The following is a 57,671-nucleotide window of genomic DNA, read 5'->3' as shown; positions in this document are numbered from 1 at the left end:
CCGCCCACGCAGACTGGGAATAATACAAAAGCAACAATGATGATCGCAGCCCTCGGCAATTTTAATATACGCATAATGCGGCGGGGTTAATTTTACTCCCTGTGGCGGTAATACTTGTGCAAATGGTGGACGCTCGGGTGGAATTAAATGCTGATGTACTGCGGCAATGACCTCATCATACGCATGAGCGCTAGTGATTGCTAATACTTCAGGATAGTGTGCCCGAATGAAATCAGCCCGTGCCCCGAGACAGCCAGTAATAATTACCTGCCCGTTTTCTTCTAATGCTTCGGCAATGGTTGCTAACGATTCCTCAATTGCTTCATCAATAAAACCGCAGGTATTAATAATCACTAAATCGGCGCTGGCATAATTTGGCGCGATGATGTAGCCCTCGGCGCGTAATCGGGTGAGAATACGTTCTGAATCTACGGTTGCTTTCGGGCAACCTAAACTAATAAAACCGATATGTGGTGAATAAGGTGCAATCTGTTGTGTCATTGTTTTTTATCCTCAACGCTAAAATCTTTGGTGGTATTGAATGATTTTTAATGTGTAATGAAGAACGTGCAATTGACGATGATATCAACTGCCACCGCAATTATAAATCGGCTGTTGTTGTGGATGAATTCGAAGCGGTCGCTGCCGCTTTTATTTTTGATTCAGATTGCGCAGCTGTGTCCGTTTTATTAGCAGCAGGTGGCGGGGCGGTCTTATTATCACCATCACCTGATAACTTATTATTTGCACTCCCACTATCGCCACCATTGTTATTTTTATCCGTCGCATGAACATTGCGTTTATCGCCCTGTTTGAAGTCAGTTTCATACCACCCCGTCCCTTTCAAGCGAAAGGCTGGTGCGGATAACTTCTTTTTCAACGCTGCAACACCACACGCTGGGCAATCAATTAACGGTGCATCGGCAATCTTTTGCAGCGCATCAAACTCGTGTCCGCATTGTTCACAACGATATTCATAAATAGGCATTGTCATCACTCCGATTATTTGTTAAAGTTCATGGCGTTGTTCAATGGTCACGTTCAATACAATCCTAATCGAATTGAATGACGTTTACCATTGCACTATTTTAACCACTTACGCCACGATACGATACAGTTATCTACTTAATCGTCGCCGCGGCGCTTCTTTTGTTAATCACTAACCCACTAGACTATTATGACTGACAGCATCAAATACCTGCTCGATGAGCAACATTTGCCGACTAATTGGTACAACATCAGCGCCGATTTGCCCACGCCATTAGCACCCGTGCTACATCCGGCCACCTGTCAACCAATTACTACTGATGATCTTGCGCCCATTTTTCCCCGCGCTATTATTGAACAAGAAATGAGTTTAGAGCGGGAAATTGAAATACCCAAACCTGTGCGTGACGTGTATCGTCAATGGCGTCCATCACCATTATACCGAGCGCGGCGATTAGAAAAAGCATTAGATACGCCTGCCCGTATCTATTATAAATATGAAGGAGTTAGTCCATCTGGCAGTCATAAAACCAATACCGCAATTGCCCAAGCGTTTTATAACCAGCAGGAAGGTGTTAAACGCATGACGACCGAAACTGGTGCTGGTCAATGGGGATCGTCATTAGCGATGGCGGGCGCGCTATTTGGATTAGAAATAGTGGTATTCATGGTGCGCGTCAGTTTCGATCATAAACCCTATCGCCGTGCATTAATGGAAACCTTTGGCGCACAATGTATTGCCAGCCCAAGCTCACTCACCGAATCCGGACGCGCTGTATTGGCTACTAATCCCAATAGCAGCGGCAGTTTGGGGATTGCAATTAGTGAAGCAGTTGAATTAGCTGTGCAGCGTGATGACACGCGCTATGGATTAGGTAGTGTATTAAATCATGTGCTATTACATCAAACCGTAATTGGATTAGAAGCAATAGAACAAATGGCAATGGCACAGGATTATCCTGATATGATTATTGCTTGCACGGGTGGCGGCAGTAATTTTGCTGGGCTGGCATTTCCATTCATGCGCGAGTGTTTTCAACGGCAATTAAACACGCAATTTATTGCGGTCGAACCTTCGGCTTGTCCGACCTTAACTAAAGGCGCTTTTGCCTATGATTTTGGTGATACCGCGCATTTAACACCATTAGTCAAGATGTACACGTTGGGATCAGGATTTGTGCCACCGGGATTCCATGCCGGCGGGTTGCGTTATCACGGCATGGCGCCTCAAATTAGCCATTTAGCTAAACTAGGGTTTATTCAACCACGCATCTATAATCAATTAGAATGCTTCGCCGCTGGAATACAATTTGCCAAAGCTGAAGGAATTGTGCCAGCGCCCGAGGCGAATCATGCTGTGTGTGCGGCTATTGATGAAGCAAATAAATGTCGCATTAACGGTGAATCGAAAGCGATTCTATTTAATTTATCCGGACACGGACATTTTGATATGCAGGCGTATATGGATTATCAAGCTGGTAAATTGAAAGATTTGGAATACGATCATAATGAAGTCGCGCTTGCGTTGTCCGGATTGCCGGCAATTGATGCCGCGCTGCGTACCTAATTAACCCGAGGTGCATTATTCGCTGGGCGCCAGTTTTGGTCAATGAATTGCACCAATCTAGTGCGTTGTTAATTAGCAACGCACTTTTTTAGTTCACTTAGAGTATGCTCGGACAACGGCAACGCGCATTCTAGTTAGCCCGGCGGTGTCTGGCACACATGATGCTTACGCTGCCGCAGTCGGTCGTCACCCGCTGTCACAACGCATTGACTAGCGCCCAGCAAGTACGACTGCTTCACGCTGTTTTAATCAGTCTACCGTATTGTTTTTGGAGAACCCTCGATGTCTGCAACTGTCCTGAATATGATTAAAGATGAAGAAGTAAAGTTTGTTGATCTTCGTTTCACTGATACTCGTGGTAAAGAACAGCATGTTTCTTTACCAGCACATTCAATTAATGAAGCATTTTTTCAAGATGGCAAGATGTTTGATGGTTCATCTATTGCCGGTTGGAAAGGTATTCAAGAATCCGATATGGTGTTAATGCCAGAAGCCAGCACCGCCGTCATGGATCCATTTGCAGATGAAAAAACCTTAATCATTCGCTGCGATATTCTTGAACCGACCACCATGCAAGGGTATGAACGCGATCCACGTTCATTAGCAAAACGTGCTGAAGCCTATTTGAAATCCACTGGTATTGCTGATGTCGCTTATTTTGGTCCTGAATTAGAGTTCTTTATTCTTGATGATGTTCGCTGGGGTGCCAGCATGAGCGGCGCCTTTTATAAAGTGGATTCCGAAGAAGCCGGTTGGAATTCCGAACGAGTTTATGAAGATGGCAATATCGGCCATCGCCCCGGCGTCAAGGGTGGCTATTTCCCCGTTCCACCGGTTGATTCATTAAATGATTTACGCGCCGCCATGTGTTTAGCACTTGAAGAAATGGGCGTTCCCGTTGAAGTGCATCATCACGAGGTCGCTACTGCCGGTCAATGCGAAATTGGTACTCGTTATGACAGTTTAGTCCGCCGGGCAGATATGAACCAGATTCAAAAATACTGTGTTCAAAACGTCGCCCATGCCTATGGAAAAACCGTGACCTTCATGCCAAAACCATTGGTTGGAGATAATGGCAGTGGTATGCACGTTCATCAATCTTTAGCTAAAGATGGTAAAAATATTTTTGGCGGTGATAAATACGCTGGACTGTCAGAAGTTGCGCTGTATTATATTGGCGGCATTATTAAACATGCACGGGCGCTCAATGCGATTACAAATGCGTCCACCAATTCGTACAAGCGATTGGTACCCGGTTTTGAAGCACCCGTGATGCTGGCTTATTCAGCCCGCAATCGCTCCGCATCTATTCGTATTCCCTATGATCCAAATCCAAAAGCACGACGGATTGAAGTGCGCTTCCCTGATTCAACCGGCAATCCTTATTTATCATTTGCCGCCATGTTAATGGCTGGCTTGGATGGCATTCAAAATAAAATTCATCCGGGCGATGCAATGGATAAAGACCTGTATGATTTGCCTCCCGAAGAAGAAAAACAGATTCCACAAGTCTGTTATGCACTCGATCAAGCCCTCGAAGCCTTAGATAAAGATCGTGGCTTTTTAACTGCTGGTGGGGTGTTTTCAAATGATTTAATTGACGCTTATATCGAATTGAAAATGACTGAAGTCACACGGCTGCGTATGACCACGCACCCCGTCGAATTTGATATGTACTATAGTCTTTAACCGTCATATCTAAATAAAACGACACAGGGAAGTGTCGTATTCGTACGGTTAATAAAAACACCTTTTTTACAGCGTAGCACCACTAAAGATCATTCAACATGGAGCCTTGTATAGAGCAAACGATTCTCGATAATCTCAATACCGCTGTTTTGTTGTTTGATTCTCATCTTCACCTCAATTATATTAACCCCGCTGGTGAAGCATTATTATCCGTTAGTGCTAACTTAGTGCTTGGGCAATCCGCCAACGATTTGATTCCATTTCCTACCGAACCTATCACAACACGACTTCAATCCACTTTAATCACCCGTCACCCATTGACTGAACGCGAAATTGAATTGCAGCGTCCCGATGGGCAAATACTACATGTCAATTATACTGTATTACCACTACAACCGGCGGCACATCCGGCGGCATTGTTAATGGAATTACATCAAGTAGATCGCCAAATTCGTATTAACCGTGAAGAGCAGTTATTAACACAGCATCAAGCAACACAAGCATTGTTACGCGGCTTGGCACATGAAATAAAAAATCCTCTTGGTGGATTGCGTGGGGCGGCTCAATTATTAGAACGTGAATTACCCAATCGAGAGCTGCATGAATACACGCGCATTATTATTGATGAAGCTGACCGATTGCAAAATTTGCTTAACCGAATGATCGGGCCTAAACAACTGCCGCAATTACAACTAACCAATATTCATCAAGTTGTTGAGCATGTGCGCGGTTTGATTGTTGCTGAGTTTCCACATGGCCCGCGTATTATTCGGGCGTATGATCCCAGTATTCCAGAGTTAATTGCCGATCCTGAACATTTAATTCAAGCATTATTAAACATTGCACGGAATGGTGCTGAAGCCGCCGGCGTGAATGGCAGTTTGGTATTGCGCACTCGCATATTAAGGCAGTTCACCATTGGACATGTGCGTCACCGTTTAGTCATTCAAATTGAAATTGAAGATGACGGACCCGGGGTTGCTGATGAGATGCGTGATTATATTTTTTTACCAATGGTGTCCGGACGAGTTGGCGGCACTGGCTTAGGGCTTTCTATTGCACAAGAATTGATTAGTCAGCATCATGGTTTAGTTGAATACAATCGTCACGCATACAAAACACAGCTCCTCGTTTATTTACCATTACGCCATTTTGATGAATAGAATACCACGCATTTGGGTCATTGATGATGACCGATCTATTCGCTGGGTTTTAGAACGTGCATTACGCCAGGCGCACATGGATGTGACTAGTTTTTCTAATGGTATTGGCGTCATGGATGCACTGCAACGTGAACAACCCGATGTGATTTTATCGGATATACGGATGCCGGGGATTGATGGTTTAGAATTATTACGTCAAATAAAAACGCAATATCCAATATTGCCAGTCATTATTATGACAGCACATTCTGATTTAGATAGCGCCGTCTCTGCTTTTCATGGTGGCGCATTTGAATATTTACCCAAACCATTTGATATTGATGACGCAGTTGACCAAGTCCAGCGGGCGTGTCGCTGTCAAACCAATACGCCCAATCATGCAGAAGACTCTTTTACTCATACGCCGGATATCATTGGTGAAGCACCTACCATGCAGGAAGTATTCCGTGCCATTGGGCGATTAGCAAAATCGCATATTACCGTGTTAATTAACGGCGAATCTGGCACTGGGAAAGAATTAGTTGCACGCGCATTGCATCGTCATAGCCCGCGTTCTCATGCGCCCTTTATTGCATTAAATATGGCAGCAATTCCGCGTGATTTAATGGAATCTGAATTATTTGGCCATGAACGCGGTGCATTTACTGGCGCACAAGCGCGGCGTCAAGGTCGGTTTGAACAAGCCGATGGCGGGACATTATTTTTAGATGAAATTGGTGATATGCCTGCTGAATTACAAACACGCTTATTGCGCGTCTTGGCGGACGGCGAATTTTATCGTGTCGGGGGGTTAACTTCAATTAAAGTGGACGTCCGCATCATTGCTGCAACACATCAAAACTTACAAGAATTAGTACGGCGCGGATTATTTCGTGAGGATTTATTTCATCGAATTAATGTCATTCGTATTCATTTACCACCATTACGCGAACGGCGCGAAGACATTGCATTGTTAATGCGTTATTTTTTAACCCAAGCCGCTAAAGAATTGAATTGCGAAACCAAAGTATTAGCAACCGATGCGATTGAAAAACTCAAGCAATTAGATTGGCCGGGTAACGTGCGTCAATTAGAAAATACCGCCCGTTGGTTGACAGTGATGGCGTCGAGTAAAGAAATTCACGCTGAAGATTTACCGCCAGATTTGAATACATTAGACAATCAAGTTCCGGATGAACAGGAACAATGGGAGACGTTATTGCGCAGTTGGGCGCGGCGCATGTTGCGTATCGGTCAGCAATCATTATTGGCAACGGCAATGCCGACTTTTGAACGGGTGTTAATTGATTGTGCATTGGAACACACCGGCGGGCGGCGGCAAGAAGCAGCAAAGTTATTAGGCTGGGGGCGCAATACTTTGACCCGCAAAATTAAAGAATTAAAACTATAAATATTCGTTCACCAACAATTGATTTTTACGCACCTTAAATAAAATTAAATTGGCATTGCACCATTGGTTGACACATGTTTAATCAAGCACTCAGCACTTGGTATGCTGTCCTAAAGAATGATTTAAATCGCGCGGCGCACTTGCCAAATACACCGCCAGAACGCCGTTTTTTGTTAATGATTACAGCGGCGTTGGTTTTAATCACATTGGCCTTGTGGAGCATTGGTGATTATCATAGTGGGTTTATTGCACTCAATGCGTGGGCGCATCAATACCCGAATAAATATTGGGCAGCGTTAACCCTGCTTGGCGATGAACGTCTGCTATTGGTTATTACGTTAATAATTGCCCGGCGCTCGCCGCATGTATTCTGGAGTTTAATAATCTCGGCGTTGATTGCGGCGCTGTATGCACGCGGATTAAAACCACTTTTTGATGCAGCCCGCCCGCCCGCCGTATTAACGTCAGATGCGTTTTATTTGATTGGAAATGAATTAAAACGCCACAGTTTTCCGTCAGGACATAGCGTCACCGCCGGCGTTTTTTTTGCCGTGTTAATGTGTCATTACCGCTGGATTGAATGGCGGTTATTATTTGGGTTATTAGCAATACTGGTGGGGTTTAGTCGTATTGCAATAGGGGTGCATTGGCCAATTGATGTGACGGCCGGATTGGCGGGCGGCGTATTCGCCGCGTGGCTAGGTATTGGATTAGCGCAGCATTATCAATGGGGAATCACCAGCGGTTGGTTACACACTCTATTTATTATCATTGCCATCAGCGCCGCCCTATCACTGATAATTAGCGGCAGCGGTTATCCGCACGTTGATTTAATGGTGCGGGGGGTTGCCGCTGTGGCACTGGGTATGATGATTTATTTGTACAAATTGCCGACTTTATTCCGCCGTTCTGAATTAAACTAAAGCAAATATGTCGTATGGTTAATTCACCTGTGCCGTTGCAGGTTTAAGATACCAGTCTGTATTCTTAAATGATTGCTGCATTTCCAACCAATGCAACACTTCAAGCTGTCCATCGTGATGTTCAACTAATGCGGTGCAATTCTCCACCCAATCACCACAATTGCAATAGGTGACACCGTCAATTGCGCGTAATTCGGCATGGTGAATATGACCACACACGATGCCATCAACTTCTAATCGCCGCGCTGCATGAGCAACGGCGTATTCATACCGCCCAATGTAATTTACCGCATTTTTAACATGACGTTTGAGAAATGCGGCGAGTGACCAATAGCGCAGTCCGAAATGTCGCCGCAAACCATTAAATCGTTGGTTAATAGCGAGTAATAAATCATACAAATTGGAACCAATGAACGCCAGCCAGCGCCCGTGTTGCACAACCTGATCAAATACATCGCCGTGCATCACTAATAATCGCTCGCCTGCCAAAGTGGTATGAATGACTTCATCCCGCACGGCAATCTGACCAAAATGCGTTCCAATGTAGTTACGCATCATGTCATCGTGATTACCAGGAATATAAATTATCTCTGTTCCTTGCCGCGCTTTTTCCAGCAGACATTGCACAATGTGATTATGCTTTTCCGGCCAATACACGCCCTTTTTCATTGCCCAGAAGTCAATAATATCGCCGACCAGGTAGAGTTGTTTGCTGGCAGTTTTTTGCAAAAATTCTAAAATTAAATCGGCTTGACACCCGCGTGACCCCAGATGTAAATCCGATAGCCAAATGGTGCGGTAACGCAATGGGCGCAGCGGTTCAATATGACTCATATTCATTCCCCTTTTAATAGCAAAAATAGCAATAGACGGATGGTTTTTAATCACCACCGATACGTCATGCTCGCATGGCTATATTGCGGGGGAATAAAGAAGTGATGAAATTCTGATTAAACCAGCGGCGGGGCGGGAGTTGGAATGATGTGCCGGTGGTTGGGATAGGATTGGGGTGGCATGATGTCCACCCCAAAAAGCAAGTCAAATCAACGCATTAAACGCTATGCGCTCCGGCCATTTGAATGCCCTTGCCAGCGCGGATGTCGAGAATGCGTTTGAATACCACCATTAAGCCCGTCACTAAAAACCCGCCCGGTGGCAAGATCATCATTAAAATTGCCATGTCTGGTTCCATCAGTTTAATTTCCATGAACTTGAATGCGGGGCCGAATAATAATGACGCATCGGCAAATAAAGTACCGGCGCCGATAATTTCACGCACTGAACCAATCATGGTTAATGCGAGTGTAAAACCCAGCCCCATAAATAAACCATCGAGAAATGACGGCAATACCGGTTCTTTAGCGGCAAAGGCTTCTAATCGCGCTAATGGTAAGCAATTTGACACAATGAGTGGAATGAATAATCCCAGCACCTTGTATAATTCGTGCATCCACGCATTCATCACCAAATCAACAAAGGTGACATTCGCGGCAATAATGAGAATGTACACGGGAATACGCACTTCTCGGGTAATGTAATTGCGAAAGGCGGCAACCATTAAACTCGATGCGGCCATCACCACAGCGGTTGCTAATCCCATGCCCAACGCATTCGTGGCGCTGGTGGTCATTGCCATTGTCGGACACATGCCCAATAGCATGGATAAGACGCCATTGTTTTCCCATAAACCGTCACGAATGATGCGGCTATAACTCGTTGCCATTATTGATTCTCCAATAACTGTGCGCGATGTTCGGCAAAGAATTCTAAGCCTTTACGAATTGCGTCAATGGTGCCACGCGGGGTAATGGTGGCGCCGGTGAATTGATCGAATTGCCCGCCATCCTTTTTCACTGCCCATTTTTCTATTGGCGGATTGCCTAATGATAAGCCGTCAAATTGCAGCATCCAATCGGCGCGTTTCACGTCGATTTTATCACCCAACCCGGGCGTTTCTTTATGACTTAATACCCGCACGCCGAGGATTTTACCGTCCGCATCAATGCCGAGCATAAAGCGCATTTGCCCGGCATAGCCTGAGCCATAAGTTTCATACGCAACGCCCGTGACGGTATTGCCTTGACGCGCCCGATAAATGGTTAAGTCATTGCCATCAGCGTCGGGTATGACAATGGTATCAATTGCCGGATTATTATCATGCAATTGCTCAGGAATGACTTGCGCTAATGAGTTTTGGCGATCTTCCAATGCCCGCGCTAGAATGGCATCATGCGCGGCCAATTCAGTTAATGCCAAATAAACTCCGTAACCTAAGCAGAAGACGGCGAGAATGACGCCGTGCATAAAAATGGGTTGGTCTGCTTTCATTACTTGCCCTCCACTGGCAATGGATCACCTTTACGGGTGCGCCCAAATAATCGCGGCCGCGTGTATTGGTCAATAATGGGTGTGACGGAGTTCATTAATAACACGGCAAAGGCCATGCCTTCGGGATAACCGGCAAAGGTGCGAATGACCCAGGTTAATGCGCCCACGCCAAAGCCAAAGATTAATTGCCCGGTTTTTGATACGGGCGAGGTGACGTAATCGGTGGCAATGAAAAATGCACCGAGGAAGGTGGCGCCGGAGATTAAATGAAACCAGGCGGGTGAGAAGCGGTCGGGATTCACCAAATTGAATACGGTAGCGAATACGAAAATGGTGCCTAATACCATGCCCGGGATGTGCCAAGTAATAATTCGCCGCCGAATTAAAAACAGTCCGCCGAGCAGAATTAAAAATGCCGACGTTTCGCCTAAACTGCCCGATTTATACCCAACCGCTGAATTGACCGCGTATGGTGTATAACTGGTCATGTTAATGGTGCGCCCGTATTCATACACCGATTGCGACGCCGGAATGCCGCGTGACAATTCCGTTTTTACATACCCCAATGCCGTTGCGGCGGTAATCCCATCCGGCATGTCGCTATGAAAAGTAATGCTAATGGCTTGATTAAAACTGGGCGCGTTGTCGGTAAATAACGGATGCGGCGCAACCCACGCAGTCATGGCGACGGGGAATGACACTAATAATGCCACCCGCGCCACCATTGCGGGATTGAATAGGTTTTGACCTAATCCACCGAAGGGTTGTTTGGCTAATAAGATGGCGAATACCGCACCTAATAAACCAATCCACCACGGCGCCCAGGGCGGTAAGGTCATGGCTAATAACCAGCCAGTTAAAACCGCCGAGCCGTCGCTAATGGTGGCAATCACGCGGCGCTGCGCCAGCACCATGCTGAATGCCTCAACGAATACGCATGAACCGACGGTGACGCCGAATAGAAAAATTGCCGGCCAACCAAATAGATACAGGTCAAGGACGGTGGCGGGGACTAGCGCCAAAAGCACCGTGAACATGGTACGTTGCACGGTGTTTTCGGTGTGCGCGAACGGCCCGCTGCGGTCAGAAACGTCTTGAATATTGGGAAATTTCATGCGCCAGCCTCATCAGTCGCTGCCGCCGCCGCTTTGGGTTTGCGTGATGCCGCCCGCTGCGCCGCCAATCTTTCCAGCCGCGCATTGTGTGCCTCAGCCAACGTCTTGGTGCGCTCAGTTTTTTGATCCACCCGCGCTTTGGCATTGACCGCCCCTTTGGCGTAATTGAAATAATGCACCAGCGGGATGTGCGATGGGCAGACCCACGAGCAACTGCCGCAGGAGACGCAGTCCATCACGCCGAGTTTGACGGCACCGTCGAGGTCGTCATGGCGAATGCGGGCGGCGATTTCCACTGGTGTCAAGCCGCAGGCGCAGATGGCGACGCACGAGCCGCAGCGGATGCACGGATCAGACGGGCGGTCGTTAATTTCCAGCGCCGTCAACGCCAAAATGCCCGACGTGCCTTTGACGACTGGCACGTCCAGTCCCGGTAACGGCGATCCCATCATCGGCCCGCCCTGCACCATGCGCTCCGGTGGCTGGCTAAATCCGCCGCAGAATTCAATCAAATCACTCACCCGCGCCCCAATTGGTGCTTCAATATTCTTCGGCTGCGCAATGGCTTGACCACTCACCGTCACCACCCGCGACACCAGCGGTCGCCCAAATCGCACCGCCTGATGCACCGCCCGCGCTGTCGCTACGTTATGCACCACGACGCCGATGTCCGCCGTCAATTTGCGCGCCGGCGTTTCGCGGCCGGTGATCGCAAAGGTCAAATGCCGCTCCGATCCCATCGGATATTTCACCGGCACCGGCGTTACCGTGATTTCTGGAAACGCGGCGGCAGCGGCGGTGATTTTCTCCAACGCCTGCGGTTTATTGTCCTCAATCGCAATCACGATGCGCGCCGCACCGAGCGCGTGCGCCATAATGCGCGCACCATCAACGACTTCGTCGGTGTACTCGCGCATCACCCGATCATCACAGGTCAAGTACGGCTCGCACTCCGCCCCGTTAAGCAACAGCGTTTCAATGCGATACTGAATACCCAAGTTCAATTTCACCGCCGCCGGGAAGGTCGCGCCGCCCATGCCAACGATGCCCGATTCCGCCACGCGCTCGGCAATCGCCTGTGGACTGGCGGCGAACGGATCGGCGATGGGAGCGGGCAACACGCCCCACACATCCTGCCCGTCGGGGGCGATCACCACCGTCGCCTGCGGCAGCCCAGTCGGGTGCGGCGCGGGAATTTCGGTCACTTCCACCACCTGCCCCGAGGTCGAGGCGTGATGATGTACGGAAATGTTGCCCTGCCGCCGCGCAATCACCTGCCCTTTGGCGACCAGATCACCGGCTTGCACCAACACCTCGGCTGGCGCGCCGATATGCTGTTGCAGCGGAATGTATAACCGCTCGGGTAATGGCAAGCGTTCAATTGCCAATTCACCGGTTAATTCTTTGCGGTATTCGGGATGGATACCGCCCCGCACTGGAAAAGTTTTCATTTAATGACTCTCCAAACAATTGCCGCGTTGTGAATAATTAAACAACGCGGCGTGGGGCTTGTTATTTTCAATTCGAGGTGTGCAATTAGTGCAGCGTTTCTGATTGCGGTTTCGGCCAATGCCAGGTCGCCAATGTTTTCGGAATCTTGACCATTTTAATGGCATTCGTCGGGCAGACTTCAACACATTTGCCGCAACCGTGACAATTATCAGCCATTACCGTGTGCATTTGTTTATTTGCCCCGATAATACCGTCCACCGAACACTCTTTAATACACCGCGTGCAACCCACGCACAGGTCTTCATTAATAAACGCATAGGTCGGCACTGGCGCAACATGATCGGATAAATCCACCGAAACACCCAAGCGTTTTGCTAATTGTTCCGCCACTGCTTTACCGCCTGGGGTGCACAGCGTCACGGGCGCTTCACCGCGAGCTAATGCCCCCGCATATTGTGAGCAACCGACATAACCGCATTGCCCGCATTGAGAACCGGGTAATAACCCTTGCAATTCTAATTCAAGCGGATCCTCTTCTACCGCTAATAAGCGAGCGGCCACGCCCAATACGCCACCTAATGCCAATCCCATTGCGGTTAAACTGCCAATTGCCGTCAACATATACATCGTGTGTCACCTCGGTTATGAATGGGTGCTAATCCCAGAAAAGCCTAAAAACGCCAATGCCAATAAACTCGCGGTAATAAATCCAATCGGCGGGCCGGCAAATAAACGTGGCACTTCAGAAAAGGCCAACCGCTCGCGCAAGCCGGCAAACATCACCATCACCAGGGTGAATCCCAATGATGAAGAGAAGCCAAATAAGGTCGCTTCAATAAAGTTCATCTTGTGTTCAACCAAGATTAACGCCACGCCCAATACCGCACAATTCGTGGTAATCAGCGGCAAATAAATCCCCAACATTTTGAATAACGGCGGTGACACCTTGCGCACCGTCAATTCAGTAAATTGCACCGCCGCGGCAATGACCAAAATAAAGGTCACGGTGCGCAGGTACCATAGATCATAGGGGCCGAGGAGGTAATTCCCAACCGCCCAGTCCACCATTGATGAAACGGTAATAACAAAGGTGGTCGCCAATCCCATGCCAATTGCCGTATCAAGGCGGGTTGTCACGCCCATAAATGAGCATAACCCTAAAAAGCGGGCGAGAATGACATTGTTCACTAACGCCGCGCCAATCATTAAAAGCACATAGTCCTGCATGACAGTTTCCCAATAATTTCCTGATGATTTCCCAATAATTGATTAACCAGTTTTTAATCAGTGGTTATGCGGCAGTGATTTGACAAGTCGTGGCACTGCGATTAGCACGGCGTAAAAAATACGGCGCTAATTGCCCGGTTGCGCTGAGAATATAGGCCACCCCGCGTGCCGCTAATAACCCAATGCCCAAGCCAATGGCGGTGGCAATCATGGTAATGACATCATCACCGGCAAGTGATTGGGCTACAATACCAACTAATAGCATTATCAATAATGGCAATACATAAGCCGTCATTGAAGCGCGTAATAGAGCGCGGTGACTAACGCCAATGACTAATCGCTCGCCAACGCGAAATTCATCGGTATTGACTAATGTAAAACGCCGCCCGATGAGGCGATTGGCCGCCGATCCCCACTCCCTGCTGCCACAATGACCCGCCGCCACGCAACTGCCGCAACTGGTGGACTGCTCCGGTTCCAGCAGCGCGTACTTTCCTTCCAACGCCACGACGCGGGCGATTGCTTCGACCAATTCTGGTTGATTGGCGGCGGCAATCCAATCTGGATCATCCGTCGCCTGCCCCCGTGAGTGTTCCATAATTACCTCCTGTGTCGTGTGACAAAACAGACATCACCCATGCGATTGCACTGTGGCGACGGTTAATTTTGATGTCAATTCAATGGTTAAACACAATTCACGCACACCAGTGTGACCGTTTCCACCACACAAGCAAAAATCTAACCATCCTGCAAACAACATTAGACAGAACACGGACAGCAAAACTGCCGTGAGCGGGTGAACTGATGCGGGTTGATGTCAGGACGGTCGGTTTGGCGAGGCAGGGAGGGTGCGTGAGCGGCGCACAAGCCTACTGTACTGCCAAGTCACGGCAAGATGCAATGCCAATCATCAATGATGCCTAAGTCGTTGATTTGACAATAGATAGCATCAATCCAACAAATTAGGTTACTCTAAATACACGCCCCCAGCGGCGCTATCCAGCGTGAATCGTGAATGATTAATTTTATTCACCGCCGCGCTAGTTTTATTTCCAATTCCATTGCGGAGATTGATTAACATTATGACCACAACCCGACCCTTTAATTTCAGTGCCGGCCCCGCGATCTTACCCGAAGTGGTATTAGAACAGGCGCGAGATGAATTATTAAATTGGCATGAGAGCGGCATGTGCGTTGCCGAAATGAGCCATCGCGGTAAAGAGTTCATGCACATTGCCTCCCAAGCCGAAAGCGATTTGCGCGAATTATTAGGCATTCCTGATAATTATAAAGTGTTATTTTTACAGGGCGGCGCCTCCAGTCAATTCGCGTTAATTCCAATGAACTTATTACCCCCCGGCGGCTGCGCGGATTATATTAACACCGGCACCTGGTCACAAAAAGCCATTGGCGAAGCCCGCCGCATTGGTGCAATTAACATTGCCACGACCACTGAAGAATCACGCTTTACCCGCGCACCAGCTGCGAATGAATTAACGCTCACGCCCAATGCCGCGTATGTGCATTACACGCCAAATGAAACGATTGAAGGTGTTGAGTTTCCATACGTTCCCGCCACCGGTAATGTGCCATTAATTGCCGACATGTCCTCCACCTTATTATCACGCCCAATTGACGTGAAACAATTCGGTTTTATTTATGCCGGCGCGCAAAAAAACATTGGTCCGGCCGGTTTAACCATTGTGATTGTGCGTGATGATTTAATTGGCAAGGCGCCCGCCAATACGCCCGCGATGTTTGATTACAAAGTTCACGCCGATAATGGCTCGATGTATAACACGCCGCCAACCTATGCGTGGTATTTAGCCGGGTTGGTATTTAAATGGTTAAAAGATCAGGGCGGCTTGACGGCAATGGCTACCATTAATCAACGTAAAGCGGCGTTATTATACGATGCGATTGATCGGTCGGATTTTTATCATAGCCCAGTTGATCCGGCAGCGCGCTCTTGGATGAATGTGCCATTCACATTAACCAATCCCGCATTAGATAAACCGTTTTTAACCCAAGCTAAAGCCGCCGGGTTATTAGCGTTGCAAGGTCATCGCTCAGTCGGTGGAATGCGTGCCAGCATTTATAACGCCATGCCCGAAGCCGGCGTTAACGCATTAGTGCAATTCATGGCCGAGTTTGAACGTACCCAGGGTTAAGTCAAATTGATTGAATTAACTTGACTGAACTAACCCAACGCACTGCACCAATGATCGTTAGTTAAAATTGCCAATTGGTCATGCGTTCAAACAATCAACATGTGTTGCTAATATGAGCGCCAACTGCCTCAATTAGCAACACCACACACGGATTTAATTTTTCATTATGGCACAATACATTTACACGATGAATCGCGTGGGCAAGGTTGTCCCACCTAAGCGCGTCATTTTGCGCGATATTTCATTATCGTTTTTCCCCGGGGCGAAAATTGGCGTCCTCGGACTCAATGGGTCGGGTAAATCAACGCTATTAAAAATCATGGCAGGATTGGATACCGATATTGAAGGTGAAGCGCGGCCGCAGCCGGGGATTCATATTGGTTTTTTATCGCAAGAACCGCAATTAGATCCGGCAAAAGATGTGCGCGGCAATGTTGAAGAAGCGGTTGCGCCAATTAAAAACGCACTCGAACGATTGGATCAGGTGTATGCGGCTTATGCCGAAGAAGATGCCGATTTTGATGCGTTAGCAAAGACGCAGGCTGAATTAGAAGACTTTATTCAAGCAACCGATGGTCATCAATTAGATCGGACATTAGAAGTCGCCGCAGACGCATTACGTTTGCCGCCCTGGGATGCCGATGTCACGCGCTTATCCGGCGGTGAACGGCGGCGCGTGGCGCTGTGCCGATTATTATTATCTAAACCCGATATGCTGCTATTAGATGAGCCAACCAATCATTTAGACGCTGAATCAGTGGCGTGGCTGGAACATTTTTTACATGATTATAGCGGGACGGTGGTGGCTGTCACCCATGATCGCTATTTCTTAGATAATGTCGCCGGTTGGATTTTAGAATTAGATCGCGGTTACGGTATTCCCTGGGAGGGTAATTATTCATCGTGGTTAGAACAAAAAGAGGCGCGGTTGGCAATTGAACAAAAGCAAGAACAGGCGCGCATTAAAACCATGCAGCACGAATTGGAATGGGTGCGAGCAAATCCCAAAGGGCGTCATGCCAAGAGTAAAGCCCGGTTGGCGCGCTTTGATGAATTGCAATCACAAGAGTTTCAATCCCGCAATGAAACCAATGAGATTTACATTCCACCTGGGCCAAGATTAGGTGATTTGGTGATTGAAGCAACGGGATTAAAAAAGGCGTATGGCGATAATCTATTGTATGATAATTTGTCATTCAATTTGCCGAAAGGCGGTATTGTTGGCGTGATTGGGCCGAATGGCGCAGGTAAAACGACGTTATTCCGCATTTTAACCAGTCAAGAACAGGCCGACGCGGGTGATTTGCGCATTGGTGAGACGGTGCAAATGGCCTGTGTGGATCAAAGCCGCGATGCGTTGGATGATAATAAAACGGTGTGGGAAGAGATTAGCGACGGTCAAGATATTTTAATTGTCGGGCGCTATGAAATGCCGTCGCGGGCGTATGTTAGCCGCTTTAATTTCAAAGGCACCGATCAACAAAAACGGATTGGGGATTTATCCGGCGGTGAACGTAATCGTGTTCATTTAGCCAAATTATTAAAAAGCGGCGGTAATGTTTTATTACTTGACGAACCCACGAATGATTTGGATGTTGAAACGCTGCGGGCATTAGAAGAAGCGTTATTAGCATTCCCGGGCTGCGCGGTTGTCATTAGCCATGATCGTTGGTTTTTAGATCGCATTGCAACGCACATTTTAGCGTTTGAGGGTGATTCACAAGTCACATGGTTTGAAGGCAATTATGCCGATTATGAAGCGGATCGGCATCGGCGATTAGGCACAGATGCCGATCAACCGCATCGTATTCGTTATCGCCCATTGCATTAACCGACCATAAACAGGCAATAGGATGCGGCGTGTTGATAAACCGCATCCTAATTGTCATTAAAATAACAACGGCTTATGATTAACCAACTGTTTGAACACTTCGATTTTGCTCAATTAGACTCACCTGATTTCAAAGAAGACAGTGTGCGGGAAGTGTTAATTCTGCCATTGTTAAAGCAGCTTGGCTATGAACAACCGCACATCGTCCGCAGCAAAAGTTTAATCCATCCATTTTTGAAAATTGGCAGTCAAAAACGGCCGATTAAATTAATTCCTGATTACTTATTAAAGGTCAGCAATAATTATGCGTGGGTATTAGATGCCAAAGCGCCAAATGAAAATATCCAATCAGGCGACAACGTTGAACAGGTTTATTCGTATAGCATTCATCCCGAAGTGCGCAGTACTTTCTTTGCATTATGCAACGGCCGCGCCTTTGCATTATTTCGGCAAGATGTGACCAAGCCAATTTTATATTTTCAATTAAAAGACATTGCGCAATATTGGGATGATTTATATGCACATCTGGCGCCCAGTGCATTTCAAATGGGCAAGCGGTTTGTTTATTCGCCGCCGAAAAGTGCGATCAACACTGCGCCGTTTGATTATTTAAGTCAGCCGTTATTGGAAGAAATCACGGTTAAAAAACGAGCGGCAAAACGGCATTTCGGTGTGCATGGGTATTTTACTAAACAGGCGTGGAATGTTGTAAATCAATACATTGCGCATTTTTCACAACCGGGCGATTTGGTATTAGACTCCTTCGGTGGCAGTGGCATCACAGCAATTGAAGCAATGATGTTAGATAGACGAGCGATTCATTTAGATTTAAATCCCATGTCCGCTTTTTTGGTGGATAGTTTAACCCATCCTGTTGATTTAGATGAATTAAAAATCAATTTTGAACAAATTAAATTTGCATATTTACGGCATGAACCAATCAGCGAAGATGCAATTGAAAAAGCGTTAAAAAAATACCCGTATCCAAAAGATTTTGTTTTGCCAAAAGGTTCGGATGTTCAGCTAATACAAGATTTGTTTAGCAAAAAACAGTTAGCACAACTCGGATTTTTAAAGCATTTAATCTTAAAAAAATCAAATAAAAATACACAAAAACCACTGTTGTTGGCATTTTCAAGTACGCTGAATAAACTAAATCTTACTTATCACCACTCAACTTATGCTACTAAAAACGCGGGTGACAGTAGTCCAATGCGGTATTATCGCTATAGGATTGCGCCAGCTTGTGTTGATTTAGATTTGTTAAAAACTTATGAAAAGAAATTTTCGGCAGTCGTTAATGCCAAACTTGAAATAGCAGACAAAATTAATCAAGACACCATTGCCAATTTGCAAGTGATGCAAGGCACGGCAACCGATTTATCATTCCTGAAAAAAGAAAGTGTTGATTACATTTACACCGACCCGCCCTATGGTAAAAAAATCCCCTATCTTGATTTATCAGTGATGTGGAATGCGTGGTTAGAGTTGCCAGTAACGGAACAGGATTATGCGTTAGAAGCAATTGAAGGCGGCGAGCATGAAAAAAGCAAAGCTGACTATAATGCACTCATTGCAAAAAGCATTGCGGAAATGTACCGTGTATTAAAATTCGACCGCTGGATGTCATTCGTTTTTGCGCATAAGGACCCGGAGTTTTGGCATTTAATTATTGAAACAGCCGAGCGGTGTGGATTTGAATATGTCGGGGCAGTGGCGCAAAAGAATGGACAAACCAGTTTTAAGAAACGACAAAATCCATTCACCGTTTTATCAGGTCAATTAATTATTAACTTTAGAAAGGTGCGGCGTCCCAAATATATTATGAAAGCCAGTTTGGGTATGGATATTGGCGATATTGTGATTCAGACCGTTGAAGGCGTGATTGCCAAATATCAGGGCGCGACTCTGGAACAAATCAACGACGAGTTAATTATTAAAGGGCTGGAACTAGGTTTTTTAGATTTATTAAAAAAGCAGTATTCAGATTTAACGCCATTATTATTAGAATTATTTGATTTTGACAAGTCAAGCGAATGCTTTACAATCAAAGCGAATAAATCTTTTACCACGCAAATTGATTTGCATCTGCGGGTGCGTTATTACCTGATTTCTTATCTACGCCGCATGGAGCGTGAAAACAAATCCGCAATCTTTGATGACATCGTTTTTGCCATCATGCCGCTATTAAAAAATGGTGTCACGCCTGAATCACAAACCATCCTCAGTGTATTAGAAGACATTGCCTATTGCGTCGGTGATGGGTGGCGCTTAAAAGCAGATGGGCAAGCAACGTTATTGTTAATCAGTACGAATTAGTGTTGTGCGACAATGATAATTTTCGGTGCTGCTTCGCCGAGATTTCTTTATTACTCACTCATCCTACAGCATGATTAAAGCTGCCTAATTTATGATTAACCAACTGTTTGAATACTTCGATTTTTCTCAATTAGAATCACCAGATTTTAAAGAAGACAGTGTGCGGGAAGTGTTAATTTTGCCATTATTAACGCAGCTTGGCTATGAACAACCGCACATCGTCCGCAGTAAAAGTTTAATCCATCCATTTTTGAAAATTGGCAGTCAAAAACGCCCAATTAAGTTGATTCCTGATTACTTGTTAAAGGTCGGCAATAATTATGCGTGGGTATTAGATGCTAAAGCGCCAAATGAAAATATCCAATCAGGCGATAATGTTGAACAGGTTTTTTCGTATAGCATTCATCCCGAAGTACGCAGTACCTTTTTTGCATTATGCAATGGTTGGGCATTTGCATTATTTCGGCAAGATATGACCAAGCCAATTTTATATTTTCAATTAAAAGACATTGCGCAATATTGGGATCAGTTATATGCACATCTGGCGCCCAGTGCATTTCAAATGGGCAAGCGGTTTGTTTATTCGCCGCCGAAAAGTGCGATCAACACTGCGCCGTTTGATTATTTAAGTCAGCCGTTATTGGAAGAAATCACGGTTAAAAAACGAGCGGCAAAACGGCATTTCGGTGTGCATGGGTATTTTACTAAACAGGCGTGGAATGTTGTAAATCAATACATTGCGCATTTTTCACAACCGGGCGATTTGGTATTAGACTCCTTCGGTGGCAGTGGCATCACAGCAATTGAAGCAATGATGTTAGATAGACGAGCGATTCATTTAGATTTAAATCCCATGTCCGCTTTTTTGGTGGATAGTTTAACCCATCCTGTTGATTTAGATGAATTAAAAATCAATTTTGAACAAATTAAATTTGCATATTTACGGCATGAACCAATCAGCGAAAATACAATTGAAAAAGCGTTAAAAAAATACCCGTATCCAAAAGATTTTGTTTTGCCAAAAGGTTCGGATGTTCAGCTAATACAAGATTTGTTTAGCAAAAAACAGTTAGCACAACTCGGATTTTTAAAGCATTTAATCTTAAAAAAATCAAATAAAAATACACAAAAACCACTGTTGTTGGCATTTTCAAGCACTTTAAATTTGATTAATTTAACCTGCCATCCGTCTGGACAGAGTGACATTACTGTAGATAGCGCCCCTATGCGTTATTATAGATACAGGTTAGCGCCAAAGCATAAAGATTTAGATGTGATTAAAACATTTGAAAATAAAGTTAAGGGTGTTATCAATGCCAAATTTGAAATAGCAGACAAAATTAATCAAGACACCATTGCCAATTTGCAAGTGATGCAAGGCACCGCCACCGATTTATCATTCCTGAAAAAAGAAACGGTGGATTATATTTACACTGATCCGCCCTATGGTAAAAAAATCCCCTATCTTGATTTATCGGTGATGTGGAATGCGTGGTTAGAGTTGACGGTAACGGAACAGGATTATGCGTTAGAAGCAATTGAAGGCGGTGAGCATGAAAAGAGTAAAGCCGATTATAATGCGCTAATTGCAAAAAGCATTGCGGAAATGTACCGTGTATTAAAATTCGACCGCTGGATGTCATTCGTTTTTGCGCATAAGGACCCGGAGTTTTGGCATTTAATTATTGAAACAGCCGAGCGGTGCGGATTTGAATATGCCGGTGCGGTGGCGCAAAAGAATGGCCAAACCAGTTTTAAGAAACGACAAAACCCGTTCACCGTCTTGTCAGGTCAATTGATTATTAACTTTAGAAAGGTGCGCCATCCCAAATATATTATGAAAGCCAGTTTGGGTATGGATATAGGTGAAGTCGTGATTCAAACGATTGAAGGCGTGATTGCCAAATATCAGGGCGCGACTCTGGAACAAATTAACGACGAGTTAATTATTAAAGGGCTGGAACTGGGTTTTTTAGATTTATTAAAAAAGCAGTATTCAGATTTAACGCCATTATTGTTAGAATTATTTGATTTTGACAAGCCAACGGAACGCTTTACGATCAAAGCGAATAAATCCTTTACCACGCAAATTGATTTGCATCTGCGGGTGCGTTATTACCTAATTTCTTATTTACGCCGACTGGAACGTGAAAATAAAATTGCGATCTTTGATGACATCGTATTGGCCATCATCCCATTATTAAAAAATGGTGTCACGCCTGAATCACAAACTATTCTCAGTGTATTAGAAGACATTGCCTATTGCGTCGGTGATGGGTGGCGCTTAAAAGCGGATGGGCAAGCAACACTCTTATTAACCGGTGTTTAATTCAATTAAACTAGCGCCGCAATGTCCATCACGTTTGGTAAATAATTATTTGGCAACAGTGTTAATTGCACTGCATCACAGTTATACTGGGTTCAATCACCCACAATTCCCGCAACAACTTCACTGGTATTTCTGACTATGGAAGATTCAAAACTCAAATCTCACCGGCGGCGTGGTATTTATCTATTGCCCAATTTATTCACCACCGCCGCGTTATTTGCTGGTTTTTATGCCATTCTTGCCGCCGATCAAAACCGCTTTGAAGCCGCCGCACTCGCTATTTTTGCCGCAATGATTTTAGATGGAATTGACGGCCGCATTGCGCGCTTAACTCGCACTCAAAGTGCATTCGGCGCTGAATACGACAGCCTATCAGATATGGTGGCATTCGGCGTCGCACCCGCATTAGTGATGTATGACTGGGCATTAGCCGGATTGGGTAAGGTTGGTTGGTTAGCCGCATTCGTTTATACCGCCGGCGCCGCATTGCGATTAGCCCGATTTAATACGCAATTGGGCAATAGTGATAAACGCTATTTTCAAGGCTTACCCAGCCCATCTGCTGCCGCTATTCCCACTGCCGCCATTTGGATTGGTGCAGATAATCACCTCAACGGCGCCGATTTTGCGTGGATTGCGGCCATATTAACCGCCAGCACCGGGTTATTAATGGTGAGCAATTTTCGTTATCACAGTTTTAAGGAATTGAGTTTGCATGATCGGCGGGTGCCATTTATTATGACCGTCATGGTAATGTTGATTTTTGCATTCGTGGTCATTGATCCGCCAATTGTGTTATTTGTGTTAGCAATCGGCTATGCGTTTTCTGGACCAATTTTGACACTCATTCACTTACGGCGGTGGAGAATGGAGCGCCAGCGCGAAAAAAACACAAATAAACTTTAATCATTTGCTAGATGCGGGGTAGGGTGTGAACCGCATCCTGTTTTTTAATAAATTATTTGGCTAACGCTGAGTGATGCAGTTCATTCACACACCGCATCCGACAATCGTTTGGGGATTGAAAAATGAATGACCAATTAAATGACCCGCGCTCAACCGCCAATATCGCGCACACTATTGGGCAACCGCAAATGTTCAACCATTGGTAACTTTGCTCCCCATTGGTAGAGTTTGAGTTGGTAAAAAATGGTTAGTGACAAGCCCACGACGACGACCAACACCAACAACGAGAACAAGTCAAAGCGAGAACGACGCTTGTAAACCATAGACTTACAGTGGGAAGTTAAAGTTGTTTGGCACCTTTGAGTGTACAACAGGCGGCCGGACTTGATGGCAAGAAGTGACAGTTTTTTGCACACACTTGATTTAAATGCGCGATTGATTAGAAAGCGCTTGTGAAACAAATTGTTGCGTGAATTCGTCGGCGGGCAGCGGGCGGCTGAATAGATACCCTTGCGCAATCGCACAGCCTTCTTGTTGCAAAAACAGCGCCTGCTCGGTGGTTTCAACCCCTTCGGCGATGACTTCCAACCCCAGACTGTGACTCAAGCCGATGATGGCGCGCACGATGGTTTCATCATCCAGATCATGCCCAATGTCGCTGACAAACGAGCGGTCAATTTTCAGTCGGGTTAACGGCAGGCGTTTGATATAACCGAGTGACGAGTAGCCGGTGCCAAAATCATCAATCGCTACCAATATGCCCTGTTGCCGCAGGGTGTTGAGGGTGGCAATTGCCCGCTCGGGTTCTTGCATAATCATCGATTCGGTAACTTCCAACTCCAAACCGCTCGGGTCTAAACCGGTGTCATCCAAAATGCCCAAAATCTGCTCGGCCAGCGTGTGCCGTTCCAATTGCTGCACGGACAAGTTGACGGCTAGACATGGCAGATGAAAGCCGGCTTTTTGCCAGCGCACCACTTGTTGGCAGGCTTCGCGCAGCACCCACGCGCCGATCTCGCCAATTAACCCGATTTCCTCGGCTAATGGAATGAACCGCCCCGGTGGCACCAATCCCCACTCGGGATGTTGCCAGCGCACCAGCGCCTCGACCCCGGCAATTGTGCCATTATCCAGCCACACCTGCGGTTGGTAATGCACCCGCAGCTCATTGCGCACCAACGCCCCGCGCAGCGCATTTTCAATTAACAACTGCTCGTGCGCGTGAATGGTCATGTCGTGTTCAAAATACTGCCAAGTGTTGCGCCCCTGATGCTTGGCACGGTAGAGCGCGACGTCAGCGTGGCGCAGCAAATCGTCGGCCGTGTCACCATCGGAGGGAAACAGGCAAATGCCGATGCTGGCGGTGATGTGCAGTTCGCGCCCGTCCACGAGCAGTGGGTTAGCAAAACTGTCCAACAGTTGATCGGCAAAGACCCCCGCCCGCTGGGCACTGGCGTCATGTTCAATCAGGATGACAAACTCGTCACCGCCCAACCGCGCCAGCGTATTGTCTTGTTGAACAAATCGGGTTAAACGCACCACCGCGGCCTGCAACAGTGCATCGCCCACCGGATGGCCGAGCGTTTCATTAACGGTTTTGAAGCGATCCAAATCCACCAATAACAGCGCCAGCTCACTGCCGGCATGTTGGGCAACGGCGATGGCATGTTCAAGGCGATCGCGGAACAGCGTACGGTTAGGTAAACCCGTCAACGCATCGTGGGAGGATAGAAACGCCAATTGTTCCTGCGATTGGCGCTGGGTGAATTCCGCCAGCCGCTGGGCGGTAACATCCAACACGAGCAAATCCCAGACCACGTTGCTCTCCTCATCCACACTCGGCCGCCCACTGGCTTGTAACCAACGCTTGCCACCAGTGGGCGTTTCAATCGGCCACGTTTGCTGCCAGGGCATCAATTGGTTGGCGCAATCCAAGAGCGACGTGCGCAGGGCGTAACGATTTTGCGCATCGCTCATGGCTTCCAACGATTGCCCCCGCGCAATGATCTCCGAGGGCGTCCGCTCCCACAGCGCCTCAGCGCCGGGACTGGCATCAATAATCTGCCCGGTACCATCCGCGGCCATGCGGTAACGCAGCACCGCCCCGGGAATATTGGCGGCCATGTTGCGGTAACGCAGTTCACTGTCACGCAACGCCTGCTCGGCCTGTTTGCGAACGGTGATGTCCTGCACCGTGCCGTGTGACAGGAGCGGCTGGCCGTCGGTGGCGAAATCAGATTCACCGCGCTCGTGCAGCCATTTCACCCGCCCGCCGGGTAAGAGAATGCGATGGACGATTTCGTAACGGCTGTGGGTCGCCAACGAGTCACGGTATAGGCGATCAACCTCCGTGCGATCTTCGGGGTGAATCAGGGCTAACAGGGCGGCGTAGGAATTGCCGAAATCCCGCGGGTCAATTTCAAAGATGCGATAGACCTGCGGCGACCAGGTCAGCTCACCGCTGATTAAATCCAGTTCCCACGAGCCAAGTTGGGCGATGGCTTGGGCGCGCAGCAGGGCGTGTTCACTGCGTTGTAATGCCAAGCGGGCGCGGTATTCGGTGGTGACGTCGGTAAAAAAGGCGACCAGTGTTAATTGATTACCCAGTTGTAGAGCGCCGGGGGAGATTTTGCAATAAAACACATGACCGTCACGGTGGCGACACGGAATATCAGTGACGGGGGTTAAATCGCCGCGCCCCATGCGGCTGAACGCGGCCAGCACTCGCGGATGTGCTTCGGGTGGGTGCAAATCCAACACATGTCGTTGGCTGAATTCGGCCGCTTGATAGCCAAACAGGGTGAGCATGACGCGGTTGCACCACAGTAATTTGTGGGTCATGGGATGCGCTTCGACGATGCCGTGCGGGGCGCTGGCCAGCATGGATTGCAGCCGCGATTCAGCGCGTTTGTAGCAGGTAATGTCAGTAAAGGTCACGCACACCTGATACGGTTGGTCTGCGCCCGTGTCAAAACTGGGGTAGGCGTGGACGCGAATCCAGCAATAATCGGTCAATTCCGGGTTAAACACGCCCATCACCACGTTGTGGACTTCCCGCCCGGTGGTCAGGGCAATTGCCGCCGGATGCTGTTCACCGGGAAACGGCGAGCCGTCCTCGTGAATCACATGCCAGCACGGATCCGTGGCGGTGCTACCTTGCATCTGCGCCAGCGTCACCCCAAGAATGCGCTCGGCGGCGGGATTAGCATCAATAATGGCACCGCTGGCGTCGTGATAAACCACACCGTCGCTTAAATGGGTGAAAAGCAATTGATACCGTTGATTGGTGTTGTGTTCGACGCCCATGTTTTGTACAGAAATCACGCTCATGATTCGATTACCCAAATGCACTGGCCGCTACGACGGTTGGTGACGTTTGTTGGGATTGCGCAGCAGGACATACAGCGCCCCCGTGCCACCATCATGGCGCGGCGCAGAGCAAAAGGCTAACACGTCGCTGTGTAGCCGCAGCCAATAATTCAATTTGCGTTTTAAGACCGGTTGTTGATCGGCAGATCGTGATCCTTTGCCGTGAATGATACGCACACAGCGCAGCCGCCGCACTCGGCAATCGGCTAAAAAGGCTTGCAACGTGGCGTAGGCGTAGTCAGCAGTCAGGCCGTGCAGGTCGAGTTCCAGCGCAATCGGGAGGTGGCCGCGTTGTAATTCTGCTAAAACGCGGTGTTGGATACCGGGTTGGGCGTACAGTAGATAGTCATGGGTGGTGACTTCGGTTTCAGACAATCGCGCCGTGACCGCGGGCGGGGGATTTTCGGATGGACGCGGTCGCGGATGTGGCGAGGGCTTGTGACGATACGGTTCAATGCCGTCATAATTCAACGGCTGCACGTCTTCAACCGCAGTCGAAAACAATAATGAATCAGATGGTTGAATTGAGTTTTTCATCTGAATTATGCTAAAGCGTGGCAGCGGCGCGAGCGGTGATTGAGTAGTCTTGGTATCATCAAACGCAATTGCCCGATAAAATTAATAGCGTTGATTAAAAAACGTGGCATTTTAACATTCATTCACTCACGCATTCACGCAGGACGGGGCAATGAGTCTTAATATCTTATTAAGCAATGATGATGGCTATCGTTCCCCGGGGTTACAGGTGCTGGCGGCGGAATTATCCCGCTGGGGGCGCGTGACCATTGTCGCCCCGGATCGTGACCGCAGCGGCGCAAGTAATTCACTCACCCTCGATGCGCCCATTCGCGCTGAACGGCTCGAACCGGATTTTTACCGCGTGGCCGGCACCCCGACCGATTGTGTCCATTTAGCCATGACCGGCTTATTAGAACACGAACCGGATTTAGTGGTGGCCGGCATCAATCACGGCCCCAATTTAGGCGATGATGTGGTCTATTCTGGCACGGTCGCCGCCGCCACCGAAGGGCGGTTTTTAGGGCTACCCGCCATCGCCGTCTCCATCGCCGCCCAAGAACCACGCCATTTAGCCACCGCCGCCGCCATCACCGGGCGCCTGGTCACGCAATTAAGTAGCGCCCCGCTGGCGGGTAATTTAATTCTAAACGTCAACGTGCCAGACATCCCGCTCGACCAGGTGCGTGGTTTATTGGCCACACGGTTGGGTAATCGCCACAAAGCCGAGCCAGTGGTACCGGTGATTGACCCGCGTGGCCGACGGATGTACTGGGTTGGCGCGGCCGGCCCCGAACAGGACGCCGGCGAAGGGACAGATTTTCACGCCATCCGCCTCGGGTATGTCTCAATTACACCACTACACGTTGACCTCACCCGCCACAGTGCCATTGCGCCGCTCGGACAATGGCTGGACGCGCTGTGCTGAATATTCCCAGCAACCAACCGCCCGCCGATCATGGTGAATCGCAACAAATGCTGCGGCAACAACAGCGGCTCGTTGAGCAACTGCGCACCGCCGGCATTCAAGATCAACGGGTACTGGCAGTGATGGGGCAAGTACCGCGCCATCAGTTTGTGGACGAAGCCCTCGCCAATCGCGCTTACGAAGCATCCGCCCTCCCAATCGGTTACGGTCAAACCATTTCTCATCCCTACACGGTGGCGTGCATGACCGCCGCGCTGTTAGAAAATCAGTCACACGCGCCCGCCCGCCTGCGGGTGCTGGAAATCGGCACCGGTTCAGGATTTCAAACCGCCGTGTTAGCCGCATTGGTGGCACGGGTTTACAGCATCGAGCGGCTGGCATTGCTGGCCACCCGCGCCGCCCAACGGTTGCAGCAGCTCAAACTGCGCAACGTGCGCTTGCAGCACGGCGACGGCAATCACGGCTGGCCCGACTACGCCCCGTTTGATGGCATCGTCGTCACCGCCGCGGCCAAAGGCATCCCGCGCCCGCTGGCACAACAGTTGACCATTGGCGGCTGCATGGTCACACCGCTGGATACCGGTCAAGAGCAGGTGTTGATTCGCCTCACCCGCACCACCGCCGAGGAGTTTTGTCACGAGTTACTCGGGCCGGCCACCTTCGTTCCACTGCTCAGTGGCGTGGCATTTGGAGTGTCACCGTGACAGGGCGGCGGGATTTGCGGCACGGCAGCGCCGCTTGGCAACAGGTGTGGCGGCTGCTGGCGTTGATTGGGGCGACTGCGGCGATGACGGCGCATCTGACACTGGTGGGTTGCACCAGCACCGGTGAGATGGCAAGTGATGTGCCGCCGGGGTTTTATCGCGTTCAACCTGGGGATTCGCTGTCACTGATTGGTCAGCGGCACGGCATTCGCTATCAAACGCTGGCGCGGTGGAATCAACTCAAGCCGCCGTACCGAATTAACGTCGGGAGTCTGCTGCGCATTGCCGCGCCGGATGGGCAAGTGACTCAGAGCAGTAGCGGTGGCAAATCGCCGTCTCAAACCGCGCCCGCCCAGGGGCGTAGTCAAGCCCCGCCGCCGGCGCCTGGCAGTGCCGCCGCCGGCTCGGGAATTAAATGGCAGTGGCCGGTGCGCGGCAAGTTGCAACAAAAGTTTGTCAGCGGTGATCGTACCCATCAGGGCGTGCGCATCAAAGCCGCGCTGGGCAGTCCGGTACTCTCCACCGCCGCCGGGACGGTGGTTTATAGCGGGAGTGGACTTAAAGGTTACGGCAATCTTATTATTGTCAAACACAACGACCATTTTTTGAGTGCTTATGGCTTCAATCGCCGGCTGATTGCACGCGAAGGGCAGTCAGTGCGCGCCGGTCAAGTACTCGCCGAAGTTGGACAGGCAACCGATGGCGATGCGTTATTGCATTTTGAAATCCGCCGTGATGGCAGCGCCGTTGATCCGTTGCTGTACCTCCCCCGCCTGCGTTGACGGTAACGCATTGATCCGCTAGTTGATTTGACTCGACATGACATGACTGCTGCAACCGATCATAACGACCCTTTTGAGACGAATGACGTTGGCAGCGACGATGAGGCCGTTTTTGCGGCGGCGGAGTTACCCGAACTGGATGCGCCCGCCGCGACGGCGTTGCTGGAGGGGGGCGATGCAGGCGAGGTGGAACTGCCGCTGTTGGCGCAGGATGTGGACGTGGCGGCGGAGGAGGGCGAAGAATTCCCGCCGCTGGGGGCGACTGATCTGGACGCCACGCGCCTGTATTTGAATGAAATTGGCGCTTCACCATTATTAACTGCCGAGGAAGAAATCTATTATTCACGCCTGGCGCATCAGGGTGATGAAGCGGCGCGTAAATGTATGATTGTCAGCAATTTACGGCTGGTGGTGAAAATAGCGCGGCGGTATCTAAGATATGGGATGCCGTTATTAGATTTAATTGAAGAAGGCAATTTGGGTTTAATGCGGGCGGTGGAAAAGTTCGATCCGGAACGCGGCTTTCGTTTTTCCACTTACGCGACCTGGTGGATTCGTCAAGCAATTGATCGGGCAATTATGAATCAAACGCGCATTGTGCGTTTACCAATTCACGTTTTGCAAGACATCAATCATTGCTTAAAAGCCTTTCGTATTCTAGCTAAACAATTAGATCACGAGCCGACCATTGCCGAGGTCGCCGCATTTTTAGATAAACCGGTGCCGGCGGTAAAACGGTTATTAGTTTTAAACGAGCGCATCACGTCAGTTGACGTACCGACAAGTTATGATTCAGAGCGGCTGCTAATTGATGCGATTGCGAATGAAACGCCCGTCAATTTAGATGAAGAAATTCACGACGATGATATTCACAATAAGGTTGAAGAATGGCTCAGTATTCTCTCACCGAAACAGCGCGAAGTCATTGAACGGCGCTTTGGATTACATGGGTATGAGTTTTCGACATTAGAACATGTTTCCCAAGAAATGAACGTTACCCGCGAACGGGTGCGACAGATTCAAATGATTGCCCTGCGGCGCTTGCGGCAAGTGCTTGACAACGAGGGTTTTGCCGCCGATGCCTTTTTTGCCTAATTGCCGTTAAATCGGTTACAGTAATCAATTCAACTGTGATGTGCTGTGTCATCCACTGCCCCGCGCATCATTATTCATTCACCGTTGCTCATTCTGCGTGGAGAGTATTCAATGGCTGCCGCTTCTGATTTTATTGCCCCGTCAATTCTGTCTGCTGATTTCGCTAAATTGGGTGAAGAGGTAGATAATGTATTGGCATCGGGTGCCGATATTGTGCATTTTGATGTCATGGATAATCATTATGTGCCGAATTTAACGATTGGGCCATTAGTTTGTGAGGCGCTGCGCAAACATGGTGTGACCGCACCAATTGATGTGCATTTAATGGTGAAACCAGTGGATCGCATTGTCGGTGATTTCGCGGCCGCGGGTGCCACTTATATTACTTTTCATCCCGAGGCGAGTGAACATATTGATCGCACTTTGCAATTGATTAAAAGCGAAGGTTGCAAAGCCGGGCTGGTGTTTAATCCCGCTACGCCATTGGATACATTGGAATATGTCTTAGATAAAATTGACATGATTCTATTGATGTCAGTCAATCCCGGCTTCGGTGGGCAAGGCTTTATTCCCTCTGCATTAGCCAAATTGCAGCAAGTGCGCGAATTGATTGACACGATGGGACACCCGATTCGATTGGAAATTGACGGCGGCGTGAAAGTGGAAAATATCGCGGAAATCAAAGCCGCCGGCGCGGATACGTTCGTATCCGGTTCGGGGATTTTCAGCAAACCAAACGCCGCCGATCCGCACCGCTATGACAGCATTATTAAACAAATGCGCGCCGCATTGGCAACCGTCACTCGTTGATTGAATAAGATTGTTTAACTTTATGACCACATTTCCATTGCAACCCGCGCTGGTTTTAATTGATTTGGACGGCACGTTAATTGATAGCGTGCCTGATCTGACGTTTTGCGTTGATGCCATGATGGCGTGCCTCAAGCGCCCGCCCGCTGGCGAGGCATTGGTGCGCACCTGGGTTGGCAATGGCGTGGAAACGCTGGTGGCGCGGGCGTTGACTGGGACATTGCACGACACGCCCGATCCGCTCGAGTACGCGCAAGCCTACCCGATCTTTTTGGAATTTTACGCCGAGCATACTTGTCAACGGTCACGCCTCTACCCGGGCGTGCGTGAAGGTCTGGATTGGCTCGTGGCTAATGGTTACCGCCTCGGCTGTGTGACTAATAAAGCAGCGCGCTTTACCGAGCCGCTATTGGCGCATTTTCAATTATGTGATTATTTCCAATTGGTGATTAGTGGCGATACGGTGGCGGAGAAAAAACCCAGCCCGTTGCCGCTGCTCCACGCCGCGCAATTTTTTAATGTCAACCCGGCGCAGTCGTTAATGGTCGGTGATTCAATTAGCGATGTGAAAGCCGCCCGCGCCGCTGGTTTTGCCATTATCTGTATGAGCTATGGGTATAATCATGGCAATGATATTAATGCCACCACGCCGGATGCCGTGATTGATAGCATGATTCAATTATCGCAGTTATTGGTGGCGAGTTGTTAATGCGATGATGCCCGGTTTTGATTAAATTTCCCCTCCCCTCCTTTTTCAAAGGGGGAATAAAACCGCCCCGCCGAGGAGCGCTGCAACCTGTTCATTGATTAGGTGAAATCAATCAGTGACACAGGCTAGGCTCGGCGGAGCGCGGTGGTTTTCATTCAACGGCGCTCACTCAATTATTGTTATGACAGGACAATCCATGAGTGAGTTCACTGATTATAAAGTTGCTGATTTAACCCTCGCCGATTTCGGCCGCAAAGAAATTGCAATTGCCGAAACGGAAATGCCCGGTTTAATGGCGCTGCGCAAACAGTACGGCGCCAGCAAACCATTAACCGGAGCGCGCATTACCGGCAGTTTGCACATGACGATTCAAACCGCCGTGTTAATTGAAACGTTAATTGAATTGGGCGCGCAGGTGCGCTGGTGTTCATGCAACATTTTTTCCACGCAGGATCACGCCGCCGCCGCCATTGCCGCCCGCGGGGTTGCCGTGTATGCGTGGAAAGGCGAGACGCTGGAGGATTACTGGTGGTGTACCGAGCAGGTGTTGAATTGGCCGGACGGCGGCGGGCCGAACATGATTTTGGATGACGGCGGCGACGCGACGCTCATCGTCCACAAGGGCGTCGAGTACGAAAAATTGGGCGCGGTGCCGGCGGCGGCTGCGAGTGACAGTGAGGAATGGGTGGCGGTGCTGGATTTGTTGCGGCGCACGTTCGAGCGTAACCCGACGCATTGGCAGCGGCTCGCGGCGGACATTCGCGGCGTGACCGAGGAGACCACGACCGGTGTGCATCGGTTGTACGAAATGGCGAAAGCGGCGGCGCTGCTGTTCCCGGCGATGAACGTCAATGATTCCGTCACCAAATCCAAATTTGACAATTTGTACGGCTGCCGCGAGTCGCTGGTGGACGGCATCAAACGCGCTACCGACGTGATGATTGCCGGCAAAGTGGCGATGGTGTGCGGCTACGGCGATGTCGGCAAGGGTTGTGCGCAGTCGTTGCGCGGGTTGGGCGCGATGGTGTGGGTGTCAGAAATTGACCCGATCTGCGCGCTGCAAGCGATGATGGAGGGTTTCCGCGTGGTCACGATGGAGGATGCCGCGCCGCAAGCCGATATTTTTGTCACCGCCAGCGGCAACCGCGATGTCATCACGCACGATCACATGTTGGCGATGAAAGATCAGGCGATTGTCTGCAATATCGGGCATTTTGACAACGAAATTCAGGTGTACGCGCTCAAACCGTACGAGTGGGTGAACATCAAGCCGCAGGTGGATCAGATCATTTTCCCCGACGGCCACCGCATCACGCTGTTGGCGGAAGGGCGGCTGGTCAATTTGGGCTGCGCGACCGGGCATCCGAGTTTTGTCATGTCCAGCAGCTTCACCAATCAGGTGCTGGCGCAGATCGAACTGTTCACCCGCCCCGATCATTACCCGATTGGCGTGTATGTGCTGCCCAAGCGGTTGGATGAGGAAGTTGCGCGGCTGCATTTGGGCAAATTGGGGGCGCGGTTGACCACGTTGCGACCAGAGCAGGCGGCGTACATTGGCGTACCAGTCGAGGGGCCGTATAAACCCGATCATTACCGCTACTAATTGCCAACCATCATCTACGAAGCGTTCCCATGCTGGCGCGTGGGGACGCATTTGTCACCTGCTCAATTGATTGTTACCGAAAACATAAAACCATGACTAAAGATGATTATTGGTATCGGTACTACACCGCGGCAGCAAATCATCAGCCTAGTGTTAAAAAGTCTATTGAAACGAAAGTTGTTGGCGTAGCTTATGAAGGAAGACAAGCAATTGTTGCGCTGCTGAAAGTTGGCGAAGAAGTGCAATTAGTCAGAGAGCCAAACAATCCATATGATGGCAATGCAATTAAGGTCGTGCGGCACACAGGGCAATGCTTTGGATTTATAAATAAGTCTTTAGCGGTAGAATTGGCCCCGCAATTTGACAATCACGGAAGCCCAATAAAAGCTATGATAATTGCGATGACAGGCGGCTATTCTTCTGATGCAAATATCGGAGTAACCATTCAATTTAATTTACCTGAAACATCCTGGCGCTGAGTTTAATTTTCATTAGGAGTGCGTTGATGTCTTCACTGACTAGAGAACAAGAAGCCGTTGTTAATCATCCCATCGGACAACACGCCAAAATTCTTGCTGTTGCAGGTTCAGGGAAAACATCCACGCTGGTTTACCGAATTAAAAATTTGGTTTTAGAGAAACATGTTAATCCCAACTGTATTCAGGTTTTGATGTTCAATACATTAGCCCGTAAACAGTTTAATGAACGTATGCTGGAAGCAAGCATTCCACCAACATTGCAGCCTAAAGTTGATACTTTTCATTCGTATGCTTATGGCTTTGTTCAATACCTAATAGCATCAGGTCAATTCCCAAGCAATTGGGAGTTTTGGACGGATGATCAAGAAGAAAAAGCTCGGTTTAATCTGCATAAAGCGATTGCATCACTTGAAAAAAAACGTATCATTCCCGCAGATTCTGTAGATGAAGACGAAGCATACCAAGCGATACAATTGTGGAAAGGATCATTAATTCCACCACCAAGCGCGGGTTACAAAGATAATCGGTTTATGCAACCAATTTATGAAGTGTATGAAAAAAAGCGAATGGATGCACATGCGCTCACCTATGATGATTTTATTCCGATTGTCGTGAATTATTTAGAGCGAAGCCAAGAATTGCTGCAAAAATACGCTGGGAATTTGCAACACTTAATCGTTGATGAGTATCAAGATGTTAATTATGGTCAGCAACGCTTAATTGAATTATTGGCAGGAAAAACAGCGGATGTGATGGTGGTTGGTGATGATGACCAAACCATTTACGAGTGGCGTGGTGCTAGACCAAACTATATTATTCGTGAGTTTGAATCGGTTTTTAATAATAAACCATTTGTTGAATACACTTTACCACATTCATTCAGATTTGGAGCGGTGATTGCGCAATGCGCACATAACAGTATTTTTTTTAATACTAACAGAGTGCAAAAAAACCTGATTTCTCATAATATTAAAAAACAAGCTAATATATTTTTGTTTGAGCAATCTATTGAACCAGATGCAAACAAAGAGTTAACCAATCAGGTAATCACTTTAGTTAAAAACAAAGGAGTGTCGCCATCGAGTATTATTGTTTTATGCCGCATGTTTGCGCAGTTGAACGGTATAGAATCAGAATTTATGACTAGAAAAATACCGTACCGCGTTGTGGGGCAGAAGCCGTTTTTTGAGAGACGGGAAATAAAAGTATTATTAGATTATGCCAGACTTGCCACTGCTTATTACAGTCCAATTACTGAAAAAACAAAAACTCAATTCCTAAATGTCGCCAACACACCTAATCGAATGCTGGCACGCCGAGACCTAGAGCAATTGATGAACGCTGGCTTAAACCAAAATAATTCTTTAGCCGCAATGCTCGACCGTTTTGTCAACGACCTTTCTAGTCCTTTAAATGAGAAACAACGCGAGCGCGTGTTGGAATTAATGAGTGCGCTTGAAAAAGCAAATAAAAAGGTCAGTCATGCTTCGACGGTTACAGCCGATGTCATTTTGTCAGAATTAGCAGTAGCAATTGAGTATTCTGCTCACTTTGATAATTATTACGGGAAAGGCGAAATATCGTTTGATCGCAAAGAAAGTATTCTTAATTTTATTGATTATGCTAAGGAAACGGGGCTGTTTATCGCCGCTTTTTTAGCACATGTGGAAAAATTAGATACCACCCGCGGCGCTCCTGAAGACCAGCAAATTGTAATGACAACCATATTCCGCACGAAAGGATTAGAATATGAATATGTGGTTATTCCGAATTGTAACGAGGGCTATATGCCATGTCTTTATGCAACAGGTAATCGGGTCTTTGACAAGACGGGGAAAATTCAAGAACCCGCCCCATCTGCATCAATAGAAAATGAACGCAGATTATTTTATGTTGCAATAACCCGCGCAAAAGAAGCCGTGTATATTGGGGCTGGAATAACTAGAAAAGACTCCCCGTTACAAAAATCATCACGCTTTATTGATGAAATCCAATGTGAACCAACCATAAAAGTAATGACCGCGCTACAGCAAACCGCCAGCGGAAACCAAGCCGCACAGTCAGATTTACTTTCTCAAATTACCCGATTCGGCGGTATGAAAGGTTTGATGAAAAACCTGCTTGCGCACTATTTAGTGGCACTGGGCGACCAGTCATTAATTGGAAAAGTTGCATCTGTCATCTCATCAAGCAAAGAAATTCCTTTTAGCTATCGTTTTGCATACGCATCACCAACAGGAAATAATAGTGTTAAATCTTTATCGAATTTACATACGGCGTGGGATGACATTGGTGAATGAAAATAGTTGGTGCATTTAACTGCATAACAACGGGAATTATTTCACTCTTCTTCACAATGCCGCACCGCTTGCGCTCACGCACCAGTGATGGCGAAATGCTCTGCTCACTCACTAACCATCAATGACTTATGACGACCCACTACCAACCCGCGTTCAGCTTTGAATTGTTCCCGCCCAAAACGACCGAAGGCATGGAGCAACTGAAACAGACCGTCGCCCGCCTCAACGCCGTGCGCCCGCTGTATTTTTCCTGCACTTACGGCGCGGGCGGCTCGACCCGTGAACGGACATTTGAAACCGTGACGTGGTTACGCGAGCAGGGCATCACCACCGCGCCGCATCTGGCGTGCATTGGCTCGAGCGAGGAGGAAATCCGCGCCATCGTCCAGCACTACCGCGAGCAGGGCGTTGATCGGCTGGTGGCGTTGCGCGGGGATTTACCGTCGGGGATGGGACGATTGGACAGCGGCACGTTTCGCTATGCCAATGAATTGGTGACGTTTTTACGGCGGGAGTTTAGCGACGAGTTTTATATCGAGGTGGCCGCGTACCCGGAATTCCACCCGCAGGCACCGTCAGCGATGGCCGATTTGGAGAATTTCAAACGCAAAGTGGACGCGGGGGCGAACGCCGCGATCACGCAATATTTTTACAACGCCGACGCCTACTTTGCGCTGCTGGACAGTTGCGCGCATCTAGGAATTAACATCCCGATTATTCCCGGCATCATGCCGATCACCAATTACACGCAACTGGCGCGGTTTTCGGATGCCTGCGGGGCGGAAATTCCGCGCTGGATTCGGCGGCGGCTCGAATATTTTGGTGACGACCGCGACGCCATTCGGGCATTTGGGCACGACGTGGTGCTAGATTTGTGCGAGCGGTTACTCGAACACGAGGCGCCGGGGCTGCATTTTTACACCATGAATCAAGCCGCGCCGGGTTTGCGCTTGTGGGCAGACTTGGGCTTAACCGGCTACCGGTTATAACGGAATCACTACCGTCGGTTCGGTGGCGTCCAGTTATCATCTTCTGGCACGTCAAACCGCGAGGGGGGATCATCATCAAACCGCGTGGGCGGCAACTCGCCAAACTGGTTAAGATTGCGCAATTCCTGCTCGTGCAACCGCCGCAGCCGCTGTTCCAACTCGTGACGCGATTCCGGCTCCAACCGCCGATCCGGGGTGCGCATCCCACTGCCCACGCCCTGCCCGTGCAAACTGAACAGCAGATCAACTTCCGACTCGGTCAGCGAACACAGTTTGCGCACCTCATCCCGCGACTGCCCATGTCGAATCAGCGCAATCGCCTGACTATAGGGACTGCTGTCGGCATCCCGCAGCCGTGTTTCCAAACGCGACTCGTGGTGCAATTCAATCAGGCGATCAATGGCTTGGCGCAGCGCCGCTAAATCCTGCCGGTGGCCAATTGCCTCACCCGACAACACCTTGATCGCGCCCTGCATCGCCAAAATTGCCTGAGTTTGCTGCTCAAATTCCGTGCTAACTCGTGCCAGTCGCTGGCGTAGCGTCACAAATGCCACCAACGCCGTGATCGCCACAATGCCGAATAGCGCCGCTAAAATGTCACTCCGTTCGATCAAAATCAATTACCACCGTAATAAAAAGTTAATCGGATTTTAATAAAAAGTTGCCGTCACGCACTAAACATATTCATCAATAATTGGGCGACGTTTGGGCTTACGTTTTTTCGCTTGACGACGCTGTTGAAGGGCTAATCTCAATGACACGGGGGTAGATTTCACCCGATCACCTTTACCCGCCACCGGGGCATGATAGCTGGGGGCTGCTGGTATTGGCTGCGGCGGTTGAATTAAATCCTGTCCCATCTAATTAATATTGCGCAACAAATCCCATTCTTCATCCGACAACAGCTTTTCCAAACTGATTAAAATGGTTAAGCCACCTTCACTACTGGTCACGCCGAGAATAAAACGACTACTTTGATCGTTCCCAACCGCCGGGGCGGGATCAACATCTTCGGGTGAAATTTGCACTACTTCCGCGACCGCATCAACCAAAATACCGACGTTTTGATTATCAACATCAATAATGACAATGCGCGCCGCATCATCCGGTTCACGTTCAGTCAACCCCATGCGCCGCCGCGCATCAATCACCGTCACCACATCACCGCGCAAATTAATAATACCCAAAATATAGTCCGGCACCCCGGGCACTGGTGCGATCTCAGTTAATTTTAAAACCTCTTGCACCTGCAACACATCAATCGCATAGGTTTCATCCGCCAGACTAAAGGTGACAAAAGAAGACGAATTCGTTTTAGCGTGTACATGGTTATCTAAGTCGGTCATAATTGCTTTACCGTCAATTCACAATCATTATTTGGGCAACTAATTAACTATCATTTCGGTCAAGCATCATTCAGGTTAATTCTGTCCCGCAGGCGGGGTTGGCAATACGACAGGTGGCGTCCCTCCGACAGGAGCGGCATTATTATTTGGTGAGACGCCCAATGCTTGATAATCACTTTTCACGCGCTCAGGTTCATTCTTTCCACCGCTGGCCATTTGTGATAATTCCCCCGGCAAAACCACAACGGCGACACGGCGATTACGCGCCCGTCCTTCGGCATCTGTATTATTAGCCACCGGTTGAAATTCACCATAACCCATTGCCACCATATAGCGCGGGTTAATGCCATTTTCGGCAAATAAATGCACCACACTCGCCGCCCGTCCGGATGATAATTCCCAATTAGACGGGAATACTGAACTACTAATTGGCACATCATCAGTATGCCCTTCAACGTGAATACGCAACGGACGATTGGCGAGAATATGCGCCACTTCCACTAATACCGGGCGGGCAGCTTCTGCAATCACTGCCGACCCACTGGGAAATAATAAATTGGTATTAATCTCTATTTCCAACCAATAAGATTCGCGGTGGACTTTAATGACATCATCTTCAATTAATGTACTTAGTGAATCTTCAATTTCATCAGCAATATCGGCAATAGCGAGGCGAATCCCTTCACGATCAACCAATTGCTCTTCCATGCTGCCTTCTGCTAATAACTCAGTCGTTTGTGAGTCGACATCAGTCGGTTTATTCAAATGCCAAAATTCCGTCGCCCGCCGTTCTATTTCCATTGGCATTAGAGTGCGCTTAGTTTTGTCATCAACAATCACATCTGGCGATATACTGGGATCACCCGCTTCAATGACGTCAGTTTGCACCTGGACACCAAAGGCTTCTAATAACGAATTAGACATGACCCGATATTTGCCGGCATCCACGGCCGAAATGGCGTACATGACCACAAAAAAGGCTAATAACAATGTCAATAAATCAGCATAAGGAATTGCCCAGGCTTCATGATTGGGATGATCCTCGTGTCTTTTACGGTGTCCCATGAATCTTAACTCCGTGTCGCCGATGTCATTGACATCATATCGGGACGGTTGCGGGTCAGTTTTGGATAAACCCACTCAATTTATTCTCAATACTGCGTGGGTTTTCGCCTTCCGCAATGGAGACTAATCCTTCCAGTACCATTGTTTGATAATCCACCCGCGCTTGAATTAAACTTTTTAATTTATTGGCGGCGGGAAGCAATAATAAATTCGCAAATCCAATGCCATAAATCGTTGCCACAAATGCCGCCGCAATGCCAGGGCCTAATTTGCTCGGCTCCGATAAGTTTTGCATTACTGCCATCAAGCCCATCACGGCACCAATAATGCCGAGCGTTGGTGAATAAATCCCCATGCTTTCAAAGACTTTAGCGCCCTGCATATCAAACGCGGCGCTATTATCTAAATCCGCTTCCATCACTTTGCGCAACATTTGCGGTTCAGCGCCATCCACCAATAATTGCAACCCTTTCCGAATAAACGGGTCAGTTTCTTCTTCAGACAGCGTTTCTAAACCTAATAACCCGTCTTTACGCGACACCTGTGACCATTCAACCACCCGCGCTAACATGCTTTCAAAATCGAGCAGCGGGGGGAGGAAAATCCAGGGAAAAATGCGCATGCCGTGAAAAAACGCCACCGGACGGTTGTTGACAAAGGTAGCCGCGATGGTGCCTACGATCACGATGATGAATGCCGCCAAATTCCACAGCGCCGCCAACCCACTGCCTTTGGCGATTGATCCACCAATGATGGCGAATAACCCGAGTAAAACACCGATAATACTGAGTAAATCCATGTCAACAGAACCCCTTGACCAAGGCCGGACCGACTTCGTTAAGCGCCAGCACCTGATCGGCTAATCCGGCATCAATAATCGCGGCGGGCATCCCAAATACCACGGACGAGGCGGCATCTTGCGCCCAAATGTGGGCACCCTGTTCTTTCAACGCCCGCGCCCCTTCACGACCATCAGCGCCCATGCCAGTCAGCACCACCGCCAGCACCTGTCCACGCAGCGCGGCCACGGCCGAATTGAACGTCATATCCACGCTAGGTTTATAAATCGTGCCGGGCGGACTGTCTTCGATTTTGATGCGAATTTGTGACCCAGTTTCCAATAACATCTGCCGCCCGCCGGGCGCGAGTAACGCTAATCCCGGTTTGAGAACATCGCCATCCGCCGCCTCGCGCACCTCAATTTGGCACAGTTGATTAAGACGCTCGGCAAACGCGGGCGTGAAACTGGCGGGCATGTGTTGTACCAAAACCAGCGGTAACGGAAAGGTTTTTGGCAAACATTTCAACACTTCTTGCAACGCCACCGGGCCACCAGTGGACGTTCCGATCAAAACAGCGCGCAGCGTACGCACGGGTTTTAAGCCTGATTGAGGTGATGGAGTTGCGGTTGCCGACGTGACGGATGCTGTAGTCAACGGGCGGGCGGACGGTAACAGCAACATCGTCTCCGCACCAGCCGGACGGGCGCGGGTGGACGGGTTACCGGCAGATGTAAGCACAGCGCGTGCCGGGGTGACAGGTGAACTGGTCGCCACTGACCGCGGCTGCCGTGATCGCGCCAACGTCCGCACCCGCCGCCGCAACAGGGTTTTGGCACTATTTTCATCGCTGGCCATCTCGCTGAAGCGCTTGGGTAAAAAATCAATCGCCCCCGCCTCCAGCGCATCGAGCGTCGCCCGCGCCCCGTCCGTTGTCAGCGTGGAAAACATCAAAATCGGCACCGGCGCTTCAGCCATCAGCCGCCGCACCGCTGAAATGCCATCCAACACCGGCATCTCGATGTCCATCGTCACCACGTCGGGTTTCAAGCGTTTGACAATTTCAATCGCCTCCAACCCATTGGTCGCGGTGCCAACAACCTCGATGCCAATATCGGCGTTGAGAATTTCCACGATGCGGCGGCGAAAAAATCCCGAATCATCAACGACTACGACCCGTACCGCCACCGTTTACGCTCCTACCGCCATCGCAACGGCACCGCGGCTACTACGACGTCCATAATTTGCCTTGCCCATGATGCGTAAAAGTTCTGGAATATCAAGGATTAACGCAATCCCGCCATCGCCGGTGATGGTTGCACCAGCCAATCCCGGCACGCCCTGCAAGCCAACGCCGAGCGGTTTAATCACCACCTCTTCTTGCCCGACCAGCCCATCCACCACCAACCCAACTTTGCGCTGCCCGACGTGAACCACCACGACATGCGCCTCCGGATGCGGCTCCGGTGGACGGCGCGGCTGCACCCAGTGCGCGATGTACACCAGCGGCAGCGCGTGATTGCGCACCATCATGGTTTCCTGTTCGTCAACAAAATGACTGCGGTCTAAATCCAAATCGAGAATTTCCGACACTGACGCCAGCGGAATGGCAAAGCGCCGCTTGTCTAAAATCACCATCAGCGCCGGCAAAATCGCCAACGTCAGCGGTAATTTGATGCGCAACGTCGTGCCGCGCCCCAGTTCCGAGTCAATCTCCACCGTGCCGTTCAACTGGGTGATGCGGGTTTTGACCACGTCCATCCCCACGCCGCGGCCGGAGACATCTGAAATTTCTTCTTTGGTGGAAAAGCCGGCGAGGAAAATCAGGTTAAAGGCATCACGGGCGGACATGCGCTCGGCCGTCAACGGATCAAGTAACCCTTTCGACACCGCCTTGTCACGCAAAATGTGCGGATCCATGCCGCGCCCGTCATCCTCAATCACCAGCGCGATGTGATCGCCCTCCTGTGCTGCACCGAGCGTCACCGTCCCCTTGCGGGGTTTACCGCGAGAGGCGCGCACATCCGGCATTTCAATCCCGTGATCAACGGCGTTGCGCACCAAATGCACCAGCGGATCGGCCAGCGCCTCAACCAGATTTTTGTCGAGATCGGTATCCTCGCCGTACGTTTCCAGATCAATTTCTTTGCCCAAATTGCGCGCCAAATCGCGCACCACTCGCGGGAAACGGCTGAACACCTTTTTGATCGGCTGCATCCGCGTTTTCATCACCGCCGTTTGCAAATCTGCCGTTACCAATGCCAGCGAGCCAATTGCTTTAGCCACCTCATCATCAGCCGTGCGCGCCCGCAACATACTCAAACGGTTACGCACCAGCACCAGTTCACCGACCAGATTCATAATTTCATCTAAGCGGTGCGTATCCACGCGCACGGACGTTTCCGCCGGTGGCGCTGCCGGTTGACGAGCGGCCGCTTTACTACCAGCGTCAGCATCGCTGCCATTCGTCACCGCTGCTGGTGGGGACGCCGGTTTGACCGGCGGCGGGACAGCGGGTTTTGCAGTAGCCGGTGCTGGCGCAGGTGCGGCGGCTTTGATGGCGATTGGCAACGGTGCCGCCGCCGCGGGTGGCGGTGCAACTGATGGTGCCGCCACCGTCGCCCCCCCTTGATTTTTTAATTTATCAAGCAGCGCCTCAAACTCATCATCGCTAATCGAATTGGAATTAGCCTGACTTTTAGGTGGCAAGGGCGGCGGGGCGGGTTGTTGACTGCTGCCGAGTACGTCCAGCAGACGGTCATATTCGGCTTCGGTGATGTCGTCACCCGCCTCGTCGGTCGCTGACTGGGCAACCGGCGATGCTGGTGAGGGCGGGGTTGTCACAGGCGGGGGCGACGGAGCGGCGGTGGCATCTTCTGGAACGGCAAATTGATCCAGCGCCGCCAATAACGCCGGGGGCGCCGCACCGGGTTCTTGAGCGGCTTGCAAATCACCAAACATCACGTTGAGAACATCCAGCACCTGTAGCACCGTGTCCATCAACAGCGAATTGATTTTGCGCTCGCCATTACGCAACAAATTAAATACATCTTCAGCGCGATGGCACACCGCCACCAGACTGGTCAAATTCAGAAATCCCGCCCCGCCTTTAATGGTGTGGAAACTGCGAAACACCGCATTTAATAAATCACGATTCTCCGGATCCTGTTCTAAAGCAATGAGTTGCTCATTGAGACCTTCGAGCAATTCTCCAGCCTCAACCAGAAAATCTTGCAGAATTTCGTCATTCGGATCAATTGGCATGACGGCGGTTCCTTGGAATCAACACACCCACTAAAAACCTAAACTAGACAGCAAATCATCCACATCATCTTGGCCAGTGACGACATTCGCCTGCACATCTTTAGTATTCGGCACCGTTGGCCCGCGTGATTCAATTGCCGCCACCGCCTCATCTACCTCACTGGGGCGCGGGGCGGCCGACTTCACCGCCTCCATGCGCGCACTGGACAGCCGCACCAACCCGACGAGGTTTTCTTCAACATCCTGCACCAGGCGAATGACGCGACTAATGATCTGACCGGTTAAATCTTGGAAATCCTGCGCCATCATAATTTGTGACATCAGCGAGCGCAGCCGATCCGTTTCCGTATCCGTCATCGCAAAGAACGCATCCAGGTCATTAGCCAACTGACGGAATTGATCCACCGACATTTCACGGCGACGAAACCGCACCCAATTCGCCGCCAACTCAGCGGCCATGGCGTGAATCTGTTCCGCAATCGGGAGCCCCGCGTCAACGGCATTGAGGGTACGATGGGTCGCCTGCTCGGTCATGGTGATAACGTAATTCAGACGTTCTTTGGCATCTGGAATTTCGTCGCGGGTAATTTCCAACAGCCGCGAATCTTCACGAAAACCCTTGAGTGCTTCGTGCAAATCCCGCGTCAGCTTACCCAACTCGGCAAACAACTCGCGCTCAAATGGCGCACTCAAGCGATGAATCGTGATTTCAACGGCTTCGTCATCACCCCGTTGTAGCTGCTCAACCAGCAAGCGCGCCAATTCCAACTGTGCCTGCCGTTCTTCCTCACGTTGCGTGGTGGTCGCCATGGTGTAATGTTCAATCCAGCGGGGACGGTTGTTGATTCCAATGACTAGCAGCGGCACCAACACGCCAGTAGCGTCTTAGTGCCGCAAAAATCCCCCAACACTCGCAGACATCTGGCCGTTGGGTGGATTAGCAACAGTATAACCAAATCACACAATTGTCTTGTGGCAGCGTTGCTAAACTGAGGTCGGCAGGATACGAGCGCCGCCTAGCTTTCGAGACGTTCAAAAATCTTGTCAATTTTTTCTTTCAACGTCTCCGCAGTAAATGGTTTAACAATATAACCATTAACACCCGCCTCGGCCGCTTCGATAATCTGCTCGCGTTTGGCTTCCGCCGTCACCATCAACACCGGCAACTTTTGCAACGCCGGATCAGCGCGAATGGCCCGCAACAACGCGATGCCTTCCATGTTAGGCATATTCCAATCGGTGACGACAAAATCAAATGAACCATTTTTCAGCATCGGCAGCGCGGTACTGCCATCATCGGCTTCAGTGGTATTGTTAAACCCCAATTCACGCAACAGGTTTTTAATAATACGCCGCATCGTGGAAAAATCATCCACGATCAAGATTTTCATGCCTTTATCCACACGCAACTCCTCATCAAAATAGATTCTAGCGATTAAAGGTGTTATTCAATACGATAAGCTGGCGTTTGTCCACCGCCATTGAACCAGTCGTGCAATCGCGCCCGCAGCCGCAAAATCGCTTGACTGCGAATTTGACTCACCCGCGACTCTGTGACCTCTAGCACGGCGCCAATTTCGCGCAGGTTCAACTCCTCATTGTAATAGAGCGCCAACACCAAACGCTCTTTTTCTGGCAGATCAGCGATTGCGTCTGCGAGTGCGGTACGAAATTGGTCAGATTCTACCTCGTCGCCGGGGGTATTCAGCCCAATTGGTAAGCGCCGATCTGGATCGCCCTCCTCGCCAAAAAAATCATCGATGCCCAGCAAATGCGTTCCCGCGCTATCCTGTAACATCGCGTGATAGTCAGAGAGGCTCACCTCCAACACGGCGGCAATTTCGCTGTCACGCGCCGCTCGACCCTCGCGGCCTTCAATGGTGGCAATGGCGGCGGCCACGCGGCGACTGTTGCGGTGTACTGAACGCGGCGCCCAATCAGCGCGGCGCAGTTCATCAATCATCGCCCCACGAATGCGAATTCCCGCATAAGTGGCGAACACCGCGCCTTGCCCACTTTGAAACTGGCGCGAGGCTTCAATCAAACCAATCATGCCCGACTGGATCAGGTCATCAATTTGCACCGATGCCGGAAGTCGCGCTGCCAAATGATGAGCAATGCGATGCACCAACTCAATGTGCGCAGCGACCAGTGCTTCCGGTTGTTCGGCACTGCTGAGGTAGCCTTGCAAAGAACGATGTGCGGCCATTAGACACTTTTTAACATCCGTTCAACAAAAAAGCCGATGCCGCCAAGATTGGCTGCCGAAATGCTCCAGTTATCCACTTTGCGCGCCAAGTCACCAAACGCCTGCGCCGAGATACTGGTGGGGTACAGACTCACCACCGGGGCGCGGCGCTGAACTGCCCGCCGTAATTGCTCATCCATCGGGATAAATCCGGAAGCATCCACCGTCACATCCGGCAAATATTGGGTACACACCATCACTAATTTTTGCGCCAAGCGCCGCCCAGCTTCAACACTGGACATCATGTTACAAATCAGGCGAAAGCGCCGTACACCGTGATCTTGGTTTAATACTTTAATCAAGGCATAGGCGTCGGTAATTGAGGCCGGTTCATCGCAGACCACCACCAACACTTCTTGAACCGCTTTGCAAAAACTGGTGACGGATGCTTGCACCCCGGCGGCGGTATCCACCACTAACACATCCAGTGGTTCTTGGTAAGAGCTAAAAGCGCGGATTAATCCCAAATGTTCGGCATGACCCAAATTAGCCATGCTGGCGATACCAGATGCGGACGGCACCAATAGCACCCCATCGGGGCCTTCAACCAGAATACTGCGTAGATCATCTACCGCCCCCGTGACCAGGTCATGCAGGGTTTTACTGGGGCGCAGGCCGAGTAATAAATCAGCATTAGCTAACCCAAGATCGGCATCAAAAATCATCACGCGCCGGCCAAGACGGGCGAGGGCGACGGCAAGATTGACGGACACATTCGTCTTGCCGACTCCGCCTTTGCCACTGGCAACTGCGATAATTTTTAATGGAGTGTTAGAAACCGACATGCGGGCGTTTACTAAACGGCACCACCGACTCCAAAATCATTCCCGCTTGACTGTCCGCGTGATTGGCGTAGGGGTTATACGCTGACAGCTCATCAGCGCCACCCATCCCGGCGGTGCTCTGCTGCCCAGCCCAGCGGCGGGGTTGCTGTTGAGTCACCACTTCACGCAAAGCAAGGCTAGTCAAATGGGCGGTGTCAATGGCGTGAAAATCCTCTGTAAGTCGTTGACCATCACTATAAAAAGTTAATCCTAAACGTTGTTCGAGGAGGACAGATAGCACCTCACCGAGCAAAGCCGCTTCATCCACTTTAGTCAGCACCAAAGCGGTCGGCTCGCAGCCCTCAAAAGCCTGTAAAATTTGATTCATAACTCGTGCCTGATGTGTAGCGGCAACAACTAACCAGGTTTCTAAACTGGTTTCGGCACGCACCGTCGAAAACAAGCGCCGCTCCATCATATCGCGTGCCGCCCGTCCAGCGGTATCAATCAGCACCAAGCGACCATCGCCGGTGTGACTGGCCAAAGTGGTTAGCTCGCGCTCATCTTCCATCAACATCACCGACAACCCAGCCATTTGGCCGAACGCTTGCAGTTGTTTGTAAGCGCCAAACCGCTGGCGGTCGAGCGTAACCAAACTCACCGCCTCACGCCCCATGCGTCGCATCTGCCGCAGTGCCAGCCGGCTGATCGTCGTGGTTTTGCCAACACCGGTCGGCCCCACTAGCGCCAGCATCCCGCCACGTTCTAAAACATCAGGTTGCGTAACGGTTAAGGCGGCTGACAGGCGCGCTCGCAATCGTGACCAAGCGGTTTCAATATGCTGATCTTCGGCAATGCCTCCGACCAGACTGCGCGCTAATTTTTCGTTAAAGCCGCAGTGTGCCAGCCGCGAGACCAGTTCCGCTGCGAGTGGATGACGTGCTGCCCACTGCGCCATTTCAGTGGCGTTATTTTGTGCCACGAGCAGGTGACGCAGATCACTCAACTCGCGCCGCATCGCCTCTAAATCGGGATCACTGGGAGGTAGATTATCACGAGAACGCGCCGTCGTTCCAAGTTTAGCCGGTGTGACGCCCTCTTGCTCGACCAACTCGCTATCGAAAGCCGCCACTACCTCCAGCATCCCGTCCACACGATGGGTGGATAAGATCACCGCATCTGGTCCCTGATACTCGCGCACTTGGCGCATGGCCTCGCGCATATCCCGCGCCCGATAGCGTCGTACATTCATGATAATTCCCCTCAACCCGCAAGCCTAACCGATGGTGCTTAAAGCAATGATGTTGATCACTACCCAACCCAGATCAGTTGCTTGCCCCTACCGGGGTCGGCTGAGTAGTTTTAAGATGAGCGTCTTGGTGCGGGTGCGTCGTTCTGCCCGACGGTGGCGACAACCCGAATGCGCCGATTATCTGGAATTTCTGTGAACGCCATCACTGATAAATTGCGCACCGCCCCGCGCAGCCAACTGGCAATCCACGAGCGAATTTCGGGCGCCACTACCAACACGGCTGGGGAACCTTCGACCTCCAAACGCCGTGCCGTATCCGCCACTGCGCGTTGAATCCGTTCTGCTAACCCCGGTTCGATACCAATCGTTTCACCTTGACTGCCTTGTAGTGACTTATGCAAGAGTTGTTCCAACGATGGTTCCAGCGCAATCAACGGCAGTTCCTGATCGGGACCAACCAAATCCTGCACAATTGACCGCGCCAATGCCACGCGCACGGCGGCGGTGAGGGTGTCAGGATCCTGACTGGTCAGGGTCCGCTCTGCCAGTGTTTCGGCAATAGTGCGAATGTCACGAATGCTGATTTGTTCAGACAACAGGTTTTGCAGCACCTTGAGAATCACGCCCAGCGATATTGACTTGAGATTGTCCACCAGTTTGGGTGAACGCCGCCCGAGTTGATCTAATAAATGCTGCACCTCTTCATAGCCGATCAGGCGGTGGGCATTTTCCCGCAGCACCTGTGACAAATGCGTGGCGATGATGGTGGCGGCATCCACCACCGTGTAACCCGCGCCCTGCGCCGCGTCCCGATCCGCCGGATCAATCCACAGCGCGTCTAATCCAAACGTCGGGTCTTTCGTCGGTGTGCCGGGGACATTGCCAAATACCTGCCCGGGGTTAATTGCCAATTCGCGCTCGGGAAAGACCTCCGCCTCGGCAATGGTCACGGCGAGTAATGCAATGCGGTAATGATTCGGCCCCAATTCGAGATTATCCCGAATATGCACCGGTTGAATTAAAAAGCCGAGTTCTTGTGACAACTTGCGGCGAATGCCTTTAATCCGCCCCATCAATTGCCCATCTTGGCTGCGATCAACTAATGGAATTAAACGATAACCCACTTCCAGCGCAATTAAATCCACTGGCGGCACGTCTTCCCACGACAACTCGCGGGTTTCGGCGCTGGGAATTTCCACGCCCGGGGGTAAGGCACTTTCGGCGGCCGCGGCAGTGTCCCGAATGCGGCGGGTGCGCAAATAACCACCACCACCCAGCAGCGTTGCCAAGCCCAAAAACACGAGGTTGGGCATTCCGGGAATCAAGCCCAACAGCCCGATGATGCCGGCGGTGACGTATAAAACTCTTGGATTATCAAACAGTTGGACTGTGACCTGTTGCCCCATGTCTTGCGGCGTGGAGACGCGGGTGACGATTAACGCGGTGGCTGAAGACAGTAATAACGCCGGCAATTGCGCGACTAAGCCGTCACCGATGGTTAATAAAACGTAAATCTCCGAGGCTTCACTCAGCGACATGCCGTGCTGCGATGTGCCAATAATTAAACCACCAATGATGTTGACAAATAACACCAAAATACCGGCAATGGCGTCGCCGCGCACGAACTTACTTGCGCCGTCCATTGAGCCGTAAAAGTCGGCTTCCCGCGCAACTTCCTCGCGCCGCCGCCGCGCATCATCTTGACTAATTAACCCGGCATTAAGATCGGCATCAATTGCCATTTGTTTGCCGGGCATGGCATCTAATGTAAAGCGGGCGCTCACTTCAGAAACACGCCCTGCACCTTTAGTGACGACAATGAAGTTAATAATGATGAGAATAGTGAAAACCACTAAACCAGCGGCGAAATTACCGCCAATGACGAATTCACCAAAGGCTTCAATCACATGCCCCGCCGCGGCGGTGCCTTCCGCACCGTGCAATAAAATGACCCGCGTTGAGGCGACGTTGAGGGCTAATCGCAACAGGGTCGCAACCAATAATACAGTTGGAAAAATGGCGAAATCTAACGGGCGCGGTGTATAAATCGAAACCATAATGACGATTAATGACAACGCGATATTAAAAGTGAATAATAAATCGAGTAAAAATGGCGGCAGCGGCAATACCAACATTGCCAACAGCGCCAAAATAAGTATTGGGGCGCCGAGGGCGAGGCGATTAAGAATGCCGAGACGTTCAACAACTGTAGTCATAGTGATTTCCGCCGTGCTTGACGGGCGCGGTTGGGATCAAGATATTCCGGTGGCACGGGTAAATCATGCGGCAATTCAACTTGAATATCCTGCCGCCGTAATTGATACACATACGCCAAAATCCGCGCCACCGCGACAAATAAACCATTGGGAATTTCTTGATTTAATTCAGTGGTGAAATAAATTGCCCGCGCCACTTCGGGGGCTTCAATCCGCATCACGTCGTGTTGTTCCGCTAATTCACGAATAGCAAATGCCACACTATCCATCCCTTTTGCTAATAAACGCGGAGCGCGCATCGTGTCGGCATCATACCGCAATGCCACCGCATAATGTGTTGGATTGGTAATCACCACATCCGCTTTCGGCACTTCCGCCATCATCCGTTTTTGTGCCATTTGATATTGCAATTGCCGAATACGACTTTTAATTTCCGGTCGTCCATCCGTTTCTTTTTGTTCATCCTTGACTTCTTGTAAAGTCATGCGCAATTGTTTGTTATGATTCCACAATTGGAATGGCACATCAATTAAGGCTAAAATAATTAATGCACTAGAAACGGTAAAGAAAATCCACGCGGATAATTCGCCGGCGTGAACAATAGCGACTGCGGCCGGCTCCTGCCCTAAACCTAATATCTCATCAACAATGCCCCATAATGCCATGCCGGCAACAATACTCACCACCAAAAATTTGCCCAGTGCTTTGACTAATTCAATTAGGCCAGTGCTGGAAAATAACCGTTTAATCCCTTTGATTGGATTTAATTTACCGAAATTGGGCATTAACGCTTTGGTGGAAAAGTTTAAACCACCAATTAATACTGAACCGAATAGTGCTGCCAGTGCCAGCACGACAAATAACGGTGTTAACGTTAATAGTGCGGTGCGGATTTGTTCATGCAGCGCAGTGACTAATAAAGCGGTATCAAACGCCTGCTCACGATCAATGGTGAATGCCGCTGTAATATGTTGACTAAGCTGCGTTCCTAGATAGCCACCATAAATTAAAATAAACCCGCCGCCCGCCATCAACTCGATAACGGTATTTAATTCTTTTGAACGCGGAATTTGTCCCTTTTCACGCGATTCAGTAATGCGTTTACCGGTTGGTTGTTCGGTTTTCTCTTGACCATTTTCATTTTCAGCGGCCATAGTGTTACATCCTCAGAAAATGCCGCATCAGCCCAAAGCTGGCGGTTAATAACTCTTTTAAGCCGGTCAAAATACCGGGAAGTAACAAGAGTAATAGCAAGAATCCAACCATCATCATTACCGGGAAACCGACGGCGAAAATGTTTAATTGCGGCGCAGCACGTGCGACCACACCCATTGCTAAATTGACCACTAATAAAGCGGCGACGGCTGGCAGCGCAATCAATAATGCGGCGGTGAACATATCACTGCCAAAACTGATTAATGTCCATAAATTCTCAACGGTTAAACTGGACTCAGCGATGGGAAAGGTTTTGAAACTGTCGAGTAATAACTCAATTAACGCCAGATGCCCGTCGAGGGCTAAAAAAATTAACGTGGCAATAATGACAAAGAATTGTGACACAATGGGCACCTGTACGCCGGCATTGGGATCAATCACCGAAGCAAAGCCTAAACCCATTGATAATGCGACAATTTCTCCCGCTTGGGTGACGGCAGAAAAGACCATTTGTAATAAAAACCCAATGGTCAAGCCAATTAAAACTTGAATAAATAAAATGACTAAACCATTGGGGCTGAGGGGATCAATTGTTGGTAATGGTGGTAATTGTGGGGCAATTAATACGGCGAGCAGAAGTGCTAAACTGAGGCGGACTTGGGTGCTAATGCCCTGCGCTCCAAAAATCGGCGCAGCAATTAACACGGCACTAATGCGTACAAAGGGCCACATTAAGCCATTAGCCCATTGTATAATTTGTTCAGGCGTGAGAAACATCGCGGTAAGTTTATTGTGTTTTAATTGCCATCACGCTAACCCACCAGAGTTGGAATGGTGGCGTAGAGCTTGGTTGTATAATCGGTCATGGTGGTGAGCATCCAATGACCGAATAATACAAAGGTAACAAAAATCCCCACCAGTTTAGGAATAAAGGTGAGGGTCATTTCTTGAATTTGTGTGGCCGCTTGAATCATGCCAATAATAATACCAATGCCCAGTGCAATTAATAACACCGGGGCGGCAACTAACATCACGGTCACGGCCGCATCTTGTCCAATATCTACAACTAATTCTGGTGACATGATAATTTGCTCCGGTGATTTATACAGTGAAACTGCGGGCGAGGGTGCCGAGGACTAATGACCAGCCGTCAATTAAAACGAATAGCATGATTTTGAATGGCAATGAAATAATCATGGGCGATAGCATCATCATGCCCATTGCCATTAGCACACTGGCGACGATTAAATCAATGACTAAAAAGGGAATTAGAATTAAAAACGCGATCTGAAATGCGGTCTTTAATTCACTGGTGACAAAGGCGGGAACTAATAAGGTAAAGGGAATGGCATCAGGTGAATCAAACCCGTCAAGGTCATTCATTTTGGCAAACATGGCTAAATCAGATTCGCGGGTTTGCACGAGCATAAAGGCGCGCAATGGTTTCGCCGCTGCGGCCACGGCCGCTTCAGTGCCTAATTGTTCTGCCATATACGGTTGAATGGCGTCGGTGTAAATCTTTTGAAACACCGGCGCCATGATGAATAGGGTTAAAAACAATGCTAACCCTAATAAAACCTGATTAGATGGTGTCTGTGCGGTGCCTAATCCTTGCCGTAAAATGCCTAATACGATAATGATGCGCGTGAATGACGTCATCATAATGAGTGCCGATGGTAATAGCGTCAGCACCGTCATTAAAACTAGCACTTGGAGGGTGACGGAGTAAGTTTGACTGCCGTTAGCCGCCGGCGTCATTGTGACCGCGTCAAGCAGCCCCGGCGACTGGGCGGCAACCGGCAGCGCCAGTGTCGTGAGGAGGAGAGTGATTAACAGTGCTGCGGGGCGGGGCGAACCGTTCATGCTCAGGAGTTCGGCTGGAGACGTTTCCTGAGGATTGTAGCAAAGTTTGAGCCAAAGTTGACGGACGGCGCGGCGTTGCTCAGATCAAGTGGTTGCGTCAAGTGATGCAGGCAATCAATGCCGTTCGGGGTGACGCCGATGAGCAGTTGTTCGTCGCCAATTTGCACTAGCAATAGTCGTTCCCGTGTCCCGACAGCGCGCACGGCTAAAATGTCAATCAATTGACGATTGCTGCCCACAGTGCCAGAAACCCGACGCATCAGCCACGCGAGACCGATAATTAACGCAACGACAAATGCTAAACCACTGATGATTTGCAGCAAATAACTGCCAGTAATCACTGCCCCACCATTCATTGCCGTATCAGCTGCCGCAATTGAATGAATACCGCCCAGCACTGCTATGGTTAATAACCACTGGTGACGCGGCAGGGCGCTCATTTTAATTTCCTGATGCGTTCACTGGGGCTAATGACATCGGTTAAGCGAATCCCAAATTTTTCATTCACGACGACCACTTCACCGTGTGCAATGAGTGTGCCATTGACTAATACGTTTAATGGTTCTCCAGCTAACCGATCTAGTTCTACTACCGACCCTTGATTTAATTGCAACAAATTGCGGATGGGAATTTTTGCCCGTCCAATTTCCATTGACAAGGTGACTGGTACATCTAGCACCATGTCCAAGTTAATTTGTTCATTCGGCGCGGTTTGTGAATCACTGAAATCTTCAGGAGTTAATGGGCGAACATTATCTTCTGTTGGGCTTGTTTCGGCCTTGGGCCATTCAGGCGCATCGCCATTGCGCGGCGGCGTTGGATTGGCGGGAGTAGGAGATGTTTCATTAGCCACCTGATCGTGTTCCTCTTAATTGTAAAGTTGAAATGCTTTAGCCGATTTAATTTAATTAGCGTTTAATTCGTTCAAATTAAAATGCCAGTGCCATCAAATCGAGATATTTAGATCAATTGTTCTGGCGCTCGACTTTTTACAAATCCTTCAATTTTGATTGCGTTCGCACCATTGGCCACACCGAATCTACCGCGAAAAAGGGGAATCTCTTCGACGTTTAATACCACTTCATCAGGAAAATCAATTGGAATCACATCCCCGGGACGAATATCGAGTAATTCCTCAATAGTCAAGGTCGTGGTGGTGAGCATAGAACTAATTTCAACCTTGGCCATTTTCACTTCTTCTTCCAACGCATTCAGCCAGCGTTGATCCACGCCCGAGCGATCTGATTGCAAACCCGTGTCAAGATGTTCTCGAATTGGTTCAATCATTGAATACGGGAAGGTGACATGTAAATTGCCGCCACCGCCGTCAAGATCAACATGAAAATCATTAATGACCACAATTTCACTGGGGCTAACGATATTTGCAAATTGCGGATTAACTTCAGAATTCATGAACTCAAACTTGAGTGGCAATACCGGCTCCCACGCTTTTTCCATATCTTCAAATGCGGCTTCTAATAAGTTTTGAATGACACGCAATTCCATTGGCGTAAAATCGCGCCCTTCAATCCGTGAATAATAGCGCCCGTCACCGCCAAAAAAATTATCTACTAAAATGAATACCAACTTGGGGTCAAAAACAAATAGCCCAGTGCCGTGCAATGGAATGACGCGCACCAAATTCAAGCTAGTTGGTACATAGAGCGAATGGACATAATCGGCAAATTTAATTAGCCGCGTCCCAACCACTGAGATTTCTGCTGACCGCCGTAGTAAATTGAATAAATGAACACGCAAATGCCGAGCGAAGCGTTCATTAATCATTTCCAGCGTTGGCATTCGCCCGCGTACAATGCGTTCTTGCGTCGCAAAATTGAACGAACGCGCCTGGCCATCCGCCGGAAAAGGATTTTCTTCAACGTCAATATCACCACTGTCAACGCCATGTAAAAGTGCATCAATTTCGTCTTGACTGAGAATGTCAGTTTGTTGAGCCATGCCAAGAATCCTTAATAATTAAATGACATTGTCAGTGGTGGTAGTTATTGCATGACTAATTCAGTGAATAGGATGTGTTCAATTGGCGCGGGTTGCCCGGCATGTACTAAGCCGGCGGCAATGACTTCTTGAATCTGGGTGCGCAGCGTTTCTTTTCCCGCTGGTTGATTCAATTGTGCATAGGCCTGTTCGGCTAATAACGTGAGAATGTCATTGCGAATTTTGGGTAAATGCTGACCAATTGCCGCGACAACATTGGCATCTCGCGTAACAACCGTGATTCCTAGCCGTAAAAAGCGCACCGGCCGCACGGCCGCGAAATTAGAGGTGAGCGGTTCCATTGGATAATAAATGAGCGGTTTTGGTGTGTTATCTGGTTCAGCAACCGTTTTGCTCAAATAAAAATAAACGCCGGCACCTGCTGCCGTTGCCGCAATTAACACCACAAAAATAATGATGATAATCAGTTTAAGATGACCACCAGACTTGGTTGGTGTTTCTGGTTTTGCATTAGATTTTGGAGCTGCTTTAACGGGCGCTTTACCTTTTCGTTCAGCCATGTGACACCTAAAAGATCATTGAATCTAAAATCGTGTGAGTAATCGCACAACACCGCACATTGAATGATCGCTATTGCGCAGTGTGGGTTTGCATAAACTGTCAATTATAGCAGATTCGCATTCCAACCATGTCCCCTTTGCCGATTATACAAATAGATCGAGTTTGCGAGCGAGCGCCGATAGCGTACTGCGTGGGGCGATTGTCGTCGTTTCAGCGGCAATCAGGTCGGCATCATCGCCAAATTGCTCGCTATTCGTGGCATGTTGCATCAACGGCTGACGCCAATTCTGTGAAGCATGATCCGATACCGAAACCTGCCCCAAATTCACGCCATCCTGCATGAAAGCGTCGCGCAAACGCGGTAATGCCGCCTCCAGCGCGTCGCGTACCGTTGCATTCGCCGATGCAAATTGCACATGCGCGGTATTACCATCTAATGAAATACGCACATCAAGCGCACCTAAACTGGCGGGATGAAGTTTTAATTCAGTCGTGCCTTCCTGCGCCTGCGCAATCAATTGTAATTGTTCCGCTAATGATGCTGCACCACCCGGCTGTACTAATTGCGATAAATCTAATGTAAAGGGCGCTGGTGAATGATTAATCGCGGGTGTGACTGGATTAAAAGAAGCGGCTTTTAGTTGTGCAAATAAATCAGCAGCAAATAACACATTGCCAGATGTTGCCGCCGCTTGATTATTATCAGCAGCGGTTAGAGTGGATGGAGAAGCCATATCAGGCGATGTTTTATCGCCCATTGAACGTTGTTGATTAAATGCAAGTGTCATCGCAGAAACAGCGTCAGTATTGGACGGCGTGTTTAATGACGGTGCGCTCGTTTCATTTAATGATTGCTGTGGCATGAGCGGCGCCATTACTTGCACAATAGGATCATGCGTTGTAGCCGCTGCTGGCATTGAACTAACTGCCGTGTGACGATTATTCACCGCCGTTAAAATCGCATTTAATAAAGTCGTGGTCGCGTCATTATTCACCGGCGTTGAACTGCCCGCCGGTGCAGTGGATTGATTAGTTACACCCGCCGCCGGGGTTGAATTAACCGCCGGCTGCGTGTTATTCACCGCCGTTAAAATCGCATTTAATAAAGTCGTGGTCGCGTCATTATTCACCGGCGTTGAACTGCCCGCCGGCGCAGTGGATTGATTAATTACACCCGCCGCCGGAGTTGAATTAACTGCCGCGTTATTGCCATTCAGCGCCGTTAAAATCGCATTTAATAAAGTCGTGGTCGCGTCATTATTCACCGGCGTTGAACTGCCCGCCGGTGCAGTGGATTGATTAATTACACCCGCCGCCGGGGTTGAATTAACCGCCGGCTGCGTGTTATTCACCGCCGTTAAAATCGCATTTAATAAAGTCGTGGTCGCGTCATTATTCACCGGCGTTGAACTGCCCGCCGGTGCAGTGGATTGATTAGTTACACCCGCCGCCGGAGTTGAATTAACTGCCGCGTTATTACCATTCACCGCCGTTAAAATTGCATTTAATAAAGTTGTT

Annotated in this window: 53 protein-coding genes and 1 riboswitch (1 of these 54 running past the window's edge); of the genes, 20 read left to right on the top strand and 33 right to left on the bottom strand. The window is 49.4% G+C overall.

Annotated elements, in window-relative coordinates; genetic code table 11:
• Both rimO and HUK38_RS06150 read right to left on the bottom strand, forming a co-directional pair.
• Positions 1–501 carry the 5' end (the start) of a 30S ribosomal protein S12 methylthiotransferase RimO gene (gene rimO / locus HUK38_RS06155; RefSeq protein ID WP_182583449.1) on the bottom strand. It extends 837 nt beyond the left edge of the window, so 501 of the gene's 1,338 nt are visible here — the first part of the coding sequence; the start codon lies at positions 499–501; its stop codon lies off the left edge, out of view.
• 100 nt (positions 502–601) lie between these two features.
• Positions 602–988: an FmdB family zinc ribbon protein gene (locus HUK38_RS06150; RefSeq protein WP_182583448.1), complete on the bottom strand. Its 387-nt coding sequence runs from the start codon at positions 986–988 to the stop codon at positions 602–604.
• A 189-nt stretch (positions 989–1,177) separates the two neighbouring features.
• Between HUK38_RS06150 and HUK38_RS06145 the strand changes: the two genes are divergently transcribed.
• The 5 genes from HUK38_RS06145 (at position 1,178) to HUK38_RS06125 (ending at position 7,719) form a co-directional block, all read left to right on the top strand.
• Entirely contained in the window at positions 1,178–2,554 is a 1,377-nt protein-coding gene (locus HUK38_RS06145) for a TrpB-like pyridoxal phosphate-dependent enzyme (protein WP_182583447.1), read from the top strand.
• 282 nt (positions 2,555–2,836) lie between these two features.
• Entirely contained in the window at positions 2,837–4,243 is a 1,407-nt protein-coding gene (glnA, locus tag HUK38_RS06140) for a glutamate--ammonia ligase (protein WP_182583446.1), read from the top strand.
• 98 nt (positions 4,244–4,341) lie between these two features.
• Positions 4,342–5,406, top strand: coding sequence for a nitrogen regulation protein NR(II) (gene glnL, locus HUK38_RS06135; RefSeq protein WP_182583445.1), 1,065 nt, complete (start codon positions 4,342–4,344; stop codon positions 5,404–5,406).
• Positions 5,399–6,796, top strand: a complete 1,398-nt coding sequence (gene ntrC / locus HUK38_RS06130) for a nitrogen regulation protein NR(I) (protein ID WP_182583444.1) — start codon at positions 5,399–5,401, stop codon at positions 6,794–6,796. Before glnL ends, ntrC begins: the two co-directional genes overlap by 8 nt.
• A gap of 74 nt (positions 6,797–6,870) precedes the next feature.
• Positions 6,871–7,719, top strand: coding sequence for a phosphatase PAP2 family protein (locus tag HUK38_RS06125; RefSeq protein WP_182583443.1), 849 nt, complete (start codon positions 6,871–6,873; stop codon positions 7,717–7,719).
• Between the two features lie 18 nt (positions 7,720–7,737).
• On the opposite strand, the gene HUK38_RS06120 is transcribed toward HUK38_RS06125, so the two are convergent.
• From HUK38_RS06120 to HUK38_RS06085, 8 genes are all read right to left on the bottom strand, one after another.
• Complete coding sequence (locus tag HUK38_RS06120) at positions 7,738–8,553, bottom strand: UDP-2,3-diacylglucosamine diphosphatase (protein WP_182583442.1); 816 nt, start codon at positions 8,551–8,553, stop codon at positions 7,738–7,740.
• A gap of 217 nt (positions 8,554–8,770) precedes the next feature.
• Positions 8,771–9,442 carry an electron transport complex subunit E gene (locus HUK38_RS06115; protein ID WP_182583441.1) on the bottom strand — a complete coding sequence of 224 codons (672 nt, stop codon included), beginning with the start codon at positions 9,440–9,442 and terminating at the stop codon, positions 8,771–8,773.
• Positions 9,442–10,047 carry an electron transport complex subunit RsxG gene (gene rsxG, locus HUK38_RS06110; protein ID WP_182583440.1) on the bottom strand — a complete coding sequence of 202 codons (606 nt, stop codon included), beginning with the start codon at positions 10,045–10,047 and terminating at the stop codon, positions 9,442–9,444. Before rsxG ends, HUK38_RS06115 begins: the two co-directional genes overlap by 1 nt.
• Positions 10,047–11,162, bottom strand: a complete 1,116-nt coding sequence (locus HUK38_RS06105; RefSeq protein WP_182583439.1) for an RnfABCDGE type electron transport complex subunit D — start codon at positions 11,160–11,162, stop codon at positions 10,047–10,049. Before HUK38_RS06105 ends, rsxG begins: the two co-directional genes overlap by 1 nt.
• Positions 11,159–12,613, bottom strand: a complete 1,455-nt coding sequence (rsxC, locus tag HUK38_RS06100) for an electron transport complex subunit RsxC (protein WP_182583438.1) — start codon at positions 12,611–12,613, stop codon at positions 11,159–11,161. Before rsxC ends, HUK38_RS06105 begins: the two co-directional genes overlap by 4 nt.
• A gap of 85 nt (positions 12,614–12,698) precedes the next feature.
• The gene (locus tag HUK38_RS06095; RefSeq protein WP_182583491.1) at positions 12,699–13,235 is read right to left on the bottom strand and encodes an RnfABCDGE type electron transport complex subunit B; all 537 of its coding nucleotides are present in this window, start codon (positions 13,233–13,235) and stop codon (positions 12,699–12,701) included.
• 21 nt (positions 13,236–13,256) lie between these two features.
• Complete coding sequence (gene rsxA, locus HUK38_RS06090) at positions 13,257–13,841, bottom strand: electron transport complex subunit RsxA (RefSeq protein WP_182583437.1); 585 nt, start codon at positions 13,839–13,841, stop codon at positions 13,257–13,259.
• A 64-nt stretch (positions 13,842–13,905) separates the two neighbouring features.
• On the bottom strand, positions 13,906–14,439 hold the full coding sequence (locus tag HUK38_RS06085; protein ID WP_182583436.1) for a SoxR reducing system RseC family protein: 534 nt from the start codon (positions 14,437–14,439) through the stop codon (positions 13,906–13,908).
• 484 nt (positions 14,440–14,923) lie between these two features.
• Between HUK38_RS06085 and serC the strand changes: the two genes are divergently transcribed.
• The 5 genes from serC to pssA all read left to right on the top strand — a co-directional run bounded on the left by serC (position 14,924) and on the right by pssA (position 23,397).
• Positions 14,924–16,012, top strand: coding sequence for a 3-phosphoserine/phosphohydroxythreonine transaminase (gene serC / locus HUK38_RS06080; RefSeq protein ID WP_182583435.1), 1,089 nt, complete (start codon positions 14,924–14,926; stop codon positions 16,010–16,012).
• Positions 16,013–16,178: 166 nt separating this feature from the next.
• Positions 16,179–17,843 carry an energy-dependent translational throttle protein EttA gene (ettA, locus tag HUK38_RS06075; protein ID WP_182583434.1) on the top strand — a complete coding sequence of 555 codons (1,665 nt, stop codon included), beginning with the start codon at positions 16,179–16,181 and terminating at the stop codon, positions 17,841–17,843.
• Positions 17,844–17,918: 75 nt separating this feature from the next.
• Complete coding sequence (locus HUK38_RS06070) at positions 17,919–20,162, top strand: DNA methyltransferase (protein ID WP_194374847.1); 2,244 nt, start codon at positions 17,919–17,921, stop codon at positions 20,160–20,162.
• 91 nt (positions 20,163–20,253) lie between these two features.
• Positions 20,254–22,491 carry a DNA methyltransferase gene (locus HUK38_RS06065; protein ID WP_194374846.1) on the top strand — a complete coding sequence of 746 codons (2,238 nt, stop codon included), beginning with the start codon at positions 20,254–20,256 and terminating at the stop codon, positions 22,489–22,491.
• A gap of 138 nt (positions 22,492–22,629) precedes the next feature.
• Positions 22,630–23,397, top strand: coding sequence for a CDP-diacylglycerol--serine O-phosphatidyltransferase (pssA, locus tag HUK38_RS06060; protein WP_182583433.1), 768 nt, complete (start codon positions 22,630–22,632; stop codon positions 23,395–23,397).
• Positions 23,398–23,820: 423 nt separating this feature from the next.
• Here the strand turns inward: pssA and HUK38_RS06055 are convergent, their stop codons facing one another.
• Together HUK38_RS06055 and HUK38_RS06050 are read right to left on the bottom strand one after the other, a co-directional pair.
• Positions 23,821–26,727: a bifunctional diguanylate cyclase/phosphodiesterase gene (locus HUK38_RS06055; RefSeq protein WP_182583432.1), complete on the bottom strand. Its 2,907-nt coding sequence runs from the start codon at positions 26,725–26,727 to the stop codon at positions 23,821–23,823.
• Positions 26,728–26,754: 27 nt separating this feature from the next.
• Entirely contained in the window at positions 26,755–27,303 is a 549-nt protein-coding gene (locus HUK38_RS06050; protein ID WP_182583431.1) for a Smr/MutS family protein, read from the bottom strand.
• A 151-nt stretch (positions 27,304–27,454) separates the two neighbouring features.
• On the opposite strand from HUK38_RS06050, the gene surE reads away from it, so the two are divergent.
• From surE to metF, 10 genes are all read left to right on the top strand, one after another.
• Complete coding sequence (surE, locus tag HUK38_RS06045; protein ID WP_182583430.1) at positions 27,455–28,210, top strand: 5'/3'-nucleotidase SurE; 756 nt, start codon at positions 27,455–27,457, stop codon at positions 28,208–28,210.
• A complete protein-coding gene (locus HUK38_RS06040; protein ID WP_420825163.1) occupies positions 28,189–28,914 on the top strand; it encodes a protein-L-isoaspartate(D-aspartate) O-methyltransferase in 726 nt (241 codons plus the stop codon). The genes surE and HUK38_RS06040 overlap by 22 nt, the downstream gene beginning before the upstream one ends.
• Positions 28,911–29,696, top strand: coding sequence for a peptidoglycan DD-metalloendopeptidase family protein (locus tag HUK38_RS06035; protein ID WP_182583429.1), 786 nt, complete (start codon positions 28,911–28,913; stop codon positions 29,694–29,696). Before HUK38_RS06040 ends, HUK38_RS06035 begins: the two co-directional genes overlap by 4 nt.
• A gap of 42 nt (positions 29,697–29,738) precedes the next feature.
• Positions 29,739–30,791 carry an RNA polymerase sigma factor RpoS gene (gene rpoS, locus HUK38_RS06030; RefSeq protein WP_182583428.1) on the top strand — a complete coding sequence of 351 codons (1,053 nt, stop codon included), beginning with the start codon at positions 29,739–29,741 and terminating at the stop codon, positions 30,789–30,791.
• Positions 30,792–30,902: 111 nt separating this feature from the next.
• Positions 30,903–31,601, top strand: coding sequence for a ribulose-phosphate 3-epimerase (gene rpe, locus HUK38_RS06025; protein WP_182583427.1), 699 nt, complete (start codon positions 30,903–30,905; stop codon positions 31,599–31,601).
• 22 nt (positions 31,602–31,623) lie between these two features.
• The gene (locus tag HUK38_RS06020) at positions 31,624–32,310 is read left to right on the top strand and encodes a phosphoglycolate phosphatase (protein ID WP_182583426.1); all 687 of its coding nucleotides are present in this window, start codon (positions 31,624–31,626) and stop codon (positions 32,308–32,310) included.
• Positions 32,311–32,376: 66 nt separating this feature from the next.
• Positions 32,377–32,484: riboswitch (S-adenosyl-L-homocysteine riboswitch) on the top strand.
• A gap of 22 nt (positions 32,485–32,506) precedes the next feature.
• Positions 32,507–33,913 carry an adenosylhomocysteinase gene (ahcY, locus tag HUK38_RS06015; protein ID WP_182583425.1) on the top strand — a complete coding sequence of 469 codons (1,407 nt, stop codon included), beginning with the start codon at positions 32,507–32,509 and terminating at the stop codon, positions 33,911–33,913.
• A gap of 92 nt (positions 33,914–34,005) precedes the next feature.
• Positions 34,006–34,392, top strand: coding sequence for an HIRAN domain-containing protein (locus tag HUK38_RS06010; protein WP_182583424.1), 387 nt, complete (start codon positions 34,006–34,008; stop codon positions 34,390–34,392).
• Positions 34,393–34,418: 26 nt separating this feature from the next.
• Positions 34,419–36,692: an ATP-dependent helicase gene (locus tag HUK38_RS06005; protein ID WP_182583423.1), complete on the top strand. Its 2,274-nt coding sequence runs from the start codon at positions 34,419–34,421 to the stop codon at positions 36,690–36,692.
• 128 nt (positions 36,693–36,820) lie between these two features.
• Positions 36,821–37,681: a methylenetetrahydrofolate reductase [NAD(P)H] gene (metF, locus tag HUK38_RS06000; protein WP_182583422.1), complete on the top strand. Its 861-nt coding sequence runs from the start codon at positions 36,821–36,823 to the stop codon at positions 37,679–37,681.
• A gap of 8 nt (positions 37,682–37,689) precedes the next feature.
• Here metF and HUK38_RS05995 read toward each other — a convergent pair whose 3' ends face one another.
• The 21 genes from HUK38_RS05995 to HUK38_RS05890 form a co-directional block, all read right to left on the bottom strand.
• On the bottom strand, positions 37,690–38,295 hold the full coding sequence (locus HUK38_RS05995; protein ID WP_182583421.1) for a DUF2802 domain-containing protein: 606 nt from the start codon (positions 38,293–38,295) through the stop codon (positions 37,690–37,692).
• 246 nt (positions 38,296–38,541) lie between these two features.
• Positions 38,542–39,027, bottom strand: a complete 486-nt coding sequence (locus tag HUK38_RS05985; RefSeq protein WP_182583419.1) for a chemotaxis protein CheW — start codon at positions 39,025–39,027, stop codon at positions 38,542–38,544.
• Between the two features lie 75 nt (positions 39,028–39,102).
• Positions 39,103–40,092 (bottom strand): flagellar motor protein MotD, encoded by a 990-nt coding sequence (motD, locus tag HUK38_RS05980; RefSeq protein WP_182583418.1) that lies wholly within the window; start codon positions 40,090–40,092, stop codon positions 39,103–39,105.
• Positions 40,093–40,147: 55 nt separating this feature from the next.
• The gene (locus HUK38_RS05975) at positions 40,148–40,891 is read right to left on the bottom strand and encodes a flagellar motor protein (protein ID WP_182583417.1); all 744 of its coding nucleotides are present in this window, start codon (positions 40,889–40,891) and stop codon (positions 40,148–40,150) included.
• A gap of 1 nt (position 40,892) precedes the next feature.
• Complete coding sequence (locus HUK38_RS05970; protein WP_182583416.1) at positions 40,893–42,059, bottom strand: chemotaxis-specific protein-glutamate methyltransferase CheB; 1,167 nt, start codon at positions 42,057–42,059, stop codon at positions 40,893–40,895.
• Between the two features lie 3 nt (positions 42,060–42,062).
• Positions 42,063–44,135: a chemotaxis protein CheA gene (locus HUK38_RS05965; protein ID WP_182583415.1), complete on the bottom strand. Its 2,073-nt coding sequence runs from the start codon at positions 44,133–44,135 to the stop codon at positions 42,063–42,065.
• A gap of 30 nt (positions 44,136–44,165) precedes the next feature.
• On the bottom strand, positions 44,166–44,945 hold the full coding sequence (locus HUK38_RS05960; RefSeq protein ID WP_182583414.1) for a protein phosphatase CheZ: 780 nt from the start codon (positions 44,943–44,945) through the stop codon (positions 44,166–44,168).
• A gap of 206 nt (positions 44,946–45,151) precedes the next feature.
• Positions 45,152–45,526: a chemotaxis response regulator CheY gene (gene cheY / locus HUK38_RS05955; RefSeq protein ID WP_182583413.1), complete on the bottom strand. Its 375-nt coding sequence runs from the start codon at positions 45,524–45,526 to the stop codon at positions 45,152–45,154.
• A 53-nt stretch (positions 45,527–45,579) separates the two neighbouring features.
• Positions 45,580–46,344 carry an RNA polymerase sigma factor FliA gene (locus HUK38_RS05950; RefSeq protein WP_182583412.1) on the bottom strand — a complete coding sequence of 255 codons (765 nt, stop codon included), beginning with the start codon at positions 46,342–46,344 and terminating at the stop codon, positions 45,580–45,582.
• A complete protein-coding gene (locus HUK38_RS05945; RefSeq protein ID WP_182583411.1) occupies positions 46,344–47,168 on the bottom strand; it encodes a MinD/ParA family protein in 825 nt (274 codons plus the stop codon). The genes HUK38_RS05950 and HUK38_RS05945 overlap by 1 nt, the downstream gene beginning before the upstream one ends.
• Complete coding sequence (gene flhF / locus HUK38_RS05940) at positions 47,155–48,399, bottom strand: flagellar biosynthesis GTPase FlhF (RefSeq protein WP_182583410.1); 1,245 nt, start codon at positions 48,397–48,399, stop codon at positions 47,155–47,157. The genes HUK38_RS05945 and flhF overlap by 14 nt, the downstream gene beginning before the upstream one ends.
• A 110-nt stretch (positions 48,400–48,509) precedes the next feature.
• Entirely contained in the window at positions 48,510–50,615 is a 2,106-nt protein-coding gene (gene flhA / locus HUK38_RS05935; protein WP_182583409.1) for a flagellar biosynthesis protein FlhA, read from the bottom strand.
• Positions 50,612–51,769, bottom strand: coding sequence for a flagellar biosynthesis protein FlhB (gene flhB / locus HUK38_RS05930; RefSeq protein ID WP_182583408.1), 1,158 nt, complete (start codon positions 51,767–51,769; stop codon positions 50,612–50,614). Before flhB ends, flhA begins: the two co-directional genes overlap by 4 nt.
• Before the next feature lie 4 nt (positions 51,770–51,773).
• Entirely contained in the window at positions 51,774–52,547 is a 774-nt protein-coding gene (gene fliR / locus HUK38_RS05925; RefSeq protein WP_182583407.1) for a flagellar biosynthetic protein FliR, read from the bottom strand.
• A gap of 35 nt (positions 52,548–52,582) precedes the next feature.
• Positions 52,583–52,852, bottom strand: coding sequence for a flagellar biosynthesis protein FliQ (gene fliQ / locus HUK38_RS05920; RefSeq protein WP_182583406.1), 270 nt, complete (start codon positions 52,850–52,852; stop codon positions 52,583–52,585).
• Positions 52,853–52,871: 19 nt separating this feature from the next.
• Positions 52,872–53,633 carry a flagellar type III secretion system pore protein FliP gene (gene fliP / locus HUK38_RS05915; protein WP_182583405.1) on the bottom strand — a complete coding sequence of 254 codons (762 nt, stop codon included), beginning with the start codon at positions 53,631–53,633 and terminating at the stop codon, positions 52,872–52,874.
• A 2-nt stretch (positions 53,634–53,635) separates the two neighbouring features.
• Positions 53,636–54,073 carry a flagellar biosynthetic protein FliO gene (fliO, locus tag HUK38_RS05910; RefSeq protein WP_182583404.1) on the bottom strand — a complete coding sequence of 146 codons (438 nt, stop codon included), beginning with the start codon at positions 54,071–54,073 and terminating at the stop codon, positions 53,636–53,638.
• Positions 54,070–54,486 (bottom strand): flagellar motor switch protein FliN, encoded by a 417-nt coding sequence (gene fliN, locus HUK38_RS15500; protein WP_338065368.1) that lies wholly within the window; start codon positions 54,484–54,486, stop codon positions 54,070–54,072. The genes fliO and fliN overlap by 4 nt, the downstream gene beginning before the upstream one ends.
• Positions 54,487–54,593: 107 nt before the next feature.
• The gene (gene fliM / locus HUK38_RS05900) at positions 54,594–55,592 is read right to left on the bottom strand and encodes a flagellar motor switch protein FliM (protein WP_182583403.1); all 999 of its coding nucleotides are present in this window, start codon (positions 55,590–55,592) and stop codon (positions 54,594–54,596) included.
• A 44-nt stretch (positions 55,593–55,636) separates the two neighbouring features.
• Positions 55,637–56,152, bottom strand: coding sequence for a flagellar basal body-associated FliL family protein (locus HUK38_RS05895; protein ID WP_182583402.1), 516 nt, complete (start codon positions 56,150–56,152; stop codon positions 55,637–55,639).
• A gap of 144 nt (positions 56,153–56,296) precedes the next feature.
• A partial coding sequence (locus HUK38_RS05890; protein ID WP_182583401.1) for a flagellar hook-length control protein FliK occupies positions 56,297–57,671 on the bottom strand: 1,375 nt, incomplete at its 5' end.

Origin of the sequence: Thiospirillum jenense, assembly GCF_014145225.1 — a bacterium.
Lineage (GTDB): Bacteria > Pseudomonadota > Gammaproteobacteria > Chromatiales > Chromatiaceae > Thiospirillum > Thiospirillum jenense.
This window is presented reverse-complemented; position numbering and strand designations above follow the sequence as displayed.

What these genes read in the sequence shown, in the direction of transcription:
- HUK38_RS06150 (WP_182583448.1), bottom strand. Translation starts at nt 988, where the DNA reads ATGCCTATTTATGAATATCGTTGTGAACAATGCGGACACGAGTTTGAT.
- HUK38_RS06145 (WP_182583447.1), top strand. Translation starts at nt 1,178, where the DNA reads ATGACTGACAGCATCAAATACCTGCTCGATGAGCAACATTTGCCGACT.
- glnA (WP_182583446.1), top strand. Translation starts at nt 2,837, where the DNA reads ATGTCTGCAACTGTCCTGAATATGATTAAAGATGAAGAAGTAAAGTTT.
- glnL (WP_182583445.1), top strand. Translation starts at nt 4,342, where the DNA reads ATGGAGCCTTGTATAGAGCAAACGATTCTCGATAATCTCAATACCGCT.
- ntrC (WP_182583444.1), top strand. Translation starts at nt 5,399, where the DNA reads ATGAATAGAATACCACGCATTTGGGTCATTGATGATGACCGATCTATT.
- HUK38_RS06125 (WP_182583443.1), top strand. Translation starts at nt 6,871, where the DNA reads ATGTTTAATCAAGCACTCAGCACTTGGTATGCTGTCCTAAAGAATGAT.
- HUK38_RS06120 (WP_182583442.1), bottom strand. Translation starts at nt 8,553, where the DNA reads ATGAGTCATATTGAACCGCTGCGCCCATTGCGTTACCGCACCATTTGG.
- HUK38_RS06115 (WP_182583441.1), bottom strand. Translation starts at nt 9,442, where the DNA reads ATGGCAACGAGTTATAGCCGCATCATTCGTGACGGTTTATGGGAAAAC.
- rsxG (WP_182583440.1), bottom strand. Translation starts at nt 10,047, where the DNA reads ATGAAAGCAGACCAACCCATTTTTATGCACGGCGTCATTCTCGCCGTC.
- HUK38_RS06105 (WP_182583439.1), bottom strand. Translation starts at nt 11,162, where the DNA reads ATGAAATTTCCCAATATTCAAGACGTTTCTGACCGCAGCGGGCCGTTC.
- rsxC (WP_182583438.1), bottom strand. Translation starts at nt 12,613, where the DNA reads ATGAAAACTTTTCCAGTGCGGGGCGGTATCCATCCCGAATACCGCAAA.
- HUK38_RS06095 (WP_182583491.1), bottom strand. Translation starts at nt 13,235, where the DNA reads ATGTTGACGGCAATTGGCAGTTTAACCGCAATGGGATTGGCATTAGGT.
- rsxA (WP_182583437.1), bottom strand. Translation starts at nt 13,841, where the DNA reads ATGCAGGACTATGTGCTTTTAATGATTGGCGCGGCGTTAGTGAACAAT.
- HUK38_RS06085 (WP_182583436.1), bottom strand. Translation starts at nt 14,439, where the DNA reads ATGGAACACTCACGGGGGCAGGCGACGGATGATCCAGATTGGATTGCC.
- serC (WP_182583435.1), top strand. Translation starts at nt 14,924, where the DNA reads ATGACCACAACCCGACCCTTTAATTTCAGTGCCGGCCCCGCGATCTTA.
- ettA (WP_182583434.1), top strand. Translation starts at nt 16,179, where the DNA reads ATGGCACAATACATTTACACGATGAATCGCGTGGGCAAGGTTGTCCCA.
- HUK38_RS06070 (WP_194374847.1), top strand. Translation starts at nt 17,919, where the DNA reads ATGATTAACCAACTGTTTGAACACTTCGATTTTGCTCAATTAGACTCA.
- HUK38_RS06065 (WP_194374846.1), top strand. Translation starts at nt 20,254, where the DNA reads ATGATTAACCAACTGTTTGAATACTTCGATTTTTCTCAATTAGAATCA.
- pssA (WP_182583433.1), top strand. Translation starts at nt 22,630, where the DNA reads ATGGAAGATTCAAAACTCAAATCTCACCGGCGGCGTGGTATTTATCTA.
- HUK38_RS06055 (WP_182583432.1), bottom strand. Translation starts at nt 26,727, where the DNA reads ATGAGCGTGATTTCTGTACAAAACATGGGCGTCGAACACAACACCAAT.
- HUK38_RS06050 (WP_182583431.1), bottom strand. Translation starts at nt 27,303, where the DNA reads ATGAAAAACTCAATTCAACCATCTGATTCATTATTGTTTTCGACTGCG.
- surE (WP_182583430.1), top strand. Translation starts at nt 27,455, where the DNA reads ATGAGTCTTAATATCTTATTAAGCAATGATGATGGCTATCGTTCCCCG.
- HUK38_RS06040 (WP_420825163.1), top strand. Translation starts at nt 28,189, where the DNA reads ATGGCTGGACGCGCTGTGCTGAATATTCCCAGCAACCAACCGCCCGCC.
- rpoS (WP_182583428.1), top strand. Translation starts at nt 29,739, where the DNA reads ATGACTGCTGCAACCGATCATAACGACCCTTTTGAGACGAATGACGTT.
- rpe (WP_182583427.1), top strand. Translation starts at nt 30,903, where the DNA reads ATGGCTGCCGCTTCTGATTTTATTGCCCCGTCAATTCTGTCTGCTGAT.
- HUK38_RS06020 (WP_182583426.1), top strand. Translation starts at nt 31,624, where the DNA reads ATGACCACATTTCCATTGCAACCCGCGCTGGTTTTAATTGATTTGGAC.
- ahcY (WP_182583425.1), top strand. Translation starts at nt 32,507, where the DNA reads ATGAGTGAGTTCACTGATTATAAAGTTGCTGATTTAACCCTCGCCGAT.
- HUK38_RS06010 (WP_182583424.1), top strand. Translation starts at nt 34,006, where the DNA reads ATGACTAAAGATGATTATTGGTATCGGTACTACACCGCGGCAGCAAAT.
- HUK38_RS06005 (WP_182583423.1), top strand. Translation starts at nt 34,419, where the DNA reads ATGTCTTCACTGACTAGAGAACAAGAAGCCGTTGTTAATCATCCCATC.
- metF (WP_182583422.1), top strand. Translation starts at nt 36,821, where the DNA reads ATGACGACCCACTACCAACCCGCGTTCAGCTTTGAATTGTTCCCGCCC.
- HUK38_RS05985 (WP_182583419.1), bottom strand. Translation starts at nt 39,027, where the DNA reads ATGACCGACTTAGATAACCATGTACACGCTAAAACGAATTCGTCTTCT.
- motD (WP_182583418.1), bottom strand. Translation starts at nt 40,092, where the DNA reads ATGGGACACCGTAAAAGACACGAGGATCATCCCAATCATGAAGCCTGG.
- HUK38_RS05975 (WP_182583417.1), bottom strand. Translation starts at nt 40,891, where the DNA reads ATGGATTTACTCAGTATTATCGGTGTTTTACTCGGGTTATTCGCCATC.
- HUK38_RS05965 (WP_182583415.1), bottom strand. Translation starts at nt 44,135, where the DNA reads ATGCCAATTGATCCGAATGACGAAATTCTGCAAGATTTTCTGGTTGAG.
- HUK38_RS05960 (WP_182583414.1), bottom strand. Translation starts at nt 44,945, where the DNA reads ATGGCGACCACCACGCAACGTGAGGAAGAACGGCAGGCACAGTTGGAA.
- cheY (WP_182583413.1), bottom strand. Translation starts at nt 45,526, where the DNA reads ATGAAAATCTTGATCGTGGATGATTTTTCCACGATGCGGCGTATTATT.
- HUK38_RS05950 (WP_182583412.1), bottom strand. Translation starts at nt 46,344, where the DNA reads ATGGCCGCACATCGTTCTTTGCAAGGCTACCTCAGCAGTGCCGAACAA.
- HUK38_RS05945 (WP_182583411.1), bottom strand. Translation starts at nt 47,168, where the DNA reads ATGTCGGTTTCTAACACTCCATTAAAAATTATCGCAGTTGCCAGTGGC.
- flhF (WP_182583410.1), bottom strand. Translation starts at nt 48,399, where the DNA reads ATGAATGTACGACGCTATCGGGCGCGGGATATGCGCGAGGCCATGCGC.
- flhA (WP_182583409.1), bottom strand. Translation starts at nt 50,615, where the DNA reads ATGACTACAGTTGTTGAACGTCTCGGCATTCTTAATCGCCTCGCCCTC.
- flhB (WP_182583408.1), bottom strand. Translation starts at nt 51,769, where the DNA reads ATGGCCGCTGAAAATGAAAATGGTCAAGAGAAAACCGAACAACCAACC.
- fliR (WP_182583407.1), bottom strand. Translation starts at nt 52,547, where the DNA reads ATGTTTCTCACGCCTGAACAAATTATACAATGGGCTAATGGCTTAATG.
- fliQ (WP_182583406.1), bottom strand. Translation starts at nt 52,852, where the DNA reads ATGTCACCAGAATTAGTTGTAGATATTGGACAAGATGCGGCCGTGACC.
- fliP (WP_182583405.1), bottom strand. Translation starts at nt 53,633, where the DNA reads ATGAACGGTTCGCCCCGCCCCGCAGCACTGTTAATCACTCTCCTCCTC.
- fliO (WP_182583404.1), bottom strand. Translation starts at nt 54,073, where the DNA reads ATGAGCGCCCTGCCGCGTCACCAGTGGTTATTAACCATAGCAGTGCTG.
- fliM (WP_182583403.1), bottom strand. Translation starts at nt 55,592, where the DNA reads ATGGCTCAACAAACTGACATTCTCAGTCAAGACGAAATTGATGCACTT.
- HUK38_RS05895 (WP_182583402.1), bottom strand. Translation starts at nt 56,152, where the DNA reads ATGGCTGAACGAAAAGGTAAAGCGCCCGTTAAAGCAGCTCCAAAATCT.